The 57671-nt window shown below is 59.3% G+C and carries 41 protein-coding genes, 2 pseudogenes and 1 riboswitch (1 of these 44 running past the window's edge); of the genes and pseudogenes, 17 read left to right on the top strand and 26 right to left on the bottom strand.

The genetic code is table 11. From position 1 onward, the window contains the following. The 4 genes from F7R26_RS00210 to F7R26_RS00195 form a co-directional block, all read left to right on the top strand. On the top strand, positions 1–410 hold the 3' end of the coding sequence (locus tag F7R26_RS00210) for a diguanylate cyclase regulator RdcB family protein (RefSeq protein WP_170301832.1). 439 nt of this gene lie to the left of the window's left edge; only the last 410 of its 849 coding nucleotides appear in the window; its start codon lies off the left edge, out of view; it ends in the stop codon at positions 408–410. Next, a complete protein-coding gene (locus F7R26_RS00205) occupies positions 397–1482 on the top strand; it encodes a patatin-like phospholipase family protein (RefSeq protein ID WP_241754383.1) in 1086 nt (361 codons plus the stop codon). The genes F7R26_RS00210 and F7R26_RS00205 overlap by 14 nt, the downstream gene beginning before the upstream one ends. Before the next feature lie 67 nt (positions 1483–1549). Then, on the top strand, positions 1550–3178 hold the full coding sequence (locus F7R26_RS00200; protein ID WP_150985363.1) for an ATP-binding domain-containing protein: 1629 nt from the start codon (positions 1550–1552) through the stop codon (positions 3176–3178). An 80-nt stretch (positions 3179–3258) separates the two neighbouring features. Then, on the top strand, positions 3259–4506 hold the full coding sequence (locus F7R26_RS00195) for a hypothetical protein (protein WP_150985362.1): 1248 nt from the start codon (positions 3259–3261) through the stop codon (positions 4504–4506). 51 nt (positions 4507–4557) lie between these two features. Here the strand turns inward: F7R26_RS00195 and F7R26_RS00190 are convergent, their stop codons facing one another. Together F7R26_RS00190 and F7R26_RS00185 are read right to left on the bottom strand one after the other, a co-directional pair. Next, positions 4558–4923 (bottom strand): hypothetical protein, encoded by a 366-nt coding sequence (locus tag F7R26_RS00190; RefSeq protein ID WP_150985361.1) that lies wholly within the window; start codon positions 4921–4923, stop codon positions 4558–4560. A gap of 10 nt (positions 4924–4933) precedes the next feature. Then, positions 4934–5143, bottom strand: coding sequence for a hypothetical protein (locus F7R26_RS00185; protein WP_150985360.1), 210 nt, complete (start codon positions 5141–5143; stop codon positions 4934–4936). 125 nt (positions 5144–5268) lie between these two features. Here F7R26_RS00185 and F7R26_RS00180 point away from each other — a divergent pair, with 125 nt between their 5' ends. After that, the gene (locus tag F7R26_RS00180) at positions 5269–6033 is read left to right on the top strand and encodes a hypothetical protein (protein ID WP_150985359.1); all 765 of its coding nucleotides are present in this window, start codon (positions 5269–5271) and stop codon (positions 6031–6033) included. 18 nt (positions 6034–6051) lie between these two features. Here the strand turns inward: F7R26_RS00180 and F7R26_RS00175 are convergent, their stop codons facing one another. Continuing rightward, positions 6052–7116: a helix-turn-helix transcriptional regulator gene (locus F7R26_RS00175; RefSeq protein ID WP_150985358.1), complete on the bottom strand. Its 1065-nt coding sequence runs from the start codon at positions 7114–7116 to the stop codon at positions 6052–6054. A gap of 1058 nt (positions 7117–8174) precedes the next feature. Here F7R26_RS00175 and F7R26_RS00165 point away from each other — a divergent pair. The 4 genes from F7R26_RS00165 (at position 8175) to F7R26_RS00150 (ending at position 14208) form a co-directional block, all read left to right on the top strand. Continuing rightward, positions 8175–9941, top strand: coding sequence for a phospholipase D-like domain-containing protein (locus F7R26_RS00165; protein ID WP_150985356.1), 1767 nt, complete (start codon positions 8175–8177; stop codon positions 9939–9941). Positions 9942–10865: 924 nt separating this feature from the next. Then, the gene (locus tag F7R26_RS00160) at positions 10866–12431 is read left to right on the top strand and encodes a recombinase family protein (RefSeq protein ID WP_045242505.1); all 1566 of its coding nucleotides are present in this window, start codon (positions 10866–10868) and stop codon (positions 12429–12431) included. After that, positions 12428–13330, top strand: a complete 903-nt coding sequence (locus tag F7R26_RS00155; RefSeq protein WP_150985354.1) for a ParB/RepB/Spo0J family partition protein — start codon at positions 12428–12430, stop codon at positions 13328–13330. The genes F7R26_RS00160 and F7R26_RS00155 overlap by 4 nt, the downstream gene beginning before the upstream one ends. Further along, entirely contained in the window at positions 13327–14208 is an 882-nt protein-coding gene (locus F7R26_RS00150; RefSeq protein WP_150985353.1) for a plasmid partitioning protein RepB C-terminal domain-containing protein, read from the top strand. Before F7R26_RS00155 ends, F7R26_RS00150 begins: the two co-directional genes overlap by 4 nt. Positions 14209–14319: 111 nt before the next feature. Here F7R26_RS00150 and F7R26_RS00145 read toward each other — a convergent pair whose 3' ends face one another. From F7R26_RS00145 to F7R26_RS00135, 3 genes are read right to left on the bottom strand one after another with little or no spacing between them, the layout of a single operon-like run. Next, the gene (locus tag F7R26_RS00145) at positions 14320–15234 is read right to left on the bottom strand and encodes a plasmid partitioning protein RepB C-terminal domain-containing protein (protein ID WP_150985352.1); all 915 of its coding nucleotides are present in this window, start codon (positions 15232–15234) and stop codon (positions 14320–14322) included. Further along, positions 15234–16112 carry a plasmid partitioning protein RepB C-terminal domain-containing protein gene (locus tag F7R26_RS00140; protein WP_241754381.1) on the bottom strand — a complete coding sequence of 293 codons (879 nt, stop codon included), beginning with the start codon at positions 16110–16112 and terminating at the stop codon, positions 15234–15236. Before F7R26_RS00140 ends, F7R26_RS00145 begins: the two co-directional genes overlap by 1 nt. Then, positions 16112–17680, bottom strand: a complete 1569-nt coding sequence (locus F7R26_RS00135; RefSeq protein ID WP_241754480.1) for a recombinase family protein — start codon at positions 17678–17680, stop codon at positions 16112–16114. Before F7R26_RS00135 ends, F7R26_RS00140 begins: the two co-directional genes overlap by 1 nt. A 1400-nt stretch (positions 17681–19080) precedes the next feature. Between F7R26_RS00135 and F7R26_RS00130 the strand changes: the two genes are divergently transcribed. Then, positions 19081–19848 carry a hypothetical protein gene (locus F7R26_RS00130; RefSeq protein WP_150985351.1) on the top strand — a complete coding sequence of 256 codons (768 nt, stop codon included), beginning with the start codon at positions 19081–19083 and terminating at the stop codon, positions 19846–19848. Between the two features lie 264 nt (positions 19849–20112). Then, positions 20113–20376 carry a hypothetical protein gene (locus tag F7R26_RS00125; RefSeq protein ID WP_150985350.1) on the top strand — a complete coding sequence of 88 codons (264 nt, stop codon included), beginning with the start codon at positions 20113–20115 and terminating at the stop codon, positions 20374–20376. Positions 20377–20493: 117 nt separating this feature from the next. Here the strand turns inward: F7R26_RS00125 and F7R26_RS00120 are convergent, their stop codons facing one another. The 8 genes and pseudogenes from F7R26_RS00120 to F7R26_RS00090 all read right to left on the bottom strand — a co-directional run bounded on the left by F7R26_RS00120 (position 20494) and on the right by F7R26_RS00090 (position 28883). Further along, positions 20494–21486, bottom strand: coding sequence for a hypothetical protein (locus F7R26_RS00120; protein ID WP_150985349.1), 993 nt, complete (start codon positions 21484–21486; stop codon positions 20494–20496). A 311-nt stretch (positions 21487–21797) separates the two neighbouring features. Next, complete coding sequence (locus tag F7R26_RS41680) at positions 21798–23132, bottom strand: TniQ family protein (protein WP_170301831.1); 1335 nt, start codon at positions 23130–23132, stop codon at positions 21798–21800. 73 nt (positions 23133–23205) lie between these two features. Next, positions 23206–23379 (bottom strand): annotated as a pseudogene (locus tag F7R26_RS40815) (IS3 family transposase); the annotation flags it as partial. 38 nt (positions 23380–23417) lie between these two features. Next, entirely contained in the window at positions 23418–24491 is a 1074-nt protein-coding gene (locus tag F7R26_RS41675) for a TniQ family protein (RefSeq protein WP_150985347.1), read from the bottom strand. After that, a complete protein-coding gene (locus F7R26_RS00105) occupies positions 24463–25416 on the bottom strand; it encodes a TniB family NTP-binding protein (protein ID WP_241754479.1) in 954 nt (317 codons plus the stop codon). The genes F7R26_RS41675 and F7R26_RS00105 overlap by 29 nt, the downstream gene beginning before the upstream one ends. Positions 25417–25498: 82 nt before the next feature. Further along, a complete protein-coding gene (locus F7R26_RS00100; RefSeq protein ID WP_206702498.1) occupies positions 25499–27511 on the bottom strand; it encodes a Mu transposase C-terminal domain-containing protein in 2013 nt (670 codons plus the stop codon). After that, positions 27489–28019, bottom strand: coding sequence for a TnsA endonuclease N-terminal domain-containing protein (locus F7R26_RS00095; RefSeq protein WP_170301829.1), 531 nt, complete (start codon positions 28017–28019; stop codon positions 27489–27491). Before F7R26_RS00095 ends, F7R26_RS00100 begins: the two co-directional genes overlap by 23 nt. Before the next feature lie 438 nt (positions 28020–28457). Further along, positions 28458–28883 carry a helix-turn-helix domain-containing protein gene (locus tag F7R26_RS00090; RefSeq protein ID WP_150985345.1) on the bottom strand — a complete coding sequence of 142 codons (426 nt, stop codon included), beginning with the start codon at positions 28881–28883 and terminating at the stop codon, positions 28458–28460. Positions 28884–29118: 235 nt separating this feature from the next. Here F7R26_RS00090 and F7R26_RS00085 point away from each other — a divergent pair, with 235 nt between their 5' ends. Further along, on the top strand, positions 29119–29643 hold the full coding sequence (locus F7R26_RS00085; protein WP_241754380.1) for a 3'-5' exonuclease family protein: 525 nt from the start codon (positions 29119–29121) through the stop codon (positions 29641–29643). 160 nt (positions 29644–29803) lie between these two features. Here the strand turns inward: F7R26_RS00085 and F7R26_RS00080 are convergent, their stop codons facing one another. From F7R26_RS00080 to F7R26_RS41670, 5 genes are all read right to left on the bottom strand, one after another. Continuing rightward, on the bottom strand, positions 29804–30541 hold the full coding sequence (locus tag F7R26_RS00080; RefSeq protein WP_150985344.1) for a hypothetical protein: 738 nt from the start codon (positions 30539–30541) through the stop codon (positions 29804–29806). A 226-nt stretch (positions 30542–30767) separates the two neighbouring features. After that, positions 30768–31847, bottom strand: coding sequence for an ADP-ribosylglycohydrolase family protein (locus tag F7R26_RS00075; protein ID WP_150985343.1), 1080 nt, complete (start codon positions 31845–31847; stop codon positions 30768–30770). A gap of 129 nt (positions 31848–31976) precedes the next feature. Next, positions 31977–33119 (bottom strand): methionine adenosyltransferase, encoded by a 1143-nt coding sequence (gene metK, locus F7R26_RS00070; protein ID WP_150985342.1) that lies wholly within the window; start codon positions 33117–33119, stop codon positions 31977–31979. A gap of 132 nt (positions 33120–33251) precedes the next feature. After that, positions 33252–33680 (bottom strand): DUF3293 domain-containing protein, encoded by a 429-nt coding sequence (locus F7R26_RS00065; protein ID WP_150985341.1) that lies wholly within the window; start codon positions 33678–33680, stop codon positions 33252–33254. 28 nt (positions 33681–33708) lie between these two features. Further along, a riboswitch (SAM-I-IV-variant riboswitch) is annotated at positions 33709–33814 on the bottom strand. 36 nt (positions 33815–33850) lie between these two features. Further along, a complete protein-coding gene (locus F7R26_RS41670; protein WP_416351292.1) occupies positions 33851–34867 on the bottom strand; it encodes a WYL domain-containing protein in 1017 nt (338 codons plus the stop codon). Here F7R26_RS41670 and F7R26_RS00060 point away from each other — a divergent pair. The 4 genes from F7R26_RS00060 to F7R26_RS00045 all read left to right on the top strand — a co-directional run bounded on the left by F7R26_RS00060 (position 34799) and on the right by F7R26_RS00045 (position 42439). Further along, positions 34799–37885 (top strand): N-6 DNA methylase, encoded by a 3087-nt coding sequence (locus tag F7R26_RS00060; RefSeq protein ID WP_150985340.1) that lies wholly within the window; start codon positions 34799–34801, stop codon positions 37883–37885. The two genes, F7R26_RS41670 and F7R26_RS00060, sit on opposite strands and share 69 nt — an antisense overlap. A 12-nt stretch (positions 37886–37897) precedes the next feature. After that, entirely contained in the window at positions 37898–38578 is a 681-nt protein-coding gene (locus F7R26_RS00055) for a hypothetical protein (protein WP_150985339.1), read from the top strand. Positions 38579–38819: 241 nt separating this feature from the next. Further along, complete coding sequence (locus F7R26_RS00050) at positions 38820–40781, top strand: ATP-dependent nuclease (RefSeq protein WP_241754379.1); 1962 nt, start codon at positions 38820–38822, stop codon at positions 40779–40781. Continuing rightward, on the top strand, positions 40778–42439 hold the full coding sequence (locus F7R26_RS00045) for a UvrD-helicase domain-containing protein (RefSeq protein ID WP_150985338.1): 1662 nt from the start codon (positions 40778–40780) through the stop codon (positions 42437–42439). The genes F7R26_RS00050 and F7R26_RS00045 overlap by 4 nt, the downstream gene beginning before the upstream one ends. Before the next feature lie 68 nt (positions 42440–42507). On the opposite strand, the gene F7R26_RS00040 is transcribed toward F7R26_RS00045, so the two are convergent. The 4 genes from F7R26_RS00040 to F7R26_RS00025 are packed head-to-tail and all read right to left on the bottom strand — an operon-like array spanning position 42508 to position 49289. Next, positions 42508–43284, bottom strand: a complete 777-nt coding sequence (locus F7R26_RS00040; RefSeq protein ID WP_150985337.1) for a hypothetical protein — start codon at positions 43282–43284, stop codon at positions 42508–42510. After that, positions 43281–44480, bottom strand: a complete 1200-nt coding sequence (locus F7R26_RS00035) for a GIY-YIG nuclease family protein (protein WP_150985336.1) — start codon at positions 44478–44480, stop codon at positions 43281–43283. Before F7R26_RS00035 ends, F7R26_RS00040 begins: the two co-directional genes overlap by 4 nt. Next, positions 44473–46530, bottom strand: coding sequence for a DEAD/DEAH box helicase (locus F7R26_RS00030; protein ID WP_150985335.1), 2058 nt, complete (start codon positions 46528–46530; stop codon positions 44473–44475). The genes F7R26_RS00035 and F7R26_RS00030 overlap by 8 nt, the downstream gene beginning before the upstream one ends. Then, the gene (locus tag F7R26_RS00025) at positions 46527–49289 is read right to left on the bottom strand and encodes a class I SAM-dependent DNA methyltransferase (RefSeq protein ID WP_150985334.1); all 2763 of its coding nucleotides are present in this window, start codon (positions 49287–49289) and stop codon (positions 46527–46529) included. Before F7R26_RS00025 ends, F7R26_RS00030 begins: the two co-directional genes overlap by 4 nt. A 1396-nt stretch (positions 49290–50685) precedes the next feature. Here F7R26_RS00025 and F7R26_RS00020 point away from each other — a divergent pair. Then, positions 50686–51413 (top strand): annotated as a pseudogene (locus F7R26_RS00020) (leucine zipper domain-containing protein). 126 nt (positions 51414–51539) lie between these two features. Here the strand turns inward: F7R26_RS00020 and gyrB are convergent. The 3 genes from gyrB to dnaA all read right to left on the bottom strand — a co-directional run bounded on the left by gyrB (position 51540) and on the right by dnaA (position 57671). Beyond that, positions 51540–54077, bottom strand: a complete 2538-nt coding sequence (gene gyrB, locus F7R26_RS00015; protein ID WP_150985333.1) for a DNA topoisomerase (ATP-hydrolyzing) subunit B — start codon at positions 54075–54077, stop codon at positions 51540–51542. 227 nt (positions 54078–54304) lie between these two features. Then, on the bottom strand, positions 54305–55429 hold the full coding sequence (gene dnaN / locus F7R26_RS00010) for a DNA polymerase III subunit beta (protein WP_150985332.1): 1125 nt from the start codon (positions 55427–55429) through the stop codon (positions 54305–54307). 457 nt (positions 55430–55886) lie between these two features. Further along, the gene (dnaA, locus tag F7R26_RS00005; protein ID WP_150985331.1) at positions 55887–57671 is read right to left on the bottom strand and encodes a chromosomal replication initiator protein DnaA; all 1785 of its coding nucleotides are present in this window, start codon (positions 57669–57671) and stop codon (positions 55887–55889) included.

Here is a 57671-nt window from a genome sequence, read left to right as displayed (position 1 = left end):
GGCGTGCCGGGCGCTTCGGCGCCTTTGCCATCTACGGCCGGTGCTATGTCGCGATGGAAGAGTTGCGCTGGGGCGTCTTTGGCGACTACTGCCGCAGTCTTTCGCGCCACGAGCGCTCCGGCGTGATCGAGAGCGTGGTGAACCGCTCGATTGGCCAGATGAAGGAGGATGCGGGCTGCGAGGCATCGACGCGGCTCGATACGCGCCGCTGGCTCGCGCCGGCGGCCAGGCCTGATGCGGCCTCGTTGGAGGCGCTTGCCTACCTCAGCGACTGGGCGAATGCCGAAGCGGCACCGTTCGCGTTCGCAGCCGCGCAGCGCCCGGAAGTGCTGCCGCTGGCTGTTCCCAGGCTCAGTTCAGCCGGGCGGTTGACGGAAGCGCTGGCCGTCGAAATCTTTGCAGACGCCTGAAGGAAGAGCGATGACGCAGATGAAAGTGGGCCTGGTACTGTCAGGTGGCGGTGCCAAGGGAGCCTATCAGGTTGGAGTGGTCAAGGCACTGCGCGAAACCAGCACGCAGGTGGATATGGTTGCAGGCGCCAGTATCGGTGCGCTAAATGGTGCGGTGCTGGCAGCGGCGCCATCCTTCGCGGCGGGAGTCGACCGCCTCGACGAACTTTGGGCCGCGCTGCAGGTTTCGTCACCGCTGGCACCCAATTTTCCCGCGTATCTAGGCTTACTGGTATCCGGCGGGCTGCATCTGCAAGCGATGGGGACCATCGATAAGCTAGCGGGGCTGGCCCGCCAGGCCGGACTGAGACTATCGCTGTCGCCTGCCATGCGTGACTTTGCGCTGCTGTCGAACGCGCCACTGCGGCAAATGATGGACCGCTTCCTGCAACTGGAGGACTTGAAGCGCGGCTTGCCACTTCATGTTTCGTTGTTCCGCAGCGATGGCGCCGCCCAGGACCTCCTGCGCGTGGCCGCTGCCGAGCTCGGGCTCGCCGATACGCCGGATTCGGAGTTTGTGCACGTGCAAGGTCTGGAACCTGCTCAGCAGCGCACAGCGCTGATGGCCTCCGCCGCGATACCGCTGCTTTTTGCGCCGGGCGAGGTCAATGGCCGGCGCTACTCGGACGGTGGCCAGGGCGGCTGGCAAAAGGTACAGGGTAATACCCCTATCGCCCCGCTGCTGCGGGCGGGCTGCAACCTGGTCATTGTCACCCATCTCTCCGATGGGTCCCTGTGGAGCCGCCACGACTTCCCCGATGCCACGATCCTGGAGATCCGGCCACAATCGCGCATCGGGCGGCATGGTGGCCCGTTCGGCGGCGCGGCCGACCTGCTCGGCTTCGATGCCGCCAGCATACCCAGTTGGATCGAGCAAGGCTACCGGGACACCCTGGCGAGCATTGGCCCGCTGCGCGACGCGATTGTCGGGCGGCAGGCGCTACGCGACAGTGAGAGCCGGCTGGCCGACAGCGAGCGCGCGCTGGATGCGGGCCGGGCTGGATTGTCCGTTGCCATAGATCGCCTGAGGTGAGCGCAGGCCAGTACTGTCATCAGCGTTGTTGTATTCTCGTGTGCTTTTAACTCAAGGGAGACATCCAGTGGCACGCGTGATTCCAGACGGCTGGGAAACGATGGACGCGAGCGGTCCGCTCCAGCGCGAGCTCGAGACGCTCTCAGTGCTTGCCGCCGGGCTGCCCGACGGCTACACGGTCTATCATTCGGTGCACTGGACCAATGTGGCGCACGTGCATGCGATCTACGGCGAAATCGATTTCGTCGTGGTGAACCGCGCGGGCCAGCTGCTCCTCATCGAGCAGAAGAGCGGCTATCTTCAGGAGACCGCCGACGGCCTGGTCAAGCACTACGGTACCCGGTCGCGGGTCGTTTCGGTACAGATGGGCCGCACGGCCGATGGCTTGCGCGACAAGCTCATGCGCGGCCTGAACGGGCAAACGGTGTTCATCGAGCATCTGCTGTATTGCCCGGATTACACCGTACGCAATCCGGTGACGGCGGGCTTGCTGCCGGAGCGCATCGTGGATGCGGGGCGGCGCGCGCAGCTCTGCCATATCATCCAGTCGATCCTGCCGGTGGGCGAAGTGGAGGCTGTCGCGGACCGAATCCATCGTTTCCTGTGCGACACGATCCAGCTGGAGACCGATGTAAGCGCGTTGATCGGCCAGGCGCGCACGCTGGTGACGCGCGTATCGGACGGCTTGTCGCATTGGGCGCGCCAGCTTGACATGGAGCCGTTCCGGCTGCGCGTGACTGGCACGGCCGGATCGGGCAAGACGCAGCTGGCGCTGGCGGAGTACCGCGATGCAATCGCGCGCGGCAAGCGTCCGCTCTATCTCTGCTACAACCGGCCGCTGGCCGATCACTTCGCGCGCATCGCCCCGGCGGGCGGGCTGGCCTGTACGTTCCACATGCTGTGCGACTTGTTGCTCAGGCATCACGGCAGCGTGCCGGATTTCACTGCGCCGGAGGCCTTCGCGCGGCTGGTGGCGGACGCCGGGCAGCTTCCTGTGCCGGACGGCTTCCTGTTCGACACAGTGATCGTGGACGAGGGGCAGGACTTCGCGCCGGACTGGCGCGACATGGCGCTGCGGCACGCAGCGCCGGGCGCGCGCTTGACCTGGCTGGAGGATCCCATGCAGAACCTGTATGGCCACCCGCCGGCGGACCTGTCGGGCTGGGTGCGACTGCGCGCGCGCAGCAACTTCCGCAGCCCGCGGCCAGTGGTCAGGCTACTGCAGGCGCTGCTGCCGCCGGATGTGGAGATCGAGGCGACAGCGCCGATCTCCGGTAGCGAGGTGGAGTTCCTGGTCTACAAGGACGACGCGCTGCTGGACTGCGTAAAGGATGGACTGCGTCAGTGCTATTCGGATGGCTTCCGTTCGGAAGACGTGGTGCTGCTGAGCTACCGCGGCCGCGAGAATTCGCGGCTGCTCTGCTATGACCGGCTTGGGCAGAACCGGCTGCGTTCCTTCACCGGCAGCTATGACGAGTTGGGCCAGCCGGTGTATTCGGAGGGCGACGTGCTGACGGAATCGGTGTTCCGCTTCAAGGGGCAATCCGCGCCGGCCATCGTGTTCGCCGAGATCGACTTCGAGACGCTGAGTGATAAGGAACTCCGGCGGCTGTTCGTGGGTGCTACTCGGGCGACGATGAAGCTGGTGCTGGTGATATCTGAACGAGCAGCAGAATTGTTGTATAGGCGGCTGTAGCTTGTGAGAGGGAGCGCGGGATTGGGGTTTTCCGCGTTGTTATTCATACGTACATAAGAAAAGAAGAAGAGAAGAAGATCATGTTCACGTTTCCGCATGCAAACGGGCAGCAGATCCCGGATGAAGTGTTTCTTGCCGGGTGGTGGGTCTGGTTTGAAAGGTTTGGGCCGGCGCTGGATCCGGCGACGGCAGCTATGCCGCGACGGAATGTGGGTTGCGGACTCGCTGCGCAACTGGCCGAAGGAAGGCGTTTTTCTCTCGATGTGCTGTGCCGCATGCTGGTCACGCCGCCGTATCGAAACGGGATGCAGGCGACGCCACCGCTGATGGAGGCAAATGCGCATTTGCTGGAAGCGGCTATGGTGGAACGGGCGAACGGTGCCCCGCTCAACGGAGCGATGCTGACCGAGCACGCACGCAATCTGCTGGGCAAGATCGTCGCGAACCCGGTCCGCATCGATCCCATCGAAGCCCTCATTGAAGGCGATATCGAACTCAACGTCGCGGGCATTCAGCAGTTGCTTGCCGAACCCCTGACCGAACCGTGCGAAACGCGCGACGGCCCGGCACCCACCGGCCCGATCGAAAACCGTGGGGACCTCGTCAGACGTCTCGTCGACTGGATCGACACCGAGCCCCACCAGCCGATGTATCGCGGCAGGGACTTCGGCGAGCCGCTCTCGGGCTGGGCTCAAAGGCTGCAAGGCTACTTCTGGCCCAAGCCGTCCGTGCACCTCGATGCCACCCGTGAGCGCCTAGCGCCTCTGCTGCGTACCGCAGCAGAACTGGCCGAAACGGCCGGGCGCTGGACCGACGCCGAACGGAAGCGGGCCGCTGTTTTTGCCGAGGAAGTGTTCGTCTGGGGCGGCGTCCCGCAACGCCAGTTCCCCGAGAACACCATCGAACTGGTGTTCCGGTCGGCGCTCACCGGGCAGGAACTTGACGGCGCACTGATGAATAGCGGCTGGACCAAGGTAGCCGCGTTCGCCACGGCGCATCTGTCAGACGACGGGCAACTGGTCATCTGGGACAGCCGCGTCGCCCACTCGCTGATCCGCCGCATGGACGCGCTGCTGGTCGCGAGCGGGCACGAGGAGATCCCGCCGTACCTGGCCGATATCGGTCGCGTGGCCGGGCGCGGCGGCACCCGGCACGAAGTCAACTATGCACTGCGCTGGCCCGACGGCTACCGGAGATGGCCCAGCGTTTTCGCAGGTAGCGCCCTGGTGCGGGAGATCCGCGACGAACTCAATCGCAAGCGCCCGTCCGATGGCATCAAGTGGACGGCGCGCATGGTAGAGATGGTCCTGTTCATGGATGGCTATTGATATTGATATTGATCGCAAGCCAGCCTGCGATCCAGTCGCGGGCCGGCGCGATCACCGGTGCCCGTTCCACGGCGGGTCCATGTCGTCCTCCAGCGCCGGCGCAAATCGCACGCCTGCCCACCTGGGGTGGCTGCGGTCGAACGGCGTAGCACCCAGGCGCGGCCGAGCGGTGTTGTAGACAAAATGGTGCACGCCGGCAGCCTTAAGGCTGTCGCGCATTGCCATGAAACGTGCCGTGCTCAGCACCGGCACGCATTCGAAGAACGCATGCCCTTCCCACTCGCACTCCGGCGTCCAGACGCGCCATGTGTACTTGTAGAACGCCGGATTGGGATGCAAGCGCTGGCTGAAGTAGTGGCCTTGCGGCGGCGGCGCGGCAAAGATGCGGGCAAATCCCGCATGGGATGGCATCCACATGGCGCTATCCTTAGCGCCCGGCCGCGCCGGCGATCAGCGCCGCGAGCTGGTTCCCGCTGCCCACCAGCCTGGCGTGCGCGTCGCGCGTAACGTCGTGCTGCGGCTCGTAGCGCCCAAGCAGATGCAGGTGGCTGTCGCGCGCAGTCTGGACGCCGCGTGCGTCTGTATCGATATAGCCAATGACGTGGGCATGCGCGTCTCTCAAGGTTTGCCGGCTCATCCTGTTCTCCTTTCTGGTCGTGGTTTGGAACACGATGAATACTGATGGCATATCTGCGCATCGAATGCGCAGATGCGTTGCGACACTGCACTCCTCAGCAGACTCAGCAGCCAGGAGGGCAAGCCATGCAAGTCATCACGATTCCCGGATCCACGCTCGCGACCATCGTCACCAAATCGCAGGCTAAATCGCAGCGCGTGCTGCTGCGCCGCTGGGGCTTCTCGGAACAGGAGGCAGCAGGGCTGTTGCCGGATCTGCCGTCGTTGGAAGGCAGGCTCGAATGGACCGTGGACGAGCAAGCAAGGCCGCGCCCCGATCTCATCATCCATCTGGTCGACGCGACACGCCTGAGCGGCGTGTTCGGCGGCGCGCGCTGGAATGCGATGGGGCCGGTAGATGCCATGCGGCGGGCGCACCGACGCGGCACCAGCGAGATTGCCGTGGTGCTCGGGTCGACGCAGCATCTGCCTGTGGACCGCGTGGGGTGCTGGGTGCTGGCGGGTGAACGCAGCCTCGCCGCGGCGCTGAGCATCATGGCGCGCACGGCAATCGAGCCGCTCTTTGCGGCGGACGCGGGCAAGCGTTCTGGCTTCCATGAACTGGCGGCCATGAATGCGCTTTGCATCCTGACCCGGGAGCAGGAGCCGAATCGCGAGGCACTATCCAGGCGCATCATGTCCGTGCTGTGGACGGCGGTCAACCGCTCCTACGCCACGCCCGCCCGGCTCCTGGTCGCCGCGCAGACGCACGTGATGGACCACGTGGATTCCTTCAATCCGCACCTGCTCCAGCGTATCCGCGCGTTTCGCAGAAACTCCGGCTCGCTCGACCTGAGCGCCGACATCGCCATCGCCTATCCGTGGCCGGCCACTGACGTGCCCGCCCTCTAAGCGCCCGCCCGGTGCAGGTCAGGCCGTACCGGCGCTGTCCGCATAGGCAGCATAGGCCTGCCTGAGATTCTCGGCGATTTCCTTGCGCAAGCTGGCAGGCGACAGTATTTCCACGCGTGCCGAACGCTCCATCAGCAGGTTGCGCAGCTCAATGGAAGGAATGACCGTGGCGGCCAGACGAAAGCCACCCTCTTCCTCGACGATCTCCTGATCGTCGGCCAGCTTCTGTTCGCGAAACAGGTTCCTGATGCTGCCATCCTCCCTGACTCGCAGCTCGATGCGCACCGGCGCCTCGGGAAAGAAAGAGAAGAACTGGTTGTGGCGGACGTAGGCGTCCAGATCAAAATCCGGATCTGGTTCACCCGGCACTTCCGTGCAAATGGCAGACACAAAGCGGTCCAGCCGCAGCTGGTAGCGTTTGAAGCTCCCGTCGCTGCTAAGGCGGCTGGCAACCAGGTAGAGCACCGGGCCACGCTCGACCAGCGCAAGCGGCACGACCGCGAATTCGGCCGGAGCCTCGCTGTCGAGCCGGGAATTGCGATAGCACACCGTCAGCACCCTGGTGGCATACAGTGCGCGACGGATGGCATTCAGGATCTCCTCGCGGATCGGTGGCGAGCGCAGCGGATAGCCCGCATCGATACGCACCGTCTTGGTCGCCCAGGCGCGGGCGTCAACGAGCGCCCGGTCTATGGGGCTTTCCTGCAAAACCCTTGTCGCACCGGCGAAATACGCTTCGAGTTCACCGATGACGTGGCTGGGCAAGTGATTTGGGGCATGCCGTTGCAGCGTCAGCAGCGCAATGGCGAGTTCCAACGGCGGGCGGCGGGCCGTCTCAGAAGGCGCCCTCTTGCCCGTGCGCCACCATACCCGGTCGCGCGAGCGACCGGACTTAGCCACCAGCGCGTCAATCTCCATGCGCTCCAGCGCACGCAGGATGGTGTCGCGCTTGGGCGGATCGTGCCGGTAGAGCTTCTGCAGGTTGTCTATCAGGTCGCCAGACAAAATCGGCGCTTCGGCCGCCGATGGCATGCAGGAGAGGATGTCACTTTCGAGGCGGGGCCACTTTGCCGAAGTCACCATCTGGAACCGTTGTTTAATTGTTGTCGGGAGGCGCTATCGTAGCGGATCCGCGCACGAAATGCGCAGATGCTGTGCTGGGGGTATGACCATGGTCAACGCCCACAACTCGCTCAGGTACAAAGCACTAAAATAAAGCGCTAAAGGTTGGCGCAATTTCGTCCGTTAGATCGACGTTCGCGCTTCCTCCGGTCGTTTGAGGTGCAATACCCTACCAAAGGATGGCGCGAGCCGGACGACGGGTGAGGCAGTCGGTTGGCAAACTCGCCGAGCCAAATACAAACAATCGCGGCAGGAATCTGAGTCCATGAAGTTCACGGAATACGTCGTATTGGATCGGGCGGCACAGGCCACCGATCCATTGGGTTTTCGCCGTCCCGCCGGCACGTTGCAAGACCTGCTGTTTCCACAGTTCACGGTCCTGACGTTGCGCCCGTCGTACCTCAGCGCGCTATGTTGCTTCCTCCAGGTCCTTGCCGAAGAGGGACATGGCGACACTGCGGATTTCGCCCGGCGGTTCCGTGTGCTGGAGCTCTTCTGGGGCATCGCAAACGCGAAAGTGGACGATCCGGTGATCAATATCACCAAGTACAAAGAGCTTTGTGAGGGCGACATACAGCTTTCGGCGATTCCAAAGCGGCATTCCATCTATCAGCGACTCTCGTATGGCACGCTCGGTCACTACACCAGCGCCGCAGTCAGCTGGGGGCTTGTCGACAAGACCGGCAGACGCCTGCTGCCACATGGCACCGCGCTGGCGGACGGCTTCTCCTCCCGACGTCCGACCGCTCCGCTCCGTGACGCATTGACGCGCTGGACCAACGCGGCGACCATCGCTCAAGACGAGATGGAGACATTCGGAAAGGATTTTGGTATCACCGCCCCCAGTTCATCCCGAGAACAAAAAACGTGGAAGGCAGTCATCGGTGACTGGTGTGCCAGGAACCCGCGGACGGCGCAACTCTGGGAAGCGCCCCTGAAATTCGATGACATGCCGGACAAGGCGAAGGGAGAGCAACACTACACTGGTTTCTTCCCGTTACTTAGGGACACCTATCGTCGTGCTGAGCTACGAGTTCGACGACGAGCAGGTACTGAACCTGAGTGCACTACAGCCGCTTGGCAAGCAGTTCGAGCCACGCATGACGCATCTGGCGCGGATCGCCCAGACCGTGCCCGTCATGATCTACGATGCGCGCAAAACCCGCGCCGATTTGCGATTGCCGCACTTCATGGAATTGCTGCCGGTACGGATGCCGGCGTATACCTGCCATCACCCGAAGGCATATCTTGTGGTGACCAGGTCCTGCGTCCACCTGGCACTCGGTTCGATGAATCTGACGCGATCTGGACTTTTTTCCAATCGCGAGGTGTTCGACACCTTCTGCTGGACCGACAAGGAAACCGACGATCGAGCGCTGCTGGCCGAATTCCTGGGTGTCCTGCGAAAGGGCTACGCGTCGTTCGACTCCACTTCGCTCGCTGCAGCCCTGGAGGAAGTCGACCGGCGCCTTAGCCGCTGGAAGGATCTTCCCGACACCGGCCGCGCCACGTTGATCCACCAGGGCTATGACGCGCAGCACGCTCTCGCGTCGCTCGCGCAGCGGTGGAGCGAGACATTCGGCATTCACGCGCCGCCTGAACGGGCCATTGTCGTATCTCCGTTCTTCGACAGGACGATCGAAGGCCGCATGTTGATCGACGATGTGCATGACACGTTCCCGCAGTTGACACGACTCGATGTCGTCACCGACGAGACGGTCTCGGAATACCTCTGCCAGCGCCACTTTCACGGCGCGACCTCGACACGGCTCTTCCTCATCCCGAAGAAAATCTCTGATCAGGAGCTAGCACGCATCGCGCAAGCAAACCAGTCAAACGATATTGCAGATCACGCCATCGGCCGCAAATTGCACGCCAAAATTCTGATCCTGGCGCGGGGCAATGATGCGCTGGTGTATCTCGGCAGCGGAAACTTCACCCGCAAGGCCTGGTGTGGCGGCAATCACGAGCTGGGCGTTGCCCGGCCGTATCGCGGAAACATGGACGCATTGCTGGAGAGCCTGCGCCGCAGCCTTTGCGCCGAGGCGGCCGACCGCTTCAAAGAGTTGCCCGTCTCGACCCCTGTGGCTACGCCACCCACCGACGACGATGACGACTATGTTCCGCTCGCCGGCTATCCGGACTTTGTGCAAGGTATCGAGTTGCGCGAGGCAGAGACGTCCGAGGAGATGGCCTTCTTCGTGAAGGCGGCTCCCGATGAGCTAGACCGGCTCGCGGCCTACGAGGTCATCTGGGGCGCTACCGTATTGCGCTTTGACGACGGACGATCGCAACCTTTGGAACGTTCCCTGCTGGCGAGGTGCCTGCTAGGCGGTCGAAACTTGCGATTCAGCCTGCGCGCCGATCCGTCGCTCTTTCATTACTTGCCATTCCGGCATTCAGCGCAGTTGTTCGAGCAGCGCGAGCGGTACGTCTTCCCCACCGCCGAAGACTGGATGTACCACTACCTCGGCGCGGACCTGCCCCTGGATCGGGATCCGGGCGAGTATATGCCGGGAGATCCGCCGGCAGTGGAGGAAGACCCGGCGGCACTCGCTCACGCCGCACGCGACGAAAACCCCGTCATACGAATGCAGGGTCATTGTCACGCCACGTCGAGTGCATCGGTTGATGGATCTGTGGGCGCTCTCGAAAATAAGCGGCCGCTACGCCCCTCCTTGGAAATTTTCACTAACTGCGTCAATGAATTTTCACTAACCTGTCGAAATTTTCACTTTCTCTGTCAACTGTGTGCGAAACCGGAGATCGCTGGACTACGACTCTAAGTAAATCAAGCACTTGAAAAGATTCTTCGGCACGGGTCCCGCGCAAAAGAACCGGAATTGGCTGGACTGCAGTGAACTCGAGCCTGATTTAGCTGGACCGTCGTGCAGGTGCCCCAAAAATCACATCGCAGACATCGCCATTGCACTTCCCCCGTCCCTACGAACGCCCTTCTGACCTGGTTCCTTTCGTAGGGATCGAGCTGACAACGCGTACCGAACCTCGCAGAATCACTAGATAGCTTCTAGAGCACTTTTTAAGTATCTAGTTAGCTAACAGCGCCCGAGCGGGGTAGACGCTCGCGACCCTCGTCATCGCTTCCGGTTCGCGGCCGGTGGGGAGCAAGCGCATGAAAGCCATCCGGCAGTGCCCAGCGTGCGGACTGCCTTTCGAAGTTCGCCCTCAGACGCCTGGCCAGCGCTTCTGTCCGTCCCCGGAGTGCCAGCGGCAACGGCGTCGCGAATGGCAGCGACAGCGGCTGCGCACCGACGCCGATTACCGGGAGAACCAAGCCCGGGCGCAGCGCGTGTGGGCCTCAGATCATGCGGACTATTGGCGGTTGTATCGCATCCGACACCCAGCCTACAGCGATCGAAACCGAGAACAGCAGCGGCGCCGAAACGTAAGGCGACGCATTGCAAAGATGGACGCGTGGCGGAACCTGACAGCCGTACCCTCTGGCCTTTACGCGCTCGCTCCCGCGTCCTCCGGACTGATTGCAAAGATGGACTCGTGGATAGTCCGAATTACAGTCCTGGCGCGGCCGGGAGCAGACCAGATCACGATTGCAAAGAGATGACGTGTCACGCAGGAGCACGACAGCTGCTAAGTTTGTCTGTGTGCGCGCCCCCAGCGATCTCCCGAGTGGAGATCGGAGCATTGCAGGGGGAAGCGAGGCCCCGATTTGAATGCGGTGGGTCAAGATCATGCAGACGGACAACCAACACATGGGCGCGATGGCGCAAACGGCGGGATTACGGGCCGCCGAGTACGTTCGCATGTCGACCGAGCATCAGCAGTATTCAACGGAGAACCAGCGAGACAAGATCCGGGAGTATGCAAGCCGGCGAGGTTTCGAGATTGTTCGAACCTATGCTGACGAAGGAAAAAGTGGCCTACGGATCGACGGGCGCCAAGCGCTTCAAGACCTGATCCGCGACGTGGAGGCCGGCACAGCCGACTTCAAGGTGATTCTGGTGTACGACGTCAGCCGTTGGGGGAGATTCCAGGATGCAGATGAAAGCGCCTACTACGAGTACATCTGTCGGCGCGCCGGCCTTCAGGTCGCCTATTGCGCGGAACAGTTCGAGAACGATGGATCTCCCGTTTCGACGATAGTCAAAGGCGTCAAGCGCGCCATGGCGGGCGAGTACAGTCGAGAGCTGTCAGCCAAAGTCTTCGCCGGCCAGTGCCGATTGATCGAGCTCGGATTCAGACAAGGCGGCCCTGCGGGATACGGACTCCGCCGAGTACTCGTCGACCAACACGGAATCATGAAAGGGCCTCTTGAACGAGGAGAGCACAAAAGCCTGCAGACCGACCGCGTCATCCTGATGCCTGGCCCGGACAGCGAGGTCCGCACGGTCAATCTCATCTACGCTTGGTTCATTGATGAGGCACTGAACGAATATGAAATCGCCGCGCGACTGAACGGCATGCGGATCCAAACCGAGCTTGGCCGTGCCTGGAGCCGTGCCACTGTTAGGGAGGTACTAACGAACGAGAAATACATCGGCAACAATGTGTACAACCGCGTTTCCTTCAAGCTGAAGAAGATGCGGGTCTCGAACACGCCAGACATGTGGATACGAAAGGAACACGCCTTTGACTCAATAGTGCCCAGCGACATCTTCTACACGGCCCAGGGAATTATGCGCGCACGGGCCCGGCGTTACACGGATGATGAGCTGATCGAACGGTTGCGGTCTCTCTACAGAAGCCGCGGCTTCCTTTCCGGCCTGGTCATCGATGAGACCGAAGGCATGCCATCCACCTCTGTCTATGTGTATCGCTTCGGCAGCCTCATTCGCGCCTACCAAACAGTTGGATTTACTCCAGATCGGGACTATCGATATGTGGAAACGAACCGCTTCCTCAGGCGCCTCCATCCCGAAATCGTGGCACAAACGGAGGAACAGATTGCCGCTCTCGGCGGTGCGGTGACTCGTGACCCTGCGACCGATATGCTCACCGTGAACCGAGAATTCAGTGCCTCGCTCGTCCTGGCGCGCTGCCAAGCCCATGAGAACGGGCATAGCCACTGGAAGGTGCGATTCGATACAAGCTTAGTGCCGGATATCACAGTCGCGGTGAGATTGGATCATGCAAACGCAGCCCCCTTGGACTACTACTTGCTCCCGAGGCTCGACTTCTGTCGGCCGCGCATCAACCTAGCCGACCGGAACCCGGTTGAGTTCGAGAGCTACAGATTTGACACGCTTGATTACTTGTATGGAATGGCAGCTCGCGCGAAGGTTCGGAGGTCAGCATGATCGAGAAGCGACAACCCGGTGAAGTCCGGATGATCCCCATTGATCGGGTCCAGGTCCTCAATCCCCGGGAACGAAACGGCCGCGTCTTCGAAGAGATAGTCGGCAACATCAAATTAATAGGACTTAAGAAGCCCATCACCGTCACACCGCGTGCGGGCGCAAACGGAGATGAGCGATACATGCTCGTATGCGGCGAGGGGAGACTCAAGGCATTCCGCTCACTCGGGGAGACAACAATTCCTGCGCTTGTTGTTCACGTGAGTGACGAGGATGCGTTTCTCATGAGTCTTACGGAGAACATAGCGCGGCGCCAGTGCAGGTCCCTGGAGCTACTGTCTGGCATAAGACAACTGCACGACCAGGGGTACACCCCAAAAACCATCGCCGAGAAAACCGGCCTTACCCAGCAGTACGTCCAGGGGATACTCACCCTGTTGCAGCAGGGCGAAGAACGCCTTCTTGTAGCTGTTGAGAAAGGAAGCATTCCGCTCAATGCCGCCCTGACGATTGTGGGCGCCGGTGACGACGACAAGGCCGTCCAAGCGGCACTACAAGAGGCGTATGAATCCGGAAAACTCCGCGGAAAGCAGTTGATGGACGCCCGCCGCGTCATCGAACGGAGGCAGACTCTGGGAAGATCAGCAGCGCACAGGATGCCGCGCAAGATGAGCGATGTCACCAGCTCAAGCCTTGTGCGCACGTATCAGAACGAGGTTGAGCGCCAAAAGGCGATTGTAAGAAAAGCGGAATTCGCGCAGCAACGCCTTCTTTTTGTAATAGGTGCGCTTCGTCAGCTGTTTGTGGATGAGAACTTTGTGAATCTCCTTCGAGCCGAGGACTTGGCCACCTTGCCGAAATATCTGTCCGAGCGGGTCTGGCCCGGCGGGAGCCTTTCATGAGCGGCATCACCCTTGGGTTTATACCGGAACCACTCAGCGTCCCAGTCGTCTGCATCCTTCCATCTCGGAGACCGCCTGACGGGATAGGGATCTCTCGGAAATTCAAACAAATCAAATCTTCGATAGAAGAGATCGGCCTCATTGAACCCCTTACGGTAACTGCCGCGAACCAACAGTCAGGGCAACATGTCCTGCTCGACGGCCACATTAGACTCATTGCACTCCGCGACCTGGGTTACGTTGAGGCATCTTGCCTCGTCGCTACAGATGACGAAATGTACACGTATAACAACCGCATCAATCGGCTGTCCACGATCCAAGAGCACCTCATGCTTCGACGCGCCATCGACCGCGGCGTCTCTCCAGAGCGTCTGGCCAAAGCATTGAGCGTCGACGTCTCTCATATCCAGAAGAAGATCACCCTTCTCAATGGGATCTGCCCCGAGGCGACTGAGCTACTCAAGGATCGCCAATTCTCACCAGAGTTGTCGCGTGCAATTCGGAAGATGAAGCCTACCAGACAAGTGGAGTGCATCGAGCTCATGGTCTCTGCGAACAATCTCACGGTGGGCTATGCCGAGGCGCTGCTGGTTGCAACGCCAGTTCCACTTTTGATCAATGGCAAGAAGCCTAAGAAATTGACTGGTGTTACCCAAGAACAGATGGGAAAGATGGAGCGTGAGATGGGAAATCTGCAGGGACAATATAAGCTCGTCGAACAGACATATGGCCAGGACGTTCTCAATCTTGTATTGGCCAAGGGGTACCTGGGGAAGTTACTGGAGAACGAATCGATTTCCGCCTTCCTTCGCCAGAGACAGCCTGATCTCCTCGCCGAGTTCGAGATGATTGTACAAACGGTCTCGTTGGATCAATAGGTCGCTCCCTCGTCACCGCAACTGCGCACGGTGCCACTCATGCGGAAGTGTGGCTGGCGACGACTCTGACGTCCTCATCGGAGCTTGATCCGTACTCGAGCGTAGAAAACCCTAGGCTACCGACTTCGCTCTGGACGGTCTATCGGAGTCAGCGAGAATTTGTAGTTGCTGAAGATAGTCGCGGCGATACTGCGCAAGCCACCGAACGACCTTGGCATTGTTCAACAGACCCTCAATGTACCTCCTTATGACAACGAGCCTAAGATTGTCCGGGCCATAGGTCTCCTCCAGCAGCTTTGTGTCGTCATGCAGAACGGCAAGCTCGCGCTCGAGCCGCTGCACTGCCTCAGTCGAACTAGTGGCCTCCACCTTCTTTCTGGCGCCCACATTTAACAGTTCCACTGGCGTTGATTCGAGCATGGCTTCGGCGAAACGAATCGAGAAATTACTGAGATTGACCATCGCGTTGGCGACGTCGATCTGCCGAAAGGCCTGCATTTGACGAAGGATCTTGAACGCACCGTGGGGTACTGGCTTGTCGGCGAGGACGCTGATAGCTTCGTCGCAGATGCCATCCAGCATCTTGAACCGCTGACGGATTGCTTGCACGGAGATACCAAGGGCCTCGCTAAGCAGTTCGACGGATGCGCCCCGTTCAAAGGCCAAGACGACCATCTTGTGCTCTTGAATCGAAGCGAGACGACTAACGCATTTATTGTAGGTGTATGCCTCGTCGTCGGTCGAGATCAGACATGGTGCTCGCTCAATGCCAAGCTCTCTGAGCGCCTCTGCACGAAGGTGTCCGTCGAGGATGGAAAAGCAGCCAGCCTGGCCGACGGAGGGTATTACTACCAGCGGCTCAACAAGGCCTATCGCCTTCACCGATGAGCGTATCTGACGATACTTCGCGGTGTCTTTGATCGAGACTGGCACATTCTTCGTAGGGCGGAGATTCGACACTGGGATGTCGATCCACGTGGTCTCGAAGCCGAGAGCAATCGGCTTGTTTCGCTTTTCCTTTTCCATCACAACAAACCTCCCTTACGCGCGCTTTCCAGAAGTGGCTGTGGCACGTTGTCAAGAGCTTCTGTCCGGAGGAGTCCTACGAACTCGTGATTGGCATACAGCTCTTTGAAGATCTCGCAGGCAACCGTCAGCGATTGATGCGCGAGCTCTGCCTTCTTCTGGAAGAGCCGATGCCTTTCGGCCTCGCGGTTGAAGAGCTTCGTTAGTTCGGCGGGACTCAGCTGCTTCCGGGATGTCGTGCCGGAACGGCTTGGACTCACAGCCTTGCCAACGCGCGCGCGCAACTCAAGTATCCGCCGGACGACGCTAACCTTCTTCCCCTTGAGTTCGCCCTTGTTGTAGGCGTCGAGTAGCAGTTGCTGCGCCTCCGCATCGTTGACGCGCGAGATATTGACGGCGAGATAGAGAGGAATATGCCCAGCTTCGGCAGCGGCAAGAAGCCGCTTCTCTCCCTTCTCGAGCAAATTCGCTATGTTGGCGACCCACGACGCCGTACAGCCAATCTTCTTTCCTATCTCCGCATCGCTATACCCGCGCTGTCGAAGCGCGCCTACTTGTGCTAGCGTCTCACTTGCGCGCGGATTCCGGCGAGCGACGTTTTCCACCACGCTCATTACGTGCGCGGTCTGCTCATCGGTTTCGACTATGAGGGCAGGGATCTCAGACTGACCAAGCATTTGATAGGCTTCCAGACGACCTTGCCCGCAGATGAGCGCGAACTTGCCATCATTCAGGCGCCTTACGCTGATCGGGCGCTTCAGCCCGACGCGGTGGATATTTTCTGTGATCTCCTTGTGAACTCTGCGGTTGCGAACGCGAGGATTGGCGACGGATATCGATTCGATCGGAAGCATCACGATTTCGTTGGAGCGGTCCATCAAGCGGCCTCCTTCAAGGACGAGCGAGCGGCGAGGGAGTAAAAGGAATCGAGGGAGGCGAACTGATACACGTCCAGCGCAAAGCCGTTACTCTCCGCCAGCGGCAGTGCATCGAGCGAGAAATCGAAAGAGGGAAGCAGGTAGTAGTCCAAGGGGTACTCATTGGAACCTCCCATCCGAACGACGAGAGTGATGTCGGGGTCAAGACTTGTGTCTAACCTGATACGCCACCGGTAGCTACCCGCGGGGGTGGGCTTACACCGAGCAATAACCAACGAGGCCGTGAACTCACCATTGACAGTCAGGAGGTCGGTATCCGCGTCGCGCCGTGACCAGCCGCCAACCGAACGGATGCCATCTGATACCTCGGCCATCAGTTCCGGATGCATGCGTCGCAGCGCGCGGTTGATCTCAAGGTAGCCATAGTCGCGCTTTGGGTGATACCCCAACAGACAGTACACGCGCAGAAGGCTGCCGAATCGAGCTCTGTAGGCACTACTTGAAGGAATGCCCTCCTGCTCATCAATGATCATTCCCGAGAGGGCGCCGTTCTTAGATAGCACTTGCCTGAGCAATTCCAGCATTTGTCCGTCGTCCACATGACGTGATCGCTGCGCGATAATTGCCTGGGCGCGCAAGAACCATTCTGTTGGCACGATTGCCTCAAAGGCGCCATTCTTCCGAATCCACTCTTCGGCTGGATTCCGACGATGCTCTATCTTCAGCTTGAACGAGGTACGGTTGTAGACGTTGTTCCCGATGTACTTCTCATTCGTCAACACCTGATGCACAGTACCGCGCGTCCACTGCCTGCCGAGGTCTGTTGGGATGCCTTCGCGGTTGAGCGTCGAAGCAATCACTCGCTCTGGCTGCTCGGCCTCGAGAAAGAGCGAGTAGATCCGTCGGACGGCGGCCACCTCCTCAGCTGGCCCGGGAACTAGCAAGACTCGATCCGTCTGGATGCTCTTTTTCTCACCGAGCCGGAGTATGCCTTTGACATTATGGTCTTGGTCGACAAGTTGTCTGCGCAAACCAAATCCAGCGGTGCCACCTTGGCGATAGCCCCTAAGCACCAGTGTTCGCTGGCCAGCGAAGACTTTTACCGATAGCTCGCGCGAGTACTCTGCCGACATGCTCCGCTTCAGACTCTTCAGAATCGTGGAGCCCATGGAGTTGTCGTTGTCGAATTGCTCCGCGCAGTAGATCACGCGGATGCCGTGCTGCCGACACGTGTACTCATAGACAGCGGCCTCGTCTGGATCCGGAAAGCGTCCCCAACGACTAACGTCGTAGACGAGCACCGCCGAGAAATCGCATGCACCCTGCCGCACATCCGAGAGAAGTTTCCTCAGACCCTCGCGGCCCCCAAGGTTGAGCCCGCTCTTGCCGTCGTCGCGGTATGTGCGAACGATTCGCATGCCGTGCGACGTCGCGTAGTCCGAAATGGCTTCAGCCTGGTTCTCTGTCGAGTACCGTTGATGCTCGGTCGACATTCGCACGTACTGAGCTACCTGCAAAAGCTCGATCGGGCCGGCGTCTCGTGCACTGCCGTTGTTTGAGTCTGGCATATCCACCCCAGGCTGCAGTGGTAAATGCTGCCCATGCTCCGACCAGATGTTGACAATTTTATGACGCGGCCATGAACAATTTTCGACAGAGCTCAGGAGGCAAAAGACTGTCCCGCCGCCAGACTAAACTAACGAGCCATCGTGAGAGATCCGAGGCGATCGGATTTGGCCGCCTATCGTACGCTTGTCCAACCCAAACGGCGATTTCGCGGTCGAGGTCTATGACACCGTCACCGGATGGCCTGGTCTTCGGCCTGCTGGACGAATGACCGCCGTCGCCACCGAGCCGGGCGCTCGACCTTGCTCTTCACACAGGGGCCACCTTGCTTGACTCGCTCATTTCGGCGCCCTTTGTCGCGACGCCCGTTCTTGCGCTCGGCGATGCGCCGGGCGGCAGCCTCCTTTGCGAGCGCGAGCGCATCCCACTGAGCCGGCGACGCGCGCGACGCCGACCTGGCCGCAACGTTCCGCCTTAGGCGTCGATGAGTACGAGCGAGACCTCGACGGAGAGAGCGCCGCCTGCGGTGTCAATCCAAAAGGTCGGCGGACCACCCGGAGGCAGCTCGGCTGCCCAAGAGCACCTGATTGGAGTGCCTGGCGCGCCGGCATCCAGACCGGATCATGTAGGCCAACGCCTGTCGCGCGTCCGCTTCCCCCACGCCCCAGTCGTCACGCGAGGGGCGAAGGCGCTTCCACTAGGCGTCAACTATGACGTCCGGAGCGCGCTCCGCGTGGTAGACGCCCAATGGCCAGAGGAGGACGTAGCGCATTTAGCGAAACGCCTGGCCGAAGCTGCCAAGCGGTTGGCCAGCGGCCGCACCGCCACGCTAGATCGTGGCAAGACTGCGCGTCGCTCCCCTTGAGCTGGACGGTGACGTCATCGGGCGCCCGGACGGGCTCATGGCCGGCATCCGGACTATGGAGACCTCGCCGAAGAAGGCCCGAGCCTCAAGCCAAAGCCGCTCGGCGGCGCGCCGGCGCAGATGCGGACGGCAGCGCTCGATGGCGGCAAGGAGTGCTTGGTTACCCCCCAGAAGGGGGTCTCAAATATCGATTCACCCTCGCCGTTAGGCTAGATATCGGCCCACCTCAGCTTTGCAAGGGAATCGGGCCGCACATGAACCTGCCATATCCTTCTGGGAGCCCTCTTGAAATACGCAGAATTCCGAAGACTTTCAATTACGTGTGTGATGCCAGCAGTTATGATTCCCGTGCCACCCTTGGCGATAATTTTCTTTCTATTATCGCTACAAACATACTATCCAAGAATGTGTAGACGCCTACGGCGTCTACTAAGCACGGGGTTAGAGCATGAAGTCAGATTCATCCGGTCCCATATGGCGAATACTGAATCGCTATTCGAGGAATTTCACTCGATAAGGTCAGCAAGGATACAGCTAATGTTGCTTGCTCTCTCATCATTTTCTGCAGTATTTTTTCTGACTCAACTGACGCACCAGGGAATGAATGGCGATTTTCTCAATTATTTCATGATGCAAGTCATATATACCTCCTGGATGGCGCTCTCAATATTCGCGTACGGTGCAAAACTGGGGATAGTCTCGTCATTTAGTGATGGAATGACCAGCAGGATAGTCTGGAGTGCGGTCGCCGTGGCGAGTTTTGCATTCGGCAAACTCCTATTTGTAGAATTTGCAAGTGGAATTTTCCCGGTCACATCCAATGCGCTGACGCAGACTTTTTATATTGGCGTATTCATGAAAACCCTAGCTTTGCTTGGGCTGGGTGTAACGATTTTTGCTGCGGCATCGCAGTATCTTCTGATAGTGCCACTCGCCAGTGACGCCATGGGGAGGAAGACCTGGTTGACCTGCTGTCTAGTTATCTGTCACGCGGCAATCATAATCTCCTTACATTTTCTAGCAACGTCTCTGGAGGAATTGAGTCGCGGTAACACAGGTAATCTTGCTCTGATCTATATTGCGGGAAGCCTAGATTTTACGGAGACGCATCTGTGCTCCGCTGCGCCGGGAGAACGGATCCTTTTCATCGACGGCTACCCGGACCGCGCGCTTGCCGCACGCTTTCCGAGCCTACCGCTTGGTCCGTTGCACTATATGGGAAGCGAAGTAATTAAGGAGGCTTTGCCCAAGGGATTTCGAATGGTCTCGTGCAATACGATCGAGTCGGCAATCATTTCAAAGTAGGTAGCCTGCCCGTGCTCCGCGCCAATTTGCGCACGTCTGCTGAAGAAGGCGCCGCTCTTGCTCGGACTGATAAACAACCTCCGTAACCTTGGCCTGAGCGAGCCGGCAGCCCACCAGGGCATCCGAGCCGGCGCCGTAAGTACATTGGGGCAGCGTACGGGGTCGGCGCCATTGTGCTCGTCGCTTGTAGGGCGGGCATGGCGTCAACAGGCGCACAGATCGATCTCAAGTGCTTCCCCTATTGAAACGAGTGTGTCTTTTACTATGCGTGAATATCAACCCAAAACCGTCCAGAAGCTGTCCGCTTGCACGTGCGACCGCTGTCAGCGCCGCCTCACGCCCGACGAAGGCGAGTGGCAGGAACGCCTGTCGATCAACTATGTCGGAGGTTTTGACTCAGTCTTCGACGATGGCAATACTGTGAGCATAGATCTGTGCCAACAATGCGTGCGGGAGGTGCTGGGCGCGTGGCGGCAGATCACTCCGCCGACCGAGGCCGATTTCCCGCCGTCTCCCGTCGGCCACTGATTCACGCGTTGAGCCGCAGGCGTCGCCGCGGTCTTCGTAGCGGCAGAACGCCGAGAAGAGCCGCGATCCGGATATGCATCAAACCAAGAAGGGTATATGTCGGCGCGGTTTGCGCTGCTAGATTGAGTGATACGCAAAAAGCCGCGTCAGTATGTCCCGCCGCTCTGTTCCGGTCGATAAAGCGAGCCACTGGAAGCTCATCAAATCTAGGCGCCGCTGTGAAGCATCACGCCCGAGCTCCTTCAAAATCAACCTTACCCTGTCCGGGTCGATCAAGCTCCAGATGGCCAGTAACGACCATCTCGGGTTGGGTCTCAGTTTATCTAGCTGTGAGGCGGCATCCCAGTTAGGTGGCAGTTCGATAACCGAAGTTGCGCTGTCTATGCCATCGGCAGGTATAACGAAATAACTTGGAAAATATCTGACCGCATCCTTCCATGCACCTAGGAACATGGGCGCGTGGATTTCTCTCATGGCCCGCTCGTTGGCGAGCAGAGCAGCTAGCTCCGGAGTATTGGCATAGGCAACCAGTCCGGCGCTCTCGAATGCGTCTGGAACAAACCATTTTTCGTCGTCGCTGGAGACTGCATCCACCGCAGTATACTTTGTCTCTAGAGAGATGATCTGAGGCCAGACGTTCTGGATCGAGGCGGGAAAGAAGCGTTTTGCTACTCTAAACCCAGGGAGACTTCCCAAAAGCAGGCTCTCGATATCTTCATTATTAAAAAATTCAAATTTAATGCCTTTCTCTGTTCTCAATCTTTCTAATTTTTGCTCTAAGCCAGCAGATGCGATAGTCGAATAAAAACCGACAAAAACCGTACATCCAAAACTGGCCAATCGGTCCAAGATGTCGAGCTCGTCACCTATACCAACCGATTCTTTAGAGTGCGCAAAGTGCTTGCAGCTAATGAGTTTGCGAACGGTTTCTCCAACTTCCTGAACTTCAAGACGGAGGTCAATCCCTCCGTCCGCGCCTCTTGTCGGTCCTTTTGTAATTCTTCCACCGATCACCGATTCCAAGAAAATCTTGGTAAATTTTTCAAATTGATCCAAGTCTTTGGATTTCCCCTTGGCGGGCTCAATCTCGAGAAAATTCAGTCTAGCCATTTCATTAAGTATTTGCGACTCGCTAAACGCACCCAGCGCAACATCTTCGCGTGGAAGTCACGTATTCTGTTCACGCCTCCAATCTAAAAGGGGGATGGGCGTTGGGCATTGAGTGTTTCCTGACGGCACACCGTCCGTACGTATTATCGAAATTATCCCGTTTTTTTTAGCTACGGCGCAAAGAAATGGTATCACAGCGATGCCGGCTTCATCGGCACCGCCGCTAGCGTTTGTCGAAGCGCTGCGCAAGGTCTGCGACCGGCATGGGCTTCTGCTGATCGACGACGAGTTGAATGCTGAATCTTGCTGCACTAGCACGGTCTTCGCAATGGAGCACTATCGGGCGCCGTCATTACTTTTGTTGCTTCTGCGAGAGTCCCCTTTTCAAACTGCCATATCGGGCATCCATCTACCTTTGGCCCCCTAACCGCTCGAAGCCGTCCCTCGGCTATGAGCTTGTGCAGGCGCTTCTTTGAGAGCCCCAATATCTGCCTAGCTTCGAGCAGCGTAACCAAGCTCGCCTCGCGCGCAACCGCCGCGTTCACACTGTCCCTGAGAACGGACCCCATTTTTCGGCCCTTTGCCGTGGAGAAAAGCCGGCCAACGAGCTGCCCCTTCTCAACTAGCTCTTTCACGCGTGTGGTTCGCGTGCGCAAGACCCTAGCAGCCTCCTTGATAGAAATCCATTCGTGCGACTCCCGCGATTCCGCCGAGAACCTCTGGTTCCGCTTGGCCAGTTGGCCAGACCAGTGATTTACGATGTAATGCTCGAATCCCTCACGCAGGAACGCAAACGACGGCTCTGGAAAGCTCCTGTACAAGGTATGGTAAAACCGCCCAAAGTAGGCTGAAAGTTTGTTCCCGCTAGTTGCGACGTCACTCTTCGTCCCAAGCTCATCTAGCAGAGCGTGAAAACCACTCGGCCAATTGAGCAGCATAGCGGCAGTAGCCTCGACCATGTTGATAGCGTAGTCGAGGTGCATGATGCCGGAAATCTTCTGTGCCTTCGCTTTCTTCCGAGTAGCATATGCACCAAGGAACCAGGTGAGACGAAGCAACTGGTCGATCGTAAGAGCCGGCACTTGCGGTGAAACTGCTTGCGCAGTTGTTGAGCCAGGATGCAAAGCGGAAGCTAACATACGCACATAGGAGCGGGCATTCTCTGTGCAGGGCAGCGCAGCTGCAGTCTCAAGTAGGGCCCCGCATGAGCATTTTCCGAGTGAGGCGCCCGTCCATCGTACGCTCTGCCCACATACTGGACAGTCATCGCGCAACCAAACGGAGTGTTCGTGACAAGCAACGCCGAATGTCAATCCCCAAATTGCGCGATGATATCGTTGCCCGGCCAGGCAGATTGGGCAATAGCGCTGACAGCGCGTATTCCAATATCTCGAGCCCACATTACCACTATCGCGTGTACTCATAGAGCCGAGACCAAATATTGGTCCGCGCAACGTTGATAGCGTAGCACTGTCGTGTCCCGTGAGGGCGTCCAGGGTTGCATTTCGTGCAGCTTTTTCATCGCCAGCACTCGCGAGAGGTACACACCATCGAGGATGATCGAACCCATTCAGTGAGCTCAAGCGAAGGACATAACCTTGCCTCGACTCATAGGCTAGCGGCAATGGCCGAATCAATAGTCGCATATCTTTGCCTCCGACCAGTACCACCGCTAGTGCTTCGCAATAGGTTAGGGCTCGTTCATCCAGCTCCGAGGTCCGGCAGCACTTCCTCGCCAGCACTGACCGCCGAGAGGCTGCCGAATTGGTACAGCTTGCGCCCATGGAATAGCTGGTTTGGGTTCACGCTAAGCTAGCGCTCCACGATCGAGGCCAACTCCTTTTTCGTTGGCCACCTCCGCCAGCGCTCCGGCCTTGCCAACACTTTCTCCAATTTCTGCTTCGCTTTAGTTGTAAAACAGAGTCGTACGCTTACCCGCCGTTGTAGGTAGGGAACTGTGTCCAGCGTTTCGGGCGACCGCTGCGCCTCCGATAATCATTGGCAGCGATCTTATGTTGCTCGCAGAACTCTAGATAAGCTGATTTCACGCATCCATCCCCCATTACCTCTCTGAGATGACGGGGCAGCCGGTGTAGCGGAGTGATCGTCAACATAGGTTCGCTCTTGCCAATCAAAGCAAATTCGTAACTCTCCGCTCGGGTGGTTTTCAAACACCGACGCAACTCAGCATGGAGGGCCGCCGGCCAGTCTATCAATACCTTTGACATGGTCCGGACTGTTGCCATGTCAATGCAATGACTAGAGGTAGATCGCGGCACCTCCATTCTTTCTTGGTCGCACCACCACAGAACGTAGCTTCTCGCCTGTTGAAATACCGCGATGGAATCAGCAATCAACCTCCCCGTTGTGAAGCACGAAAATCTTGCAGCGGCCTCCTCCGCGAACGGGAGTTCGCTTCTGAGCTCAGCTTCCAGTACTTTCGTAAAGAGCAATACAGCTTCAGGCGGGTCGAAATTACTCTGAATGCTGCACGTAAGGTCATTACCGCATCGGCATCGGAGCAAATTTTCGCGACGCCAGCTGAGGGCGCAGCCGCATCTCTGACATGTATCGATCAACCAACGTCGGTGTCTTACACAGACGCAAATCAAACGAAGGTCCCAGACAGCTGGCGTCGCATCTCGCCCTCGCAAGCACTCCACGCATATCGCAGATCGCTGTTTCCGAAAGAGTGCTACCGGTACGTATGCATCCATGAACAGCAGGGTGTTTGCCATTTGAGTCGCTATCGGTCTACACGTCAGAGTGGACAGGTCCTCCGGGTCAATTCCGACCGATTCCGCGAGTAACTGAACCTTATGGTCAGGGATGGACAACCCCGCCTCACTCAGCATCGATGAAATCCAGCGCAACGAGGTCAGACCGTTCAGCTCCCCCACCCGGTGGATGTAGCCGAATAGGCTTTCACCCTTGTCCGGCCGGGGCCGGACAAGGAGCTTCACTGGACGCTGTTCCTCAGCAGTAGCCACTGAACGGTTCACCATCTTTGTTAAGTGATCTGGGTACGAAAGCACTATCAAACGGATTGCGCTCCCGATCGGCCTGATGCCATATCGCACCCTGGAAGGCTCGCCTTAGGACATCGAGATCGATGCAGTCACGCCCCTCTTCCAGCGCGATAGATAGCGCATTGCTGGTCAACTTCATTAGATAGTCAATGAGTCCATTGGTCGCATAGAACATGAGAGGGACCACCGCGGGCTCGATGAACGCGGATGGCCGGCTGAATGGTGTTTGCGAATGAAGCGTATTGAGAAACCCCGCGAACTTGATCGCTTCCGGCTTTGTACTGATGGAGAACGGTGGCAGGTTAGCTTGAGGAAGGAACCGACGGCGCAACTGTTCGTTCACCTCAAGGATCCGTTTGCAACGAGGCAAACCGAGTAGCACGAAGGGGACCCGTGTAGCATTGATCAACTGCTTGAGCCAGTCGGCGACCTTGTACTCGATCTTGCCCCCCGAGTTGTCGACGAACTGCTGGAACTCGTCGAGCATTGCGAGTTCAACGCGACACTCCCTGAACAGCGTGATTATGCGTGCCGTCTTGCTTTCAGCGGAGCCTTTGTCCGCATAGGGATCGCCCAAGGCCATTAGTATTCTCTCGGCGACATTCTTTATTGTCGGCGCCGACGGAAGTTCTAACTCCAATACGCGTAAGACTGTGCGATCCTCAAGTTCCTCATGTGGATATCGACTCGCATACGTCTTTCGCAGCGTTGACTTTCCGGCACCCGATACACCGGTAATGAGAAGGCAATCCGGCTCTTCGATCAGATGACGGCCATATAGGTGACACCTTTCAATGGCTTGTATGGCAGAAGTGAATGCCGGGTACCGGATGAGCTTCCGCCTAAACTCAAACACGGCTATATCTGCCGGTCGAAGTGACCGGGTACCACTATGGAACATATCACCAGCCAATTGTCCCGGGGGTATCACGGGGGGACGCTTTGGAAGGTCGTTACCATCTTCTGCGATCATGATTGCCTCCTCAGCCTTCCCTGCCGGCAACGTTGCGGGATTCAACGTCGTAACTCGACAAGCTTTGCTCGGCCAGCCACGACACAATGTCGTCGGAAATATTTGCCTCTCGGGAACAGGTCTGTGGATTCGCATCCAAGATTTCCGGCGATGCTTCAGCGTGTTGCCGTAGCGCCTCCTTGGCTGCAGCGTGGTGACTCTTATTGCGAGACTCCGGTGGCCTACGAGTCTGCAGCAGGCGCTCGGTAAATTCCCGCAACTCCAGTTTCGCAGCGAGCATGGCGTCGCGTAGAGGCAATGCCGCATAATCCTTCTTCGCCCTTCTATTGATGAGGGTATGTTGTTCAACTGTGAGCCCTTTTGCATAGTCCGGCGTTGTGCAGCTTGCCGCGACATACTCCTTGCGCTCTAGATCCAAAACATGCAAGGTCCCCAGATCATCTGGGTCATACCTAACCGTAACCTCTAGCGACTTCTTATCCCCGCGAATAAGTTGAAGCGCGTCCGACGTATACTGCAAATTGTTCAATTGAACGCCATTCCGATCCAACTGTCGCGTGGCGACTTGCCCTAGATATACTTTGAGGCGCTGTGGATCAGGCGCGAGTTCAGGGGCATCGAGTTCCAAACCTTCCTTCCATCGTTGTAAAGGTGCAGCGTTGATGCCTCTGTGATATGTCGCGCCATATACTTCCACAAGCCACTTGTGGAGAGCCTGCTGAAGTTCGCTTAGGGTAAGGACCGCTTTGGCTACAGAGTCGTATCCAAGCCGTTTTTCGTACGTTGAGTATGTGGTCCCTGGAACGAGGTGGAGGAAGTTGTAATTGAGCGTTTTTAGAAAGCGCTCGATCACTCCCTTTAAATGTGGTGTTCGAGGCTGGCAGTAGAGGAGATGTGTCCCGATATCCGCGCATGCTGCCTCTAGATCTTTCGCGTGAAATTCAAGACCGTTGTCGCATACGATTTGTTCTATCAGCCCAAAGCACGGCCATGTGCCCTTAATTTCAGGGTACTTTTCACGCATGTACGTCTTGGGAAGCATAGCGTGGCGAAAGCAGCGAAGCACCGATTCGACGCTTGGCTTTCGAAAGCTCACGTAGAAGCCGACTACCATGCGCGAATACCGGTCAATCATGACCGTGATCCATGGTCGGCCGAGAACTAGCCTTGTGGCTTCATCAATGACAAGGAGGTCCAATGGAGTATTATCAACCTCGACGCGCTGCAATAGCCGCGTGCATTCTGGCCCTTTACCAAACATTGTGAGCTGTTGTGTTGCAATCCGCTCACCATAGCGACGCTTCAGCACGTAGTATCTTTCGTGTTGATCGAGAAATCTGTTGATCAATCGCATCGATACTTCGCGAAGTTCGTCTTCTGGGGCTCTTGTCAGGTTCGCTTTTTTAATTCGTGCATTTATCCAATCGCGCAGCTCCACCTTGGTCTCCCGCTGCTCATTTAAATAGACGCTCTCGATGCCCTCGATGATCAGTTCGCAAAGTGCTTCGGGGTACTCCGAGCGTGGCCGTTGGCCACGAAGCTCCCATTTATCTATTAGGGCTCGAATGTCAAAATGGCCAAACACCCATCGCCGGCGCCAGGCATAGAAGCTTGCCATCCCTGGCGGCCTCTTTCCTGGCTCAATCTCTTCAGCACACATGCGAAGCGATTCGCGCAGGATCTTGCGACTGAGCCAAAGCCGCCCGTCTGGGCAAATGGCCGTGAGGTACTTCCACTTGCGAATAGCCTTGATTCGTATCGCTTCGGAAAAATCCGCCAGACCCCGTTCGATAGGGTCTTGTTTGGAGCGCCCCTCGCCCTCTGCCGGGAAGTTCTGAAGAGCTGTGATCTTGAGACGGGCGTGCTCATACAAGCTCAGGAGTTCCTGGCTCGAGTACTCATGCAGTGCGCCGTCACTGGCGGCGCGCAGTTGGAAACGGTCGCCGATGATTTCGACAATACGTTGGTAGACGTCATCAATCGTGAGAATTGATCCTTGCTTAAACAAAGAGCGCGTCATCATCGGCCTCCGCAAAGGGTCGTACAACAGTTTGAGCAGTTAATGGCTGATGGAGGTCGCAGACTAGATCGCGACGTGCCAATGCCTCTAGCACCTTTTTGGGGTCCCCGAGTACTTGTGCCGCTTCAGCGAAGCTGGCAGAGTGATGATCCTGGCAACTCAAGACCGGCCATTCCCGCGGCTCCCAATCGTTAGGACGCATGCGCAGGAGGTAGCGAACCAACTGCGACCTATGGGTCTGGCAGATCTGCTCTTCAGTGAGCGCGACAAAGCGAGCACCAGCGCTTTCAAAGTGACTGGCGATTTCGGCAAAGCGCTCGTTGTTCTCAGACGTGTTGAGTTTTTCGGCGGGCTTCACCTCGACGAACCATTCTCGCCCGTCCTGCCAAACGAACCTAAAATCGGGCGTATAGCGCCGCCGGCGTCCCCTGATCAAATACGAAATTGACACAGGCTGCTCGTCGAAGGCGACGATCGTGCGAGCGAACTCTGCTAGATAGAGGCAGTTCATCTCGAGGAGGCTCTCGCACCGCACCATTCGGCGCATTTTTCGGGAGGCAAACTTCCCCCTGAACCCACGCCCTGAGGGCCGCACGGGGTTTCGGGTGCTGTGATATGGAAGTTGGGAGGGGAAGAGATGCCTCCCCGGGATATACGGGGTAGGCGAGCTGTGGTCTGCCATGATAGGTCCCTAATCGCTTTTTTCGAGGCGACCACCGGCCGGCGGCACCCATGCGAGGGCATCGCCAACAGAACTCCGGCTTTTTGGGCGTGGGAACTCCCACCGTTGGGTTGTTATCCCCAAAGCGAAACCGAAGCTAACCGGTGATCGATGAATGAACGGCCTTGACCGGCCGACCGCGAGGAGGGATACTTCAAGCGCCAACCAGAAGTACCGGCCTCCACGCGAGGTCAGCGACGGGGCAAGCCGCCAAGGTTTGTCCCGTTTTTACATTTTGGCATCCTCCTTTGACCTACGTCGGCGCAAGCGTGCCGGACCGTACGTAGGCTCATCCGCAAGAAGTTCATCAATCCTTACCAATTCACGTAAGGCCCGGATTTGAGCCGGATATAGCCGGTCAATCTTCTCCCAAAGCTCATGGCATAGCAGGTACGTCTCGGTTGGCACATCCGCCGGCAGGACAAATCTCCGCCTCGACTTTTCTGCGGCAAGCCGCATATCCAGGTTGTCTCGGTCATTGAGGGACAGGCTTCTGTCGAGCTTTCCCAAAAACTCGTCACTCGGCGGCTTGGTGCCCAGTTCGATGGCGGACACGTAGGCCTGCTCGTATCCGAGCAATTTAGCTAGCTCATGCTGGCGCATGCCACTACGCAAACGCAAGGTACGGAGAAAAATGGCGAATGGGCTACTCATTGGGCCGCATCTGGAGATGGTACTTAGTACGAGATGGAAACGGTTCACCGCAGCTATTGAAGTACATGTCAGCCCGCATGCCAAGTACAATTCTTCTCGTAAGTCTTTGATATTTAACAATTAACGCCAAATTAACAGTTTCAATCAGGACGGACTGGTGAGGTTTCGCACCCTCAGGCTCGCTCAACCTGCGCGGCGCAAAGCGCATCGAGCCGGCGTATATGGAGAACGGAATATGACCCGCGATGAGCTGATCGCCACCGCAAGGAGTGCTGACAGAATGATGATCAGAGGCCCACGCAGCCCGTGGAAAACGCGCTACTTCATCGACACCGAGTTCACTGACTTCAAGGACAGTCGGCTCATCAGTGTGGCGATAGTGGGCGAGGATGGGCGCGAGTTCTACGGCGAGTGCTCGGACTTTGAGCGGCCACTGTGCAGTGACTTCGTGCGCGACGTCGTACTGCCTCAACTCGGCCAGTTTCCAGGCCGATCAATGCCGTTCACTGAATTGCGCGGCGAGCTACTGGCGTGGCTGTTGATGGTGCCACTCAAGCCCAAGCCTGTGTTCTGCTATGACTCCAATTATGATTATGAGCTGCTCACCCACTTGCTCGGTGGACCGTTGCCACGCGGATGGAGGCATGAGAATGTGTTCTTGAAGATCGATGCCGAACGCCGGGCGCAGTACGTCACTGTGCATGGCGGCGAGCATCACGCGCTGCACGATGCGCGCGCAAACGCCTTCGCTTTCAGGTGAGGCCGCACGAGGCTGGTAGTACGTCGTGCGTCAAGGTCATCAGATGCCGACGACTTCGGGAAACACCTTGCCTGTGGGCTGTGGTCAGAACGGCAAGGCTTCCCCTTACCGCTCGTCATTTGAAGGTCCACTCGCCGTGTTTGGGAGTCAAACTGGACCACTACACACCGCCTCGCTGATTCTCAGGATCGCCTAACCTTGCATTGCACACGGCGTCGGACGACGAGAAGAGCTGATTGATTAAGTCGCATACGATATCGAAAGTGCGTAGTACCGCTGGATGTAGCATCGAGGAACCATGCGCATACTCGTTGCGAATCTTTGGTAGGCCATCGATAAATGCACTAATCCAGTCATACCTCAAGTCTTCCTCAGTCGGCTGCAATGTGGCGGGGTCAACCGTTATGGTGGTGACTCCCGGTTTGGACATTTTTTGTATTTGATCAAACTCACAACGCGTTCGAGCCCGTTCGCGTGCCAACTGATCGCCGATTCGCAGCCTACTGTTGGTGATTAGACCAAGCCTCTGAGCCTCTCTCAACCAATCGCTCAGGCCTGCAAACTTTTTACTTCTTCGCGCTATTGGACTGTCACCTTTTGATTCAAGGCGGCTCCGAAGTGCAAATTCTAGCGAACTCAACACCTGTTGCTCGGCCACCGCGTGGAAGCGATAGACGAACCACGCGTAAGCGTAGAGGTTCTTGGCGGTCTCAAAGTGAAGCCTGACTGATTCGGGTACGGTACTCTCCAGCACGTACGGTTGGATGGCCTCGAGATGGTCACTCAATTCCTGTGGCCTGACCTGACCAGCGCTATCGACAAGTCCAAAGAAGGTGTTGCGCGGATCGGGATGCGCTATGTCATCCTCATCGCGCAAGGCGTCGCTTGGATCAAGCATCTTGGCAGCTCCTCGTCAGTAATCATCTATTGCCGTAACAGTAGCATCACGGAAGCGCGCCTTGCTCTCGACTTTTCCGTGCATCCACATCGGTCAAACACCCCATTCTGAGCATGCGAGCGTCATGCACGGCATGATGTTCGGGACGCAAAGCGCTGTAGCTGAGGGCGTCATTGGTCGATCTACTACGCGCAACGAATCGCAATGCGGACATTGCGTCATGGGCTCATCCTGACTGGGCCCACTCTTCCTCGTGCTCATCGGCTGCCGAGATGGCCGAGCTGAATGCCAATCCGGAGGCGAAGCCGTAAGTCATTCCCGGCACCTTTTTCAGGGATTCAAGTAACGCAGAAATCAACGGCGTCGCAATATCATATCCACGCAGCTGCTTAAGCCATCGCACAGGGATACCTTCCAGCCCAAAGCGGATTCCGGCGAGCCCGCCGGCGACGCAGGCTGTCGTGTCGGTGTCGTTTCCAAACTGGACAGCCGTCCTGACTACGTCCTCGAACGTCGACTCTTCGAGCGCGCGCCGCGCCGACCAGATCGTGTCGAGCACATAGCCCGTGCCGCGCGGTGCGTCATGCTTCGGGAAGCCTCGCAGGACGTCCAGTTCGCGGAGATATTCGCTGCCTTCCCGCATATCTGGCCACGTCTTGTAGACCTCTTCGAGACGACCGTCTGCCGATGCCCACGGGTCTGCAAGACCTTGCAGATAGCCCGTCGCAACGAGGCAATAGAAGGCGCACGCGACCTGCGAGCGTGGGTGGGCGTGCGTGGGTAGCGAGTGCAGATGGGCCTCGCGTACGAGTGCCGAGTCGGTCCCCGCATGCAGGAGGGCCAAGGGCAGACAGCGCATCAGGCTGCCGTTACCGTTGTCCATGACCTCGGCTCCGCCCGACTCACGCGGCGACACGCCGTCACGCAGATTGTTCAGCGCATCTGCCGTCTGAATGCCAACATCGAAGACCTTGCCATCGATGGCCAGATAGCCCCGGTCCAGCCAGCGCAGCAGCCGGTCGGCGAAATCGACCAGCGAGAACCTTCTCTCTTCGACCAGGCTGGCTAGCAAGCACAGGGCCTGCGCGCCGTCGTCCGACCAGGTCCCGATCGGCACGCCGCTGTGCGCTCGCGGAAATCCAGTTGGCGGCTGCATCTCGATTGCCTTGCGCGCCGGCAACTGCTGCGACGCGTGAAACTCATATGGCACGCCAAGCGCATCGCCCACCAGCAAGCCCACGAGGCCACCCAGCTTGGCATGGGCGGGGTGCTGCTGCGCTAACCTCAGAAAACCATCATGGCTCATTCGTTATCCTCCTGGACTGTTTTTCTGGGAAACATCCGCCTCGCCGTCGATTGCTGCCCTGTCTCTCACACGCATGGCGCAGACGCGCCCGCAGGCTTCGCAGCTCTGTCGAGCGCACCGGTCATCCCCTCACTGCTCCCAAGGGAGGCCGACATCCACGCGACCGAAATGGCCGTAGGCTGCGGTTGGATAGTAGATAGGGCGCAGTAGATCCAGGGTTTCGATGATGCCCTGCGGCCGCAGGTCGAACTCCCGCGCAAGCTCGACGGCGATGTCGTGTCGTGGCTCGGCCTCCGTCCCGTACGTCTCGACCAGGAAGCTGACCGGCTCGGCCTCGCCGATCGCGTAGGCGATCTGCACTAGAGCACGCCGCGCCCAGCCGCGCGTCACCACCTGCCTTGCCAGGTAACGAGCCATATAGGCCGCCGAGCGGTCCACCTTGGAGGGATCCTTGCCCGAGAACGCGCCGCCGCCGTGGGGCGCGGCACCGCCATAGGTATCGACGATGATCTTGCGGCCGGTCAGCCCGGCATCCCCCTTTGGTCCCCCCGTGACAAAGCGCCCCGTCGGGTTGATCAGGCAGCGTAGCTCCTTGGCACGCAAGTGCGTCGGGATCACTGGCTCGATCACATGCTCCAGCACGGCAGCGCGCAGCGCTTCCAGCTCGATGCCCGCGTCATGCTGCGTAGAGAGCACCACGGCCTCAATCTGCGTAGGGCGGCCGTCGACGTAGCGGAAGCTCACCTGCGATTTTGCATCGGGCTGGAGCCAGGGCAAGACGCCTTGCTGCCGCAGTTCCGCCTGGCGCCGTACCAGTCGATGGGCGTAGACGATCGGCGCCGGCATAAGCTCGGGCGTTTCGTCGGAGGCATAGCCGAACATCAACCCTTGGTCCCCCGCGCCCAGAATGCCGTCGGCGCGATCGACACCTTGGTTAATGTCCTGCGACTGGCCATTGAAGCGGATCTGGACTTCGCAGCGCTGCGGATCGATGCCCGTTTCGGCATCGCGATAGCCGGACTCGCGCAGCACCTCGCGCACCAGGGTCTCGGCCGAGGCACGCACGGCATCGAAATCATCCCGGCGCCGCGTCTTGAACTCGCCGGCGACAATCACGCACTGGTCAGCCAGCAGCGTCTCGCAAGCGACGCGCGAGTGGTGATCGCACGCCAGGAAGGCATCGAGAATACGGTCTGAAATTCGATCGGCGAGCTTGTCCGGGTGACCTGCGGAAACCGATTCCGAGGAAAAAAGGCCGCTGCGAATCGTCATGGATCTCTCCTGTTTAGCCGCTTTTGACCAGACGTCAGGGGGCGGCAAGCTGGAACAAATCCCCCCAGCCCCTTCCCCCGTGCGGGGCGGCGGACCCACCGTTTCTCCATTCGGATTCAAATCTGTCCGTACTTATCGCAGCAGGATCAATCGCGGCACGGCATCGGCGCCGGACCAGACGATGGCGTTCTGGCCGAGCTGCGTGCCCAATGCCCTGGCTTCGTCCAGGCCCAGGCCGAGCACCAGGTAACTTGCCTCGCCCGGCCAGGCATTGGAGGGATGCTGGCCAATGCCATCGATGTGGCGCAGGCCGCGTTGCCGCAGCGTCTCCGCCAGGACCTGCTGCAGCCCGGCGTTGCGGGCCGGCTCCTGCTCCTCGCTGAAGGGATTGCACGCCGTGATGTAGGCACTGCAGGCCACGCCGGCCACCTCGTGCAAGGCCGACAGCACGGGGTTGACCTCGCCCACCTTCAAGGTGGCCGGCGTGTTGCCGTGCACGTGGTAGTGCGTCTCCAGGTAAGCCTGGATGAAGTCTTGAGGAATCGCCGAGTCAGAAAACAAAAAACCCTCCGTGCAAGGAGGGTCGACGCTTTACCCGTTTGGTTGCTCCTGCAGGAGCCACATCCGCTTTCGCGCTCCACCTTGCCCGGGAAGGCAGGTTGGCATGGGCGTCGACCCAATTCATAATGTCCCACGCATTAGAGCAGCACCAATGGCCTTTGTCAAGGGCGTCACTGCATTGGAAACGCATGTCGATTATTTCCAATCAATGCCGCCACCGCTTCGCGCCAAGCGATCCAAGCTGCTACTCGTGATCTGAAGGTAGGAGCAACGGCTTCAACTCGTCCCGGTTGCGCAGGGTCAGGACATGCCGGGGCCGATGCGCATTCGGGAGGTCCAGCCCATAGTAAGTCGGGAAATAGCCGACCAGGCAGTTCCTGATCTTGACCCGCCTCGGGGGCTGGCCGCCGTCCGACGTCATGCCAAAATCTCGGGCAACCACCCTTATCTGGTGGTCGTTCAGCGCAGTATGGGGAATTGCCTCCAGCACCGACCCATTGTGCCACTGCCGATTCTGGTCGCTGGGTTGGGGCGACAGATCCGCTAGGGCTTTGCGGCTGCTCGATGCGCTGAAGGGCGAAGTTCCTGAACTCTTCGCTGCAGCTGTCGAACGCCCGTAAATGCCACCACGACCCGGTGTGAATCAGCGCATGCGGCCAGATCAGCCTCGTCACGGGCTCGGTGGTCGTCATCGAGTAGCAGACCACCTCCAAGGCGATCCCTGATCTGATCGCCTGCACGACCAAGGACAAGCTCTGTCGTGCCACGCCATACGCAGGTGTCGGCAGGCTTTGAACCGGAAGCCGATCGCCCACAAGCGGGACCACAGCACTGGACCTAATTTGCGATGTGGCCAGCTGCAGAGCCAGGTACTCGTGAGGATCGTCAGAGGCGAAGCGCGGCTTGAAGGCCGGCCCCGGAATGTAGAAGCGTCGCCGAGGTTCGAAGGTCAGGCTTGTGGAAACGCGGCCTCGTACTCCCGAAGGTCCTTGGTGGCATGGTTGCGCACGACACCGAAGACAGCGCTCACGCGGGAACGTTGAATCTCCCCCCCCAAAGGAGCGTCGACTCGACAAAGCGCAACTGATATAGTCGTGCCCTTCTCTGCCTGCGGCCCCATGATTTCTAAACGTCTCGATCCGTGGTTGCGTGCCCTCGGCTATGCCGAGGCCTCGCCGTCGCTGCATCTGGCGCGAGATCCGGTGCCGCAGGATCACCCCTACGCGCCCGAGCTGAGGGACCTGCTGAATCCCAACGGAGAGATTCGGGCGGAGGCGGTGTTCGACGTCGATGGCGTGCCAGCTATCACCTTCTTCGTCGGCGGCAAGGCTTCCCCACTGCAAGACTCTGCGCAGCTGCTGCAACTCCGTCAGCGCATCTGGAATCAGGGGCTGATCACGGTGGTGCTGGTCGCGGATGCCAATATGGCAACTGCCTACCCAGCTTCCGCAGTCGCGGGTGCTCAGGCGACGCTCAAGCTGGCTGACGCCAAGGTCGATGGCCCATGGTCCTGCTCCGACCTATTGTCGGGCGATGTGCGAGAGCGCTTCCCGACTTGGTTCCGCCTCGAGGACCGGGTTGACCGCAAGCTGTTGAGAAACCTCAACCTGACCGTGCGCGACTTGGCAACCTGCAAGCTGCGCAACGGACGGGAATGCGGCAAGAGCGCCGCCCAGTATCTGGTCGGCCAGGCACTGTTCATCTCCTACCTGGAGCACCGCGGCATCGTCGACGAGCCGTACCGTTCGAAGAACAAGGTCGGCACGTTTGTGGATTTGGTGGCTGACCGTGATCGTGATGGCTTGGCACAGCTGCTGAGCAGCCTCAAGGACGATTTCAATGGGGACTTCCTGGAGCCTGACGCCAAGAAGAAGTCCTTGTGGCTTGACCTGGGCAACGCAGGGTTCGATGTCGTCGCGGACTTCCTGAGCGCAACCGACGTGGCGAACGCGCAGCCAAGTCTGTTTCCCTATAACTTCCGCTACATCCCCGTCGAGTTGCTGTCCGGCGTCTACGAGTCATTTCTCGGCGACAGCAAAAAGGCGCTGGCTGCCTACTACACGCCCCGGCATCTCGCCAACGTGGTGGTGTCGCAGGCGCTAGCCAATTCGACAGATTTGCTTGCCGAGCGAATCTACGACGGTGCATGCGGCTCTGGCATTCTCCTGACGACGGCCTTCCGCCGGTTGATCGGCGCCGCCGAGGCCAAAGCGCAGCGGCAGTTGTCCCTGCGCGACAGGATAGAGCTGCTGCAGACTCAGATCTTTGGTAGCGACCTGAGCGAGGCCGCCTGCCGCGTCACGGCGTTCAGCCTCTACCTCTCGTTGCTTGAGCAGCTCCAGCCGACTGACATTGTGGCGCTGTGCGAGGACGAGAACGTCAAGCTTCCGCTGCTTCGGGATTTCAATCTCTTTTGCGGCCCCGACAAAGGCGACTTCTTTTCCGCTCAAAACCCGCTGGCCAACGAACGCAAGTTCACTTTGTTCCTCAGCAATCCGCCGTGGAGCGAGCCGGACGGGGAGTCCACCGGGCTCGCGGACGAGTGGGCTACCGAGCGGGGCTATCCGCGACCGCTGCGGCAGATTGCCGCTGACTTCGTCTGGCGAGCGGGCGAGTGCCTGGTGCCCGAAGGACGCATATGCGTCATCTTGCCGATGACGCTGCTGCTCAAGCCGACGAGCCAAGAGTTCCTGTCGGCCTGGCTGACGAAGGTACGGTGGCTGCGGCTAATCAATTTCGGCGACCTGAAGGAACTGCTGTTCGACGAGGGCAGGGCATCCTGCATCGTGTTGCTGGCCAGTCCGCGCGTCGTCAGCGAGCACGACGAGTGGATCGTGCCGCCGACGGAGAAGTTCGAGTACTGGGTGCCCAAAGCTGATGTGAGCTTGGCATTCGGCCGAATTTCGCTGCATAGCGTTGATCGCCATCAAGTCCAGACGCAGGCGATCGTGCGATCCAACCGCGAATTGGTCACCCGCATGTGGGGCGACGAGTTCGATATGGCCCTGTGGGCGCGACTGCGCCTTCGCGGTACCTTCGGCGACTTGCTGCATGGCAAGCACAAACGATGGAGCCGTAGAAAGGGATTCCATCGCGTTGACTCGTACGTGGAGGTCGAGAAGCACGTCAGCAGCGCGCCGCTGTGGGAGATGAAGTTCCTCAGGCCGGAGCATCTATACAGGTGCCCTGTGGTCGCCGCAGCAGACTTGGAGGCCTTTCCGCGCGATGAGATGCGGACGCTTCCGAGCCTTGACGCGTCGCTTATCGAATTCTTCTCCGGCCCCCGCATCCTCTTCCCGGATGGTCCGGCTCCGGACCGGAGCATTCGGGCAGCGTTCCTTGCGACCCCGGCGTCCTTCATGAGCAGTGTGGGCGTGATAAGCGGCCCCCCAGAGGATGAGGATCTGCTGCGATTTGCGACCTTTTACCTGAGGTCAGACCTGGTCCGCTATTTTATGGTGACTCAGGTTTATCAGCTGCTGAGCGATCGCGACCGGGTGTCGCTAAAGGACATCGAGCAGTTTCCGTTCTATCCGCCAGAACGACATGCTGATCCGGCTAAGGCGCGGCAGATCGTGGGCGAGGTTGCGGAAATCTCCAGGTGGCTGGAGCAGTGCGACGGCTTCGCGCGGCCTGACGCCTGGGACAGGTCGCGGGCAAAGGTCGAGAAGCTCATCAAAGAGTACTTCGGTCTTCCTCGCGATGCCCAGGCCATCGTCAAGGAGACGGTCGACGTCATTCTTCCCGCTACACGGCCGTATGGGATGTCGCGCGTCTACGAGCTAGCGATGGAGCGCGTGTCGGATGCCGTAGCCAAGCACTACGCCAAGGCGTTACAGAACGAGCTGAACGGCTGGCGGGATGCGGGTGACGGAGAAGGCAGCTTTGACGTCAATGTGTACTACACCGACGTTCGGCAAGCAGGCGCGCTTGCCGTTGCTCAGGTGAATCTGCACAGAAAAATTGAGTCCAAGCCGACCGGCCAACAGGCCAACCATGTGGTCGACGCCATTCTGCGCAAGCTCAGAGAGGCGCAGTTGCTGACAGTCGAGCTGCAGGAGCGCATGCACTTCGTGCCCGACACCCTGATCGTCTCGGGCAATACGGCCTATCTGATTAAACCGGTAGCGCAGCGCCTGTGGCTGCGTCGGCAGGCCCGTCGCGATGCGGCGCGGATCGTATCGGCGACAACAGGCAACTACTGATCCATCTCCTCAATGCAAACGAAATCCCTCAACGACTGGCAACGCGCTTTTGGCAAGAGCGATGCGAAGAAGGTGGTTCAAGTGCTCTGCGAGGCATGGCGGGAACTGGCAAGGGACAGCGCCCAGACCTTCCACGGAAAAGAAAAGGAGCATGCACTCACGGAACTTCTAGGTGAGTACATCCGGACCGCGAAGGCTGGCGCGCGCCTCACGGGCAACTGGAGCTATGAGGACCGGCTGGCATCCATCGTGCCTTCGCCGACGGGCGGCCTCAAGGTAGTGAAACGACGCCGGACGGACATCCAGTATTTTTCGGACCGGCTGCAACCAGCGTTGCGACTGGTGTTCGAGTTTAAGAAGATCGACCACACTAAGACCCGTCGCGACGCCTACACCGGCGCCGAAGGCATGGAGCGGTTTGTGACGGGCGACTACAGCATGGGCCAACCAGTTGCGTTGATGGCCGGCATGCTGTTGAAATCGACGCCCGACTGCGTACCGCCGTTGAGAACCTACCTGTCGTCAACGGCAGCTCAGGCGGCTCTTGGCATGGTGGCAGACCCCGCCGGTCAATTCGTGCGTAGCCCGGCTTCCTTCAGCGACGCCGCGTTCGACACCGAGCACAAGCGCCCCACCGGGAAGGCGCCCGCCCACGGCAGCATTGTCATCTGCCATCTATTTCTGAGCTTCTGAGCCGGATGTCGCTGCCGCACGCATGAGCCACGCGTCAGATCAGAACGGCTTTGGCATACGACTAACAGTGCGCGCAAGGCCTTGTACCGCCCCAGCTTCATGTCGTGAGTTCACGGGAGGACATCCGCAAATGACCAGGAAAGGCATTCCCCCGAAAGACATAATCACCATCGATCCAGAAGCCGCCGGACTATAGCCATCACCGCGCTGGCGCGAGCGCGCGGCGGGGCGGAAAACACAAATGGAGGGGATGATCCCTATGAAATTGACCTGTCTGCGTTTGTGCGGCTTTCGTTCGTTCGGTTCGACGCCCATTGCGATTAATTTAAGCGACCTGACATTCCTCCTCGGTCCGAACGGCACGGGCAAGACGGCTGTCCTACAAGCGCTCGCGCGTATGTTCAGCCTTGATCCGAACCAGCGAAGGATCAAACCAGCGGACTTTCACGTCCCGGCGGACGAAGCGCCTGAAGCCGCACCTGAGACCCGGGAACTATGGCTTGAGGCAGTCTTCGAGTTCCCGGAGCTTGAAGATGACGATGCGGATGAAGATGATTTGCCAGCGGTGCCCGGTAACTTCGCGCACATGCAGCTTGTTTCCGAAGACGGGCCTGCCCGGATTCGGTTCCGGTTGAAGGCCGCCATCGATGTCGATGGCGACATTGAGGAAACCTTTACCTGCGTCATTCGTGAAGACGACGATGGCGTTCCCATCGAAGAGAGCCGTGTGTCTAAACAGGATAGGAATGCAATTCAGGTTCACTACATTCCTGCGCGACGCGACCCGGCCGACCACATTTCCTATTCAGCAAACGCACTGCTCGGGCGTGCGCTGCGCTCAGCAGACTGGAGTGCAGAGCGTGAGGAAATTCGTGACCTCACCGGACAGATCGGCGATTCTCTCGCCGACAACGAAGCCATTCAGGGGGTCGCAGAGGCATTGACCTCCAAATGGAGTGTCCTCCACAAGGGGGCCTATTACGCGAATCCAGCGATCTCGTTCGCTAGAAACGAGATTGAGAATCTGCTCAAGCACTTGAGCGTTGGTTTCACACCGGGGCACGCTGAGTCGCTCGTTGACTTCTCACGACTGAGCGACGGGCAACAATCTTTGCTTTATGTGTCGCTGGTACTGGCGATGCACGAGATTGGCAGCAAGGTCCTCAGCGGTGATCTGGACGCCTTCGACATCGACAAGTTGAGACCGGCGGTGTTCACTTTGATTGCCGTTGAGGAACCAGAGAATAGTTTGTCGCCCCACTATCTGGGGCGGGTGATCAAGACGCTCACTGAGTTCGCAGAGGACCAGAATGCACAGGCGCTTATCACCACACATTCCCCTTCGCTGCTGCGGCGAGTGCCGCCTGAAGCGATCCGGTATCTGCGACTTGACAGCGATCGAACGACTCTTGTCCGCCACATCGAACTCCCGGAAGGTGCAGCAGCTCACAAGTTCGTGCGCGAGGGCATCCAGGCTTTTCCAGAGCTTTATTTTTCTCGCCTTGTGGTACTCGGCGAAGGCGACAGTGAGGAAATCGTGCTCCCGCGCCTGATGGCTGCGCGCGGCATCTTGAGCGACGACGCCTCGGTCTCGGTCGTCCCGCTCGGCGGTAGGCACGTGAACCATTTCTGGCGCCTGCTGAACGGACTTGGCATTCCTCACGTGACCCTGCTCGATCTCGACGTGGCGCGATATCAAGGTGGCTGGGGGCGTGTGCGGTACGCAGCAAAGCAGCTTCTCGAATATGCCGAGGTCGAGCCGAACGATCTGACGCAGGATGATGTGGATGCCATCCCTGCGTGGGATTCCGATCAAGGGATTCTGTTGGACGACGACGGGTGGATAGATAGGCTGGAAGGCCTCGGAGTGTATTTCTCAACGCCGCTCGATCTTGATTTCATGATGATGAAGGCATACCCGGACGCGTACAAGGTCGCGGACGGCGAGCTGGCCGCGCCTGATGCGTCAACGCTCAAATCCGTACTTGGCAAAAGCCACGATACGGTTGAAGGCCAATACGAAGACGACGAGCTTGAACTCTTCGATGCCTATCACACCAGATTCAAGGTCGGCAGTAAGCCGACCTGGCACATTCAGGCAATGGCTGGCCTGGACGACGACGACCTATTGGCAGCTCTCCCTGGCGTGCTCAATCGCCTGTTCGACGCTATCGAGACCGAGCTTGAGGATCTTCCCGAATGATCAGGTCAGAGCGATGGTCGCCATCAGATGATCTGTCGCTTGAGCCGAATGCGCTCGCCGCAGCGCGGGAGACAGGGCGAAATCTCGCGCTCACTGCCGGACCTGGTGCGGGCAAGACAGAGATGCTGGCGCAACGTGCAGATTGTTTGCTGCGCACAGGAGCCTGCCGCTACCCCAAGCGTATCCTTGCCATCGCGTTCAAGGTCGACGCGAGCCAGAACTTGAAAGCGAGGGTAAAAAAGCGATGCGGGGAGGAGCTGGCCACACGGCTCGACAGTCACACGTTTCACGCCTTTGCGATGCGCATCATTGAACGGTTCCGACCGGCGCTCACGGGACAGAATGCTCTCGATCCCGACTTCACAGTGGGTGCCAACCGTGTCCACCGAAGGTCGATTACGTTCGACGATATGGTCCCTCTCGCTGTCGAGATCGTTGAATCGAACCGCATAGCGCGGAATGCGATCCGCCAGACCTACAGCCATGTTTTCCTTGATGAGTTTCAGGATTGCACCGCGATGCAGTACAGGCTTATCAGGGCCTGCTTTTACGATACCGGTATCTTTCTCACAGCAGTCGGCGATACCAAGCAGCGCATCATGGGGTGGGCCGGAGCGCTCGAAGGCATCTTCAGCACCTATGCTGAAGACTTCAACGCGCTGCCGTTGAATCTCTATCAAAACTTTCGCTCACAGCCGCGTCTGCGCCGAATGCAGAACGCGATGGTTCGGGCGATGGACCCCGCTGCCGCTGTCGATGACGCCGCGATCCCGGGGGATGCTGGCGCGATTGACGTGTGGCGCTTTGATGACGATGACGCAGAAGCGGAGGAACTCGCAAGCGCGATCCGGGGCTGGATCGAGGACGAGAATATCAGCCCTTCTGAAATCGCGATCCTGGTAAGGAATCAGCAGGGCCTGTATTGCAAAAAGCTCTGTGCCGCGTTGGCGGCGCAAGGAATTCCATACCGTGAAGAGGACGCGAGCCAGAATCTTGCTGCTGAACCCGTCGCCTGCCTCATCGTTGATTTCCTGCTCGTTGTCGCCAGCGGGCGTCAGCCGGGTCCATACCGTAGGCTCCTGGACCTGATGGTTTTCAGCCGCGGCCTTGATGAGGAGCGCGAGTATGAGGCGCGCGCCAGGTGGGATCGCTTCGTCGCTGCCACGCGATGTGAGGTCGACGAAGGCGACCTCGACCTTAGCGATCGCGCCGCTCTCGCCGGGTTGGTCGCTTCACTCCTGGAGGTAGTTGGGCGTGATGCTGTTGTAGCTATGTCCTCTGAATATGGACAGACGCAGAGGCTTAACGATCTGATTGAGCAGACGCTCGACCGCGTGCATGGATTGCTGGCGTCCAGCACCGAGGCAGCGTCTGCGCTGGCCTCATTTTCCGGAGACCGGGCAGTGCGCATCATGTCGATTCACAAGAGTAAGGGTCTGGAGTTTGATACCGTCGTAGTGCTCGGGGTAGAGAGGGAGGCGTTCTTCGGCAATCAGGACGAACAACGGTCAGCCTATTTTGTTGCGATTTCGCGGGCAAAACGCCGACTGATTCTGACTGTCAGCGAGCAGCGGGAATGGCCCGAGGGCGCAAGGCGCTGGAATGTTGCCCGCACCGAACACGCGGAGTTTGTCGAATACGCGGAAGCTGCAACTTGAATTGCAATACCGCGCACCCAACCAGAATTGCTGCAGCCTTAGTACCGATTGAATGCCGCGCGGAGTGTTCAGGGATAGCGGATCGTCTCGTCCACGAACCCGCTCCAGTCGAATGGCAGGCGAACTAAGTCGGGGGATAAACTCGTTGTGACGGCGTTCCACGCGGGATGGATGCCATTGTCGAAGAGGAAGCGCACTTCGTCTTCAACGCTGAAGGCCGTGCGAACGACGGCGGCGCTCAGCGCCAACATCGAGCCTGTGGACTCCATTCGACCAAGCACTTCATCAGGCGTTGTCATCTGTTGGATGAGGTGCGGCTCCATGTAGTCAACATCGACGAGCCAAGATCGATGCATATAGGCGGAATCGCTCGTAGACATCACGCGATCGAGGAGTTTGCCGACAGTGGTGCCTATCCTTATGACAGGCATCCCGTGAGAAAAGCTGGCCCAATCCTTAGCGGTGGGTAGCGCCCGCTGTGTCCAACAAAGCGCATAGAAATCGCTGACGGTTGACCCAAGGTGAACAGGCATTCCCGTTTGCGGATCGGTCACGATGACCGAGGCCAAAGGATTCTCAAGTGGGTCATTCCAGACATTTGCTGTCGCGCGCGGCAGTGTCAGGCAGCCATCGGCAACATCTGTCTGGTAGTAGTGCTCCTGAAAAATCCGATAAATCCTCATGTTTCGATCGAGGCCAAAAGCGTTCCGCCTTTGGAACTGGCGGTATGCCTCGACGTGTGTGGTTCCTTTTCCTGCAAAGTCCAAGCGGTTCACCTCCGCTTGCGCCTGCTCGAAACAGTGGACCCTATCGCGACCGGAAATGGAAGGAAAGCTGCTACTCATGCGCGTTCGGCCTTGACGGCTTGGACGAGTCGCGCGGCCTTGGGGTCGTAGGTGTATTGCGTGATCGTCCCGTCTTTTATGCGTTCCACGGCCTCGTCGATGACGAAGACGGGGACGAGGAACCACTCCTGCGGCTGCACGGGATTGCCGAAGCGGTCATTGATGGTGATGTTCAGGCGCGCTGCCGCGAACAATCTGTGGAAAAGGTTCTCCATCTTTGTGCGATTGATGCCTGCCAGTTTGTAAGTGGCGATCACTTCGACCTTCGCGAGGAGATACGTCGCGTCGCGCTCGGCATCCGCGACGCGGGTTTCGACTTTGCCGCCCGTCACGCCAATCTTGTGAATGAGATCGCGGTGCTGCGCGACATAGGGGTGGTCGGAGAGCGAGCGTAGAACGTAGACCGTACCGCTCTCAACGTCGTCCGCATCCAACTCGCCGCCGAAGGACAATTGCCCGGTTTCAGGCGACACCAGCCGACGCGCGGCGGGATCGTTGTAGAAAGCGCGTTGCAGGGAGCGCAGGAGAAGATTGCTCTCGGTGCCGTTGGCAAAGATCAGGCGTAGGCGGCGGTCCACTTCCCCCGCGGTGGTTTTCAGCGGTTCGCCGACTTCGGCGACATACAGAGTGATGCCGTCAAGAATGAAGAAGTCCCCGACCTCAATCGCGCGGCTGCCTGCCTCGATGGGTTGCGATTGGCGCAGGCCCGTCTTGAGGTCAGTCGTCACGCGCTCGAAGAGCGGCTTGAACGTCTCGAAGTCCTCGCACGGCGTGCGGTGCGCGATCTCCTCGGCGGCGCGCTTCTCGGCGCTCGTACGAACATGGCGGAGGATGGTGATGTCGTCGGCGCTGGCAGTGCCTGCCAGTTCGGCGGCCAACGCGTCCACGTCGATGACCTCCTCAGTCGCGGCGTCGCTCGGAGCACCTGCAAGCAACCCTTGATGGTCCAACGGTGCAAGCAGGGAGCGGCAATCGGGGAGCGCGCGCAGGCGGTCGAGGCGCACGGCGTACAGCCGCTCAAAGATGTCGCGGTCTTCCCCGTGTTGCGGGGCACGATTGTGCTTCTCGAAGAACCGCTGAATCTCCTCGAATCCGGCAATGATGCGCTCCTCGCGCGGCGGGCGGCCTCCCTTTTTCTCGGGCGCGGCGAAGTCGGACAGCTCTGCGGCCAGATCGTCGAGGTCGGAATTATTCATAGCGTCCCTCCGCCTTGAAACGCATAAAGGCTGACGCGCCTTCGGCCATGCGTCGCTCCCATGCATCCTGTGAATCGAGCGCAGGCACACGTCCGCGCTCCTTCTTGAATTGCGCCGCTCGCCTGGCAAGGTCAAGCGCATCTTCCGGGGTCAGGGTTGTGCGCTTGGCGGAGATAGCCGCCGCAACCTGTTTCAGGCTTTCCTCGCTCATGGTCTTGGCGAGGATGGCGAAGGCTTCGCCGAAGGGATTAATGCGGTCGATGAGGTCGATGTCCAACTCGCGCACGTCCATGGCAAACCGGCGCACGCCGTCAATGAGAGCGGTGTTGGCCGATGGCTCAGAGCTGTCGCCGCCCGTGGCAACCTGCTTGGCCTGCTGAGTCAGGTTGAGAGCGGCGATGGCGTGCTGGCGGACAGCTTCCTGATCCTCAGCATCAAGCTCGGGGTACTTGTCCTTGATGATCTTGCCCATGCGGACCTGCGTGAGCTCCTCGGGCACCAGCTCCTCGTCGAACAAGCCGCGTTCGATAGCGGTCTTGTCCTGAATGAAACTGGCGATCACCTCGTTCAAGTCTTCCTGACAAATACGTACGGCTTCCTTGCTCCTGGGTTCTGCAAGACCCTTGATCTCGATTTGGAACTGCCCGGTCTGCTCATTGAAGCCGACATTGCACTTGTCCGGGTCGTAGCCGCCCTCGCCGTAGTCGAATCCAGGTTCCGGGCCATTGTCTGGGTTCTTCGGCTTGAACTCAAAGCGCGGCGCGAGAACCTGCTCCATGAGCAGACTCGCCGCAATGGCCTTGAGAGTGTCGTTGACGGCCTCGGTGACGGCTTCCTCTGAAGCGTCTGGCTCGGCGATCAGGTTCGTGAATCGCGCGCGGGTTTTGCCGGGCGCGTCACGGGTCGCACGGCCGATGATCTGCACGATCTCGGTCAGGCTGGCGCGATAGCCGACAGTGAGTGCGTGCTCACACCAAATCCAGTCGAAGCCCTCCTTTGCCATACCGAGTGCAATGATGATGTCCACATGGTCCCGATTGTTCTTCTGCGCCGGGTCTTTCAGCGCGGCAGATACGCGGTCGCGCTTCGTGGCGTCATCATCGACAAGATCGGCAATCCGCAACAGGCGGCCATCTGAGCGCTTTACGAGCTGGAAGCCCGTCGCCGCATCGATGCCCTGCCACTCGCCCAGTGCCTCGATGATGTGCTCCACCTCCCGCATCTTGTCCTTTGTGCTTTCGCGCGAATTGACGTTGGGGATGTGGATGATGGTCTTCTCGGCGGGGTCGAGGACATTGAGGATGTCATCGACGTACGGCCCGCTGTAGAAGAAGTAACCGATGTCGAGTTGCTTCAGGTACTCGTAGCCGTTGAGCTGCTCGTAGTAGGTGTAGGTGACCGCATCGAACTTGGATTCGTCCTGAGGAGCAAGCACAGCTTCGGCATCGCCCCGGAAATAAGAGCCGGTCATAGCGACGACGTGAACGTGCCCCCGTTCGATGAACTGCCCGAGATGCTGGCCGAGCTTGTTGTCGGGGTTGGCGGACACGTGGTGGAACTCGTCGACGGCGATCAACCGGTCGTCAAACTTCTCCACGCCATACGCATCGACTGCGAAGCGGAACGTCGCGTGTGTGCAGACCAGCACTTTATCAGTGCTCTCAAGGAAAGCGCCGACTGACTTTACCTTGCCGCCGTTGTCATTGCCGGGGGCGTTGCAGAGGTTCCATTTCGGCTCGACGTGCCAGTCCGCCCAGAAGCCAAACTTTGACAGCGGCTCGTCGTTGAAGCTGGCACCGATGGACTTTTCCGGCACGACGATGATGACTTGCTTCAAGCCCTGGTTCTGGAGTTTATCGAGCGCGACGAACATCAGCGCGCGGCTCTTGCCAGATGCTGGCGGCGATTTGATGAGGAGGTACTGCTCCCCGCGCTTTTCGTACGCGCGCTCCTGCATCGGGCGCATCCCAAGGGCATTGGCCTTGGTGGACGCCCCGTTGCGGGCATAGGTAACGGATACCGAAGGAACGGATTTATTCTTGTCGTTCATGCGTTGACTCCCGCCTTTCGCTTCTTGGCCTTGGCCGGCGCAGCCATAGCGGTCATCTTTGTATAGAGGTCGAACAACTTTTCCAGCCGTTCGGTATCATTTTTGAAGCGGCGACCGATGTAAATGCGCTCCAGCACTTCGTCATTCCGCTCATGCGCTGCCCGCAAATCCTCGGGCATGTTGTCAGGGTCGTACAAGTCGGCGATGGTCGCCGGGAAGTGATGCTCCCGCGCAAGCAGGATGCCCTCGGCGCTGCGCGTGAGGTCCGCCTTGTTCTTGTCGGTTAGTGTTGGCACTGGAAACGTATTCCAGCCGAGAGTATTGGAGTAGCGAATACGGGTTTCCAACTGTCCGCATATCGCGCGTACCCACACCCAATGTATTCTGGATGTGAGAAGCGCAAATGCCGACAATGGCGCATCATAAATGGCCATCGCCGCATCCGATACGATGTCATCCGCATCTAGAAATCCAGCCGGAAGATACTCTCTACGCTCCGAAGAAACTCTCGGTATAACAATTTCGCTGTTTGCCCCGGTGATAGTTCTCTCGAACTTGTAGGGCGTGTCGAGTCCCAACTTTCCTCGCTCACTCCCGGTTCGGCGATATTCAACTATTCGTTCAAGCCGCTTTGCGACTGGCGGGATTGTGCGCGCCAAATCAGCATCGCCATCTGAAATCCATAGGCAGAACCGCTCAATGCCATTGATCAGCTCGTCCGACCCAAGAATCCTTCTGACCAACCGTTCTGCTGCCGGATATTGTGACAGCAGTTCATGCTTCTCGTCGGGAGTGAGCATGAAATTGCCTTTGTCTCTCGGAATGTTACCGGCAAACATCACCGGCAAGCCGCAGGCGGGAGCACTTTGCTTTTCTACAATTAGCTGAGGCCCATCAATCAGGTATGGATTTATATTGGATGCTTCCCGGCGCACCTCGGTAGTATAAATATACTTCGGCCCCTTATGATTTTTCGCTACGCCAACGATCACACACATGACGTTCGCGTTGTTGGTCGCGCTGTTTGACCAGTGAAACCCGTGGTGCGCAAAAAATATAGACTGTTGCTTGCTAAGAATGTCGGTCCAGATCGCGGGGACTTGGACACCTTGGCAAATCGAATTTGTGGAAACAAAGGCGAAGGCCCCTTCATGCTGAATGTAATCCGACGCCTTCCAGAGCCAGCCCGTAATGTAGTCAATCGCCTTCGTTGTTTTACGTCCGCTCGAAACAACCCGCAGATCATCTTTTTGATCGGCAGTTTGATACTTATCACCCACATAAGGTGGGTTTCCACAGATATACGTTTCGCCACCTTCGTTCGCGAAGTCAATCTCGGCCTGGTCGAGCGGCATGCTGAATAGGTCATCGGCCTGTAACTTCACACCTGTTCCGGTCGGCGGCCAGAGGCTCAACCAGTCAAGTCGAAGGGCGTTGCCGCAGGTGATCCAGTTCTCGTTGCGCAGAGGCAGGAACTCGGCCAGAGCCAACTTCTGACCGCGATAGAGCACGTCGCATTGGTACTCGGCGATGACCAGCGCCAGACGGGCGATTTCCGCCGGGAAGTCGCGAAGTTCGATGCCACGAAAGTTGGTGAGGGGAAGCTCAGAACTGCGATCCTGTTCGCCGCGCCGCTTGTTTATCTCCGCCTCTATTGCGCGCATCTCCTTGTAGGCGATGACGAGGAAGTTGCCGGAGCCACATGCGGGGTCGAAAACCCTGATCTTCGACATGCGCTTGCGCAGGTTGAGTAAAGTGCGCGGGTTGTCGCCCGCCTCCTCCAGTCGCGCGCGCAAGTCGTCAAGAAAAAGCGGATTGAGCACCTTGAGGATATTGGGCACGCTGGTGTAGTGCATTCCTAGCTCACCGCGCTCTTCGTCATCGGCGACGGCCTGAATCATCGACCCGAAGATGTCTGGATTAATCTTAGTCCAGTCGAGACCGCCAACGTGCAGCAAGTAAGAGCGAGCAATCTTGCTAAACTTCGGCACATCCATGCTGCCAGAGAATAGACCGCCGTTCACATACGGGAACGCGTCGGCCCAGCGGGGGATTTTGGCCTTTGCCCGGTCCTCACCCGGCTTCGTGTTCATGGCAAGGAACAGCGCGCCAATCACGTCATGGGTGTTGGACGAATCCTTCGCGCTCATCTGCGCGACGGTTTCGGTGAACTTGCCCTTACCAACGAAGATGTCCGTGTCCTCGGCGAAGAAGCAGAAGATAAGCCGTGCCATGAAGTGATTCATGTCATGGCGGCGCTCGGCCTTGCCCCATTCGGGGTTGTCCTTCAACAGCTCAACATAGAGCCGGTTCAGGCGGCTAGTCGCCCGGATGTCGAAGGCGTTCTCGCTAATCTGCCGGACGGTGGTGATGCCCGCCAGCGGCAGAAAGAAACCAAAATGGTCGGGAAAGTCTTTGAAGGCGCAGGCGACGGTTTCGCCGCTGGTCAAGTCTTCGGCCTCAAAGTCCGCGCCGTCCGTGGCAAGGATGAACTTCGCTTTCGCCCGGGCAGTTGCCGGGCTGTCTTTCAGAGACTTGAGGGTGCTCGTGACCTGGCGGCTGTCGCAGGTAACGATATGGATGTTGTTGGTCTGAAGAACCCCGCCGAGGTCGGATTTGTTCGTCGCGCCGCTGCGCAAGCGCTGGATCGTCGTTGCCTTGTTGCCAAAGGCTTCAAGGAAGGCATACGGGAACTTCTCGCCGTCGAACGACTGCTCCGCAAGATCGGTGATGGCCTGTTCTATTTCAACGGCGTTCAACTTCGTGTCCCTATAGCAAAATATGGGCGAGGTCCTCGCCCGGGAAAATTAGCTCTGCTGCGGCCACCGCTGCATCGGAGCGCAGTCTGGCTCGCTCCTTGGTTTTGTCCGTCCCAACGCACTTGGGCTGCGGCAACTGCGTCAATCGCAAATCATCGCTGATCCACGACCATCCCGTGCCATTCCCTCGGTCAGACTGCAGTACATCACCTACTCCCTTCCTCGGGAAGTCCGCTCAATGCGGGCCTTTCTGCTTCGTGTTCGCACAACAGAGGCATGGGCCGCAAGCGCGGACCGCTCCTCCTCTGACGTTACGGCCCCGTGGGGTGTTTTGGGCCATGCCTTATCGAGCCCTTTCCGACGCCACAAGGCCGCACGGCGCGGCCTCAACGAAGGAGAAACAAATGAATAACCACATCCCGACCGCCCGCGAGTTGCCCTCGATCCTCCGCAAGGCTCCGTGATCGTCGTCCATGCCACGCGACCGGCGCAGGAGCGCGAAGCAGCTTCCAAGACATAGAGAACGTCCGGCCTGGCAGCTACCGTCCGGCCCGTGTCGCGGGGTGCATTTTAACCGCTCCACCTCCCTTTGCAGGCTTTTGCACCGGTTCTCGTATCGGGCGCGATGCTCCGCGCCGCCAGCATTTGCGGGATGCGACATGCTTGGCCGAGAGGAGGAGAGGCCGCACAGCAGATATGCTCCGGCCACGGCTATGTGGTCGAAAATACGCCTTTCCAATCCGTGCTGGGTTGGGCTATGGGGGATGCAGGAGGAAAGCAGAATCTCATCCCGTGAACGACGGGGTCTGGGGGAGCACGGAAGCTCCGCCGGTCGCAGTTCAACCACAATGAGGTTGATCAGGGTGTCGGGCTCGAAGGCCCTGACTGGCAATGCAACGACCAGACGTTGCGGCTGCGTCCGGCAAGACTGCAACGCGCATCCAATCCACGCACGTATTGACGAAGACACGCATCGTCTCGCTGCGGCCCGCCGCGAAACCGACTCAGAGAATCGGTTTTCGTCACTCGCTGTATGGAATGCTTCCTCGACGAGCCGCTGCCGGGACTGACGATATGAACCCGGTTCGGTTCCTGAAGGAACTGGAGGGTCGCGGCATTGCGCGGGAGAAGCCGCTGCCACCGGAGCCGCCTAACGGAGCTCCGCTCGTTGGATCAAGTAGTAAGGAAAGCCATCACCATCTCAAACCCATAGCGCCCCGTGGGACCAAGTGCCAATTTAAGGCCCGGGATACAACGGGGCTCGCATCTGAGTAGTCGGCTCACAGGACGCTTCTTTTCATGAATTCTGGCACGAGTTGCAAGAATTCCGACGCTCGGCAGTAGTTCAGCCGCACTAACTTCGTCGCTCAGTAGCAAAACTGTGGCGCCCGTTGTGATGAATCGGGTCCTTCACGAAGGCTGGCGTGTGGCGCAAGCGACGCAGGTCGCGGGCGTGAGCCTGCGTATCGGCTACAAGTGGCTGGCCCGCTTCAAGACTGAAGGCGAAACCGGCTTGGCCGACCGCAGTTCGCGTCCGCGTCCGAGCCCCGCCTCCTGTGATCCGGCTCAGCGCGAGCGCTTCCAGGCGCTGCGCCGTCAACGCTGGACCTTCCGGCAGATTGCCGCGGACAGCGGTCGCAGCCTCGCCACCTTGAGTCGCTATTTGCGTCGCGACGGCCTCTCGCGCCTGGTGAGCTGCTGCACCTGGACACCAAGAAACTGGGCAAGATCGACGGATGAGGTCGGGACGAGCTGTGCGCAGTTCCTGCGCGAAGCCGTGGCGTATTACGCCGGCCTGGGGGTATGGATCGATCGCGTGGTGACCGACAACGGCAGCGGCTATGTGTCCAAGGCCTTCAAGGCGACCGGTGCCGCCTTCGGGGTCCGGCACATCCATACCAGGCCCTATACGCCCAAGACCAACGGCAAGGCCGAGCGCTTCGTGCAAACCAGCCTGCGCGAATGGGCCTATGCCCAGCCCTATGAATCCTCAGCCCAGCCGAGGCCGCCTTGCGGTCATTCATCCATCGATACAACTGGCATCGGCCACACGCAGCCCTGAACTACCAGCCACCCATGACTCGTATCTCCGCCGTGAACAACCTCTTGAAACTCAACAGCTAGTCGCAATTACTTTGGCGCCCTACGGTCGGCCCGAATTGCACGGTAGTCCAGCTAATTCCGGATTTGCAGTCCAGCAGAAGCGCTCGTAGTCCAGCTAATTCCGGTTCCCTACAACTGACAGAACTATCAAACATCAATATTCCGAGCCACCAACGCATTAGACTCAATAAAATTCCGCCGCGGCTCAACCTCATCCCCCATCAGCGTAGTAAAGATCTGATCCGCCGCAATAGCATCCTCAATCTGCACCTTCAGCAGTCGGCGCTGGGTAACGTCAAGCGTAGTCTCAAAAAGCTGCTCAGGATTCATCTCCCCCAGCCCCTTATAGCGCTGACGAGACACCCCACGCTCGGCCTCAGACAACAACCACTGCATGGCAGCATGGAAGTCATTCACCGTCTGGTCGCGCATCTTTTCGCCCTCGCCACGGCGCACCTTGGTGCCTTCCGCAATCAGGCCCTGGAAGGTCTTGGCGGCCAGCGACAGCGCGGCGTAATCCGCACCGTGGACAAAGTCTGCGTCCAGGTGAGACAAGCGCACGTTGCCATGGTGCCGGCGGGCGATCATCAGGCGGTGCTTGTCCGTCTTCTCGTCAAACTGCGCATAGACATCGGCCGTGCCGTCGTCATTCACGGCGGCGCCCAGCAGGGTCTTGGCGTGCATTTCCGACAGCTTGGCCTTGAGCGCGGTGGCTGAGGCTTCGGCGGCGGCGGCGCTGTCCAGGTCCAGCTCGATGCCGTCGGCAATGGCGCGCAGGGCGTCGCTGTCCACGATGCGGGCCAGGCGGCCGATCACGGCTTCGGCCAGTTGGTACTGGCGGGCCAGCTCGGTCAGGGCGTCGCCGGCAACTTCGCTGCCGTCGGGGTTGACCAGGGCGGCCTTTTCCATGGCCAGGCGCAGCAGGTAGGCGTTGAGCTCGTTGTCGTCCTTGATATAGCGCTCTTCCTTGCCGTGCTTGATCTTGTACAGCGGCGGTTGGGCGATATACACGTGGCCGCGCTCGATGATGTCGGGCATCTGGCGGTAGAAGAACGTGAGCAGCAGCGTGCGGATGTGGGAGCCGTCCACGTCCGCGTCGGTCATGATGATGATGCGGTGGTAGCGCAGCTTGTCGAGGTTGTAGTCGTCCTTGCCGATGCCGGTGCCTAGCGCGGTGATCAGCGTGAGCACTTCCTGGCTGGAGAGCATTTTGTCGAAGCGGGCGCGTTCCACGTTCAGGATCTTGCCCTTGAGGGGCAGGATGGCCTGGAACTTCCGGTCGCGGCCTTGCTTGGCGGAGCCGCCTGCGGAGTCACCCTCCACCAGGAAGAGTTCGGACTGGGCCGGATCCTTCTCTTGGCAGTCGGCGAGCTTGCCGGGCAGGCCCATGCCGTCGAGCACGCCTTTGCGGCGGGTCATTTCGCGGGCCTTGCGGGCGGCTTCGCGGGCGCGGGCGGCGTCGACGATCTTGCCGCAGATGATCTTGGCGTCTACCGGGGTTTCCAGCAGGAAGTCGCCGAGGGCCTTGGCGACGAGTTCTTCCACGGGCAGGCGCACTTCGGAGGAGACGAGCTTGTCCTTGGTCTGCGAGCTGAACTTGGGCTCGGGCACCTTGACGGAGAGCACGCAGGCCAGGCCTTCGCGCATGTCGTCGCCGGTGGTTTCTACCTTGGCCTTTTTGGCGATCTCGTTTTCTTCGATGTACTTGTTCATCACGCGCGTCATGGCGGCGCGCAACCCGGTGAGGTGGGTGCCGCCGTCACGCTGCGGGATGTTGTTGGTGAAGCAGAGGACTTGTTCGTTGTAGCCGTCGTTCCACTGCATGGACACTTCTACGGCGATACCGTCTTTTTCGGTGTTGGCGTAGAAGATGTTGGGGTGCAGGGTGCTCTTGCCGCGGTTGATGTACTCAACGAAGCCTTTGACGCCGCCTGAGAAGGCGAAGTCTTCTTCCTTGCCGGTGCGCTGGTCGGCCAGGCGGATGTGCACGCCGTTGTTCAGGAACGAGAGCTCGCGGATGCGCTTGGCGAGTATCTCGTAGTGGAACTCGACGTTGGTGAAGATTTCTTCGTCGGCGAGGAAGTGGACTTCGGTGCCGCGCTTGTCGGTGGGGCCGATCACCTTCATCGGCGAGACTTCCACGGGCTGGCCGTCGGGGCCGGTCACGGTTTCCACCAGGCGGTTCTGCACGGCGCCTTGGGCGAACTCGAGCAGGTGGGCCTGGCCGTCGCGGCGCACGGTCAGGCGCAGCCACTTGGAGAGGGCGTTCACGCAGGACACGCCCACGCCGTGCAGGCCGCCGGAGACCTTGTAGCTGTTCTGGTTGAACTTGCCGCCGGCGTGCAGCTCGGTCATGGCGATTTCTGCCGCGCTGCGCTTGGGTTCGTGCTTGTCGTCGAACTTGACGAGCGGGGGAATGCCGCGGCCGTTGTCGGTGATGGAGATCGAGTTGTCGCTGTGGATGGTGACGGTGATTTCCGTGCACCAGCCGGCCAGGGCTTCGTCGATGGAGTTGTCCAGCACTTCAAATACGAGGTGGTGCAGGCCGGTGCCGTCGGACGTGTCGCCGATGTACATGCCCGGACGCTTGCGCACCGCCTCCAGGCCTTCCAGGATCTGGATCGAGCCTGCGCCGTAGCTGTCTTGCTGTTGCGGTTGCGATTGCGGTTGTTGCTCTTCGGTCATGTTCTCTTACTCACGGCGAATGCGGCGATCTCTCGTCACGCCCGGATGGGCGCGCCCGGATCGGGCCGCATAGCGGGTTACATAAAAACGGCAAAAGGGGCGGATCTCGACGATCCGGCCCCTGGTGCGGCGGGTCTTGCGCGGGGCCCCTGGGGCGGCTGCGCAAGCCGTGGTGTGCCGTTAGATGCTCCGGTTTTGCGTATCTTGTGGTCCTTGTTACCGGCTCATCAAATGCGCATCGGCATGACGACGTACTTGAAGTTGTCGTCTTCCGGCACGGTGATCAGCGCGCTCGAATTGGAGTCGCCGAGGCTGACCTGGACTTGCTCGCTCTTGAGGTTGGCGAGCACGTCCAGCAAATAGGTCACGTTAAAACCGATATCGAGGGCATCGCCCGAATAATCAAGTTCGAGTTCTTCCTGCGCTTCTTCCTGATCGGCGTTGGTGGAGCTGATCTTGAGTACGTGCGTATCCAGGATGCAGCGCACGCCCTTGAACTTGTCGGTGGTCAGGATGGCGGTGCGTTGCAGGGCTTGCTGCAGCTTGACGCGGTCGATGGCGAAGGCGTTCTTGTAGCCCTTGGGGATCACGCGCTGGAAGTCCGGGAACTTGCCTTCGACCAGCTTGGAGATCAGCTCGATATTGGCGAAGGTGAACTTGACCTGGTTGGCGGCCAGTTGCACTTGCACGGGATCGTCGTTGTCTTCCAGCAGGCGTTGCAGCTCGAGAATGGTCTTGCGCGGGATGATCACTTCCTGGCGCGACGGGGCGCCTTCGCCACTGGTGGCTTCGGCGTCCAGCTCCACGCCGCAGTAGGCCAGGCGGTGGCCGTCGGTGGCGACTGCCATGACCTTCTTGCCGTCCACCACCAGCAGCATGCCGTTGAGGTAGTAGCGGATGTCTTGCTGGGCCATGGCGAAGTGAACCATGGCGAGCAGGTGCTTGAAGGTCTTTTGCGGCAGGCTGACGGAGGCGCCGAACTCGCTGGCTTCGGCTACCGTGGGGAATTCTTCGGCGGCCAGGGTCTGCAGCGCGAAGCGGCTCTTGCCGGACTGCACGGTCATGCGCTTGTCGTTGAGCGACAGGGCGACTTCGCCGTCGGGCATGGCGCGCAGGATGTCGAGCAGCTTGCGGGCGGCCACGGTGGTGGCCACGGTGTCGCTGCCTACGCCGCATTCGGCGTGCGTGGTGATCTGGATCTCGATGTCGGTCGAGAGGAAGGATACGTTGGACCCGGACTTGCGAATCAGCAGGTTGGCCAGGATCGGGAGTGTGTGGCGGCGCTCCACGATGCCGCTCACGATTTGCAGCGGACGCAGCAGATTGTCTCGCGAGGTTTTGACCAATTGCATTGAATTTATCCTTCGTCGTTTGTAGTAAGCGACCGCGGGTGCGCACTGACTGGCACTAACTTGCCGCGCAGTTTCCAAAAACGCTTCCAAAACGCTTTGGAATCAACAAGTTAATTCGCCATTGTACCAAGGATAAGCCGCTGCGGTGAAGCGGGAGAAGCGCGATCGGAGGGTGAAATTGTGCGCAAAGCGACACAAATTCAGACTTCTTCGGTGGCTGGCGACTGTTGTCGCTGGCCGCCCCCTCCGCCCGCTCGTCCCGACTCACCGCAAAGCCTTAGCCCAGGCCGTTTTCATGGCAATGTTCCGCAATGCCCCGGTGTTGCTTTCCGATTGATTCATGCGCCGGATCCTGCCCGGCGCGTACCCTACAGTATGCCAGCCCGGCGTGACCGGGCTGGCAAATGCTGCTTCATTGCTGCTTCACTACTGTTTCACTACGATTCGACGCTCGGGGTCAGCCCTTGAGCGTCTGTTCCAGCACGTGCAGCTCGTGGTTGAGCTGCGCGTCCTTGCTGCGTTCGTCGGCGATCTTGCGCACCGCGTGCAGTACGGTGGTGTGATCGCGCCCGCCGAACAGCTCGCCGATTTCCGGCAGGCTTTTCTGCGTGAGTTCCTTGGCCAGGTACATGGCAATCTGGCGGGGCCGCGCGATATTGGCGGGCCGCTTCTTGCTGTACATGTCCGCGACCTTGATGTTGTAGAAATCCGCGCAGGTCTTCTGGATGTTCTCAACCGAGATCTGGCGGTTCTGCACCGTCAGCAGGTCCTTCAGCGCTTCACGGGTGACATCGATGGTGATGTCCTTGCCGTGGAAGTTGGAGAAGGCGAGGATCTTGCGCAACGCGCCTTCCAGCTCGCGCACGTTGGAGCGCAAATGCTTGGCGACGAAGAAGGCGACTTCCTCGGGCACGCTGACGTTCTCGGCGGCGGCCTTCTTCATCAGGATGGCGACGCGCATCTCCAGCTCGGGCGGCTCGATGGCGACCGTGAGGCCGGAGTCGAAGCGCGAGATCAGGCGATCGTCGATGCCGCTGATTTCCTTGGGGTACGTATCGCTGGTGATGATCACCTGCGCCCGGTTGGCGATCAGGGCCTCGAAGGCGTAGAAGAACTCTTCCTGCGTGCGGTTCTTGCCGGAGAAAAATTGAATATCGTCGATCAGCAGCAGGTCGAGCGAGTGGTAGTAGCGCTTGAACTCGTCGAACGCCTTGCGCTGGTAGGCCTTGACCACGTCGGAGACGTATTGCTCGGCGTGGATGTAGCGAATGCGGGCGCGCGGGTTCTCCAGCAACATGAAGTTGCCGATAGCGTGGATCAAGTGGGTCTTGCCCAGACCTACGCCGCCATACAGATAGAGCGGGTTGTAGGATTTACCCGGGTTGTTGGCCACCTGGATGGCGGCGGCGCGCGCGAGCTGGTTGGCCTTACCGGTGACGAAGTTGTCGAAGGTAAGGATGTGGTTCAGGCGCGAGCGCTCGTGCACCGAGTCGTTCTGCTGCTGGCCGCCATGCTGGTTGCCGGGGTGGCCTTGGTGGCTTTGCTGGCCCGGATGGCCTTGATTGCCCTGATGCCCTGGATGGCCGCCCTGGTTACCGGGGTGGCCGCCCTGCATGGGCTGCTGCGACGGCTGCACGCGGTAGGAGCGGGCGCTGGCTTCGGCCGGGTCCAGCTGCGGCACGTCGATATCGACGATCTCGCCGCCCATGCCGCCCATATTGCTTTGGTTTGCGCTGCCGGGATAGTTGCCGCCATTGCTGCCGTTGCCGCCATTGCCGGGGTTGCCGGGGTAGGGCGCTTGCCCGCCGCGCTGGCCGCCTTGGTTCATGGGGCCGTAGCCCTGGCCGCCCTGGCCCGGCTGCATGCCGGGCTGGCCGAAGTTTTGCGACAGCGGCTGGCCGGACGGATAGCCGGGGCCGGCGTGCTGGGCAGGCATGCCGGGCTGGCCCGGCTGGCCGGCCTGCTGCGGATAGCCGGCGGCAGCCCGGCCCGAGGCGGCGGGGTCCAGAACGAAGTGAACGCTGACGTTGGCTTCCCAGTATTCGCAGGCGAGCGCGGTGATACGGCCCGAAAACTGGCTTTTTACCCAATCGAGCTTGAAGCGGTTGGGCGCGGCGATACGCAGCGCGTGCGCTTCCTCGTCGAAGGCGACAGGCGCCAACGGCTTGATCCAGGTCTTGAACTGTTGCGGCGTCAGTTCGCGCTCGAGTTGCGCGGCTGCTGCCTGCCAGAAATCTTGCAT

The sequence above is a fragment of the Cupriavidus basilensis genome (assembly GCF_008801925.2).
Classification (GTDB): Bacteria; Pseudomonadota; Gammaproteobacteria; order Burkholderiales; family Burkholderiaceae; genus Cupriavidus; species Cupriavidus basilensis.
Note: the sequence above shows the minus strand (reverse complement) of the source record. Positions and strands in the feature narration are given on the sequence as shown.

What these genes read in the sequence shown, in the direction of transcription:
- F7R26_RS00155 (WP_150985354.1), top strand. Translation starts at nt 12,428, where the DNA reads ATGATCGAGAAGCGACAACCCGGTGAAGTCCGGATGATCCCCATTGAT.
- F7R26_RS00060 (WP_150985340.1), top strand. Translation starts at nt 34,799, where the DNA reads ATGATTTCTAAACGTCTCGATCCGTGGTTGCGTGCCCTCGGCTATGCC.
- F7R26_RS00195 (WP_150985362.1), top strand. Translation starts at nt 3,259, where the DNA reads ATGTTCACGTTTCCGCATGCAAACGGGCAGCAGATCCCGGATGAAGTG.
- F7R26_RS00030 (WP_150985335.1), bottom strand. Translation starts at nt 46,530, where the DNA reads ATGAACGACAAGAATAAATCCGTTCCTTCGGTATCCGTTACCTATGCC.
- F7R26_RS41680 (WP_170301831.1), bottom strand. Translation starts at nt 23,132, where the DNA reads ATGCGACTATTGATTCGGCCATTGCCGCTAGCCTATGAGTCGAGGCAA.
- F7R26_RS41670 (WP_416351292.1), bottom strand. Translation starts at nt 34,867, where the DNA reads ATGCAGCGACGGCGAGGCCTCGGCATAGCCGAGGGCACGCAACCACGG.
- F7R26_RS00035 (WP_150985336.1), bottom strand. Translation starts at nt 44,480, where the DNA reads ATGAATAATTCCGACCTCGACGATCTGGCCGCAGAGCTGTCCGACTTC.
- F7R26_RS00150 (WP_150985353.1), top strand. Translation starts at nt 13,327, where the DNA reads ATGAGCGGCATCACCCTTGGGTTTATACCGGAACCACTCAGCGTCCCA.
- F7R26_RS00175 (WP_150985358.1), bottom strand. Translation starts at nt 7,116, where the DNA reads ATGGTGACTTCGGCAAAGTGGCCCCGCCTCGAAAGTGACATCCTCTCC.
- F7R26_RS00055 (WP_150985339.1), top strand. Translation starts at nt 37,898, where the DNA reads ATGCAAACGAAATCCCTCAACGACTGGCAACGCGCTTTTGGCAAGAGC.
- dnaA (WP_150985331.1), bottom strand. Translation starts at nt 57,671, where the DNA reads ATGCAAGATTTCTGGCAGGCAGCAGCCGCGCAACTCGAGCGCGAACTG.
- F7R26_RS00130 (WP_150985351.1), top strand. Translation starts at nt 19,081, where the DNA reads ATGTTGCTTGCTCTCTCATCATTTTCTGCAGTATTTTTTCTGACTCAA.
- dnaN (WP_150985332.1), bottom strand. Translation starts at nt 55,429, where the DNA reads ATGCAATTGGTCAAAACCTCGCGAGACAATCTGCTGCGTCCGCTGCAA.
- F7R26_RS00045 (WP_150985338.1), top strand. Translation starts at nt 40,778, where the DNA reads ATGATCAGGTCAGAGCGATGGTCGCCATCAGATGATCTGTCGCTTGAG.
- F7R26_RS00075 (WP_150985343.1), bottom strand. Translation starts at nt 31,847, where the DNA reads ATGAGCCATGATGGTTTTCTGAGGTTAGCGCAGCAGCACCCCGCCCAT.
- F7R26_RS00140 (WP_241754381.1), bottom strand. Translation starts at nt 16,112, where the DNA reads ATGGACCGCTCCAACGAAATCGTGATGCTTCCGATCGAATCGATATCC.
- F7R26_RS00145 (WP_150985352.1), bottom strand. Translation starts at nt 15,234, where the DNA reads ATGGAAAAGGAAAAGCGAAACAAGCCGATTGCTCTCGGCTTCGAGACC.
- F7R26_RS00090 (WP_150985345.1), bottom strand. Translation starts at nt 28,883, where the DNA reads ATGAGTAGCCCATTCGCCATTTTTCTCCGTACCTTGCGTTTGCGTAGT.
- F7R26_RS00040 (WP_150985337.1), bottom strand. Translation starts at nt 43,284, where the DNA reads ATGAGTAGCAGCTTTCCTTCCATTTCCGGTCGCGATAGGGTCCACTGT.
- F7R26_RS00135 (WP_241754480.1), bottom strand. Translation starts at nt 17,680, where the DNA reads ATGCCAGACTCAAACAACGGCAGTGCACGAGACGCCGGCCCGATCGAG.
- F7R26_RS00100 (WP_206702498.1), bottom strand. Translation starts at nt 27,511, where the DNA reads ATGATGACGCGCTCTTTGTTTAAGCAAGGATCAATTCTCACGATTGAT.
- metK (WP_150985342.1), bottom strand. Translation starts at nt 33,119, where the DNA reads ATGACGATTCGCAGCGGCCTTTTTTCCTCGGAATCGGTTTCCGCAGGT.
- F7R26_RS00190 (WP_150985361.1), bottom strand. Translation starts at nt 4,923, where the DNA reads ATGTGGATGCCATCCCATGCGGGATTTGCCCGCATCTTTGCCGCGCCG.
- F7R26_RS41675 (WP_150985347.1), bottom strand. Translation starts at nt 24,491, where the DNA reads ATGGTGAACCGTTCAGTGGCTACTGCTGAGGAACAGCGTCCAGTGAAG.
- F7R26_RS00125 (WP_150985350.1), top strand. Translation starts at nt 20,113, where the DNA reads ATGCGTGAATATCAACCCAAAACCGTCCAGAAGCTGTCCGCTTGCACG.
- F7R26_RS00160 (WP_045242505.1), top strand. Translation starts at nt 10,866, where the DNA reads ATGCAGACGGACAACCAACACATGGGCGCGATGGCGCAAACGGCGGGA.
- F7R26_RS00095 (WP_170301829.1), bottom strand. Translation starts at nt 28,019, where the DNA reads ATGAACTGCCTCTATCTAGCAGAGTTCGCTCGCACGATCGTCGCCTTC.
- F7R26_RS00105 (WP_241754479.1), bottom strand. Translation starts at nt 25,416, where the DNA reads ATGTTCCATAGTGGTACCCGGTCACTTCGACCGGCAGATATAGCCGTG.
- F7R26_RS00120 (WP_150985349.1), bottom strand. Translation starts at nt 21,486, where the DNA reads ATGGCTAGACTGAATTTTCTCGAGATTGAGCCCGCCAAGGGGAAATCC.
- F7R26_RS00080 (WP_150985344.1), bottom strand. Translation starts at nt 30,541, where the DNA reads ATGCTTGATCCAAGCGACGCCTTGCGCGATGAGGATGACATAGCGCAT.
- F7R26_RS00085 (WP_241754380.1), top strand. Translation starts at nt 29,119, where the DNA reads ATGACCCGCGATGAGCTGATCGCCACCGCAAGGAGTGCTGACAGAATG.
- F7R26_RS00180 (WP_150985359.1), top strand. Translation starts at nt 5,269, where the DNA reads ATGCAAGTCATCACGATTCCCGGATCCACGCTCGCGACCATCGTCACC.
- F7R26_RS00185 (WP_150985360.1), bottom strand. Translation starts at nt 5,143, where the DNA reads ATGAGCCGGCAAACCTTGAGAGACGCGCATGCCCACGTCATTGGCTAT.
- gyrB (WP_150985333.1), bottom strand. Translation starts at nt 54,077, where the DNA reads ATGACCGAAGAGCAACAACCGCAATCGCAACCGCAACAGCAAGACAGC.
- F7R26_RS00050 (WP_241754379.1), top strand. Translation starts at nt 38,820, where the DNA reads ATGGAGGGGATGATCCCTATGAAATTGACCTGTCTGCGTTTGTGCGGC.